The sequence below is a fragment of the Bacteroides graminisolvens DSM 19988 = JCM 15093 genome, from assembly GCF_000428125.1.
GTDB classification, from domain to species: domain Bacteria; phylum Bacteroidota; class Bacteroidia; order Bacteroidales; family Bacteroidaceae; genus Bacteroides; species Bacteroides graminisolvens.
The window spans coordinates 57,672-115,342 of sequence record NZ_ATZI01000008.1 but is presented as its reverse complement, the minus strand read 5'-3'; the positions used below and the strand labels follow the sequence as shown (position 1 = coordinate 115,342).

At 40.4% G+C, this 57,671-nt stretch carries 39 protein-coding genes and 2 pseudogenes (2 of these 41 cut by a window edge); 20 read left to right on the top strand and 21 right to left on the bottom strand.

Translation table 11 applies throughout. The annotated features are described in order from the left end of the window. The 7 genes from rplT to ruvX all read right to left on the bottom strand — a co-directional run. Window positions 1-36: the start of a 50S ribosomal protein L20 gene (gene rplT / locus C511_RS0108235; protein WP_024996686.1), read on the bottom strand. 315 nt of this gene lie to the left of the window's left edge; 36 of the gene's 351 nt are visible here — the first part of the coding sequence; its start codon is at window positions 34-36; its stop codon lies beyond the left edge, outside the window. 103 nt (window positions 37-139) lie between these two features. After that, a complete protein-coding gene (gene rpmI, locus C511_RS0108230) occupies window positions 140-337 on the bottom strand; it encodes a 50S ribosomal protein L35 (protein WP_024996687.1) in 198 nt (65 codons plus the stop codon). Window positions 338-376: 39 nt separating this feature from the next. Next, window positions 377-1,006: a translation initiation factor IF-3 gene (gene infC / locus C511_RS0108225; protein ID WP_034781966.1), complete on the bottom strand. Its 630-nt coding sequence runs from the start codon at window positions 1,004-1,006 to the stop codon at window positions 377-379. A gap of 117 nt (window positions 1,007-1,123) precedes the next feature. Continuing rightward, window positions 1,124-3,064, bottom strand: a complete 1,941-nt coding sequence (thrS, locus tag C511_RS0108220) for a threonine--tRNA ligase (protein WP_024996689.1) — start codon at window positions 3,062-3,064, stop codon at window positions 1,124-1,126. Window positions 3,065-3,139: 75 nt separating this feature from the next. Beyond that, complete coding sequence (locus tag C511_RS0108215; protein ID WP_027318028.1) at window positions 3,140-5,173, bottom strand: tetratricopeptide repeat protein; 2,034 nt, start codon at window positions 5,171-5,173, stop codon at window positions 3,140-3,142. A 132-nt stretch (window positions 5,174-5,305) separates the two neighbouring features. Beyond that, window positions 5,306-5,860 carry a peptide deformylase gene (def, locus tag C511_RS0108210; protein WP_024996690.1) on the bottom strand — a complete coding sequence of 185 codons (555 nt, stop codon included), beginning with the start codon at window positions 5,858-5,860 and terminating at the stop codon, window positions 5,306-5,308. Window positions 5,861-5,869: 9 nt separating this feature from the next. Beyond that, window positions 5,870-6,298: a Holliday junction resolvase RuvX gene (gene ruvX, locus C511_RS0108205; RefSeq protein ID WP_024996691.1), complete on the bottom strand. Its 429-nt coding sequence runs from the start codon at window positions 6,296-6,298 to the stop codon at window positions 5,870-5,872. A gap of 135 nt (window positions 6,299-6,433) precedes the next feature. Between ruvX and C511_RS0108200 the strand changes: the two genes are divergently transcribed. Further along, the gene (locus C511_RS0108200) at window positions 6,434-7,696 is read left to right on the top strand and encodes a YjbH domain-containing protein (protein ID WP_024996692.1); all 1,263 of its coding nucleotides are present in this window, start codon (window positions 6,434-6,436) and stop codon (window positions 7,694-7,696) included. A gap of 72 nt (window positions 7,697-7,768) precedes the next feature. Here C511_RS0108200 and C511_RS0108195 read toward each other — a convergent pair whose 3' ends face one another. Further along, on the bottom strand, window positions 7,769-8,260 hold the full coding sequence (locus C511_RS0108195) for an SPOR domain-containing protein (protein ID WP_024996693.1): 492 nt from the start codon (window positions 8,258-8,260) through the stop codon (window positions 7,769-7,771). Between the two features lie 44 nt (window positions 8,261-8,304). Next, window positions 8,305-9,072 (bottom strand): SDR family NAD(P)-dependent oxidoreductase, encoded by a 768-nt coding sequence (locus C511_RS0108190; protein WP_024996694.1) that lies wholly within the window; start codon window positions 9,070-9,072, stop codon window positions 8,305-8,307. Window positions 9,073-9,249: 177 nt separating this feature from the next. On the opposite strand from C511_RS0108190, the gene C511_RS0108185 reads away from it, so the two are divergent. The 4 genes from C511_RS0108185 to C511_RS0108170 all read left to right on the top strand — a co-directional run bounded on the left by C511_RS0108185 (window position 9,250) and on the right by C511_RS0108170 (window position 11,451). Continuing rightward, window positions 9,250-10,497: a DEAD/DEAH box helicase gene (locus tag C511_RS0108185; RefSeq protein ID WP_027318027.1), complete on the top strand. Its 1,248-nt coding sequence runs from the start codon at window positions 9,250-9,252 to the stop codon at window positions 10,495-10,497. A 116-nt stretch (window positions 10,498-10,613) separates the two neighbouring features. Further along, window positions 10,614-10,823, top strand: a complete 210-nt coding sequence (locus C511_RS0108180; protein ID WP_024996695.1) for a YtxH domain-containing protein — start codon at window positions 10,614-10,616, stop codon at window positions 10,821-10,823. Window positions 10,824-10,837: 14 nt separating this feature from the next. Then, the gene (locus C511_RS0108175) at window positions 10,838-11,197 is read left to right on the top strand and encodes a membrane protein (protein ID WP_024996696.1); all 360 of its coding nucleotides are present in this window, start codon (window positions 10,838-10,840) and stop codon (window positions 11,195-11,197) included. A 2-nt stretch (window positions 11,198-11,199) separates the two neighbouring features. After that, window positions 11,200-11,451: a hypothetical protein gene (locus C511_RS0108170; RefSeq protein ID WP_024996697.1), complete on the top strand. Its 252-nt coding sequence runs from the start codon at window positions 11,200-11,202 to the stop codon at window positions 11,449-11,451. A 57-nt stretch (window positions 11,452-11,508) separates the two neighbouring features. Here the strand turns inward: C511_RS0108170 and C511_RS0108165 are convergent, their stop codons facing one another. Continuing rightward, window positions 11,509-12,477 (bottom strand): type I phosphomannose isomerase catalytic subunit, encoded by a 969-nt coding sequence (locus C511_RS0108165; RefSeq protein WP_024996698.1) that lies wholly within the window; start codon window positions 12,475-12,477, stop codon window positions 11,509-11,511. Between the two features lie 254 nt (window positions 12,478-12,731). On the opposite strand from C511_RS0108165, the gene C511_RS0108160 reads away from it, so the two are divergent. The 3 genes from C511_RS0108160 to galK are packed head-to-tail and all read left to right on the top strand — an operon-like array spanning window position 12,732 to window position 16,408. Then, on the top strand, window positions 12,732-13,829 hold the full coding sequence (locus C511_RS0108160; RefSeq protein WP_024996699.1) for an aldose epimerase family protein: 1,098 nt from the start codon (window positions 12,732-12,734) through the stop codon (window positions 13,827-13,829). A gap of 41 nt (window positions 13,830-13,870) precedes the next feature. Further along, window positions 13,871-15,211, top strand: coding sequence for an MFS transporter (locus tag C511_RS0108155; protein ID WP_024996700.1), 1,341 nt, complete (start codon window positions 13,871-13,873; stop codon window positions 15,209-15,211). Window positions 15,212-15,256: 45 nt separating this feature from the next. Further along, a complete protein-coding gene (gene galK, locus C511_RS0108150; protein ID WP_024996701.1) occupies window positions 15,257-16,408 on the top strand; it encodes a galactokinase in 1,152 nt (383 codons plus the stop codon). Between the two features lie 119 nt (window positions 16,409-16,527). Here galK and C511_RS16480 read toward each other — a convergent pair. The 5 genes and pseudogenes from C511_RS16480 to C511_RS0108125 form a co-directional block, all read right to left on the bottom strand. Next, window positions 16,528-17,490, bottom strand: a pseudogene (locus C511_RS16480) (glycoside hydrolase family 43 protein); the annotation flags it as partial. 993 nt (window positions 17,491-18,483) lie between these two features. Continuing rightward, window positions 18,484-18,600 (bottom strand): annotated as a pseudogene (locus C511_RS17875) (IS982 family transposase); the annotation flags it as partial. A 320-nt stretch (window positions 18,601-18,920) separates the two neighbouring features. Next, window positions 18,921-19,898 carry a glycoside hydrolase family 43 protein gene (locus C511_RS0108135; protein ID WP_024996703.1) on the bottom strand — a complete coding sequence of 326 codons (978 nt, stop codon included), beginning with the start codon at window positions 19,896-19,898 and terminating at the stop codon, window positions 18,921-18,923. Beyond that, window positions 19,898-21,886 (bottom strand): alpha-L-arabinofuranosidase C-terminal domain-containing protein, encoded by a 1,989-nt coding sequence (locus C511_RS0108130; protein ID WP_024996704.1) that lies wholly within the window; start codon window positions 21,884-21,886, stop codon window positions 19,898-19,900. Before C511_RS0108130 ends, C511_RS0108135 begins: the two co-directional genes overlap by 1 nt. Before the next feature lie 35 nt (window positions 21,887-21,921). Beyond that, window positions 21,922-23,409 (bottom strand): arabinan endo-1,5-alpha-L-arabinosidase, encoded by a 1,488-nt coding sequence (locus C511_RS0108125; protein ID WP_034781961.1) that lies wholly within the window; start codon window positions 23,407-23,409, stop codon window positions 21,922-21,924. Between the two features lie 177 nt (window positions 23,410-23,586). Here C511_RS0108125 and C511_RS0108120 point away from each other — a divergent pair, with 177 nt between their 5' ends. The 11 genes from C511_RS0108120 to rpiB all read left to right on the top strand — a co-directional run bounded on the left by C511_RS0108120 (window position 23,587) and on the right by rpiB (window position 41,847). Continuing rightward, window positions 23,587-27,834, top strand: a complete 4,248-nt coding sequence (locus tag C511_RS0108120; RefSeq protein ID WP_024996705.1) for a two-component regulator propeller domain-containing protein — start codon at window positions 23,587-23,589, stop codon at window positions 27,832-27,834. A gap of 128 nt (window positions 27,835-27,962) precedes the next feature. Further along, entirely contained in the window at window positions 27,963-29,102 is a 1,140-nt protein-coding gene (locus C511_RS0108115; RefSeq protein ID WP_024996706.1) for an aldose epimerase family protein, read from the top strand. A 33-nt stretch (window positions 29,103-29,135) separates the two neighbouring features. Beyond that, window positions 29,136-31,040 carry a sodium/sugar symporter gene (locus C511_RS0108110; RefSeq protein ID WP_024996707.1) on the top strand — a complete coding sequence of 635 codons (1,905 nt, stop codon included), beginning with the start codon at window positions 29,136-29,138 and terminating at the stop codon, window positions 31,038-31,040. 5 nt (window positions 31,041-31,045) lie between these two features. Next, window positions 31,046-31,723, top strand: a complete 678-nt coding sequence (locus C511_RS0108105; RefSeq protein ID WP_027318024.1) for an NUDIX hydrolase — start codon at window positions 31,046-31,048, stop codon at window positions 31,721-31,723. 7 nt (window positions 31,724-31,730) lie between these two features. Then, a complete protein-coding gene (locus C511_RS0108100; RefSeq protein WP_024996708.1) occupies window positions 31,731-32,417 on the top strand; it encodes an L-ribulose-5-phosphate 4-epimerase in 687 nt (228 codons plus the stop codon). Between the two features lie 30 nt (window positions 32,418-32,447). Further along, a complete protein-coding gene (gene araA / locus C511_RS0108095) occupies window positions 32,448-33,953 on the top strand; it encodes an L-arabinose isomerase (protein ID WP_024996709.1) in 1,506 nt (501 codons plus the stop codon). A gap of 1 nt (window position 33,954) precedes the next feature. After that, window positions 33,955-35,631 carry a ribulokinase gene (locus C511_RS0108090; protein WP_024996710.1) on the top strand — a complete coding sequence of 559 codons (1,677 nt, stop codon included), beginning with the start codon at window positions 33,955-33,957 and terminating at the stop codon, window positions 35,629-35,631. A gap of 88 nt (window positions 35,632-35,719) precedes the next feature. Next, a complete protein-coding gene (locus C511_RS0108085) occupies window positions 35,720-37,657 on the top strand; it encodes a glycoside hydrolase family 97 protein (protein WP_024996711.1) in 1,938 nt (645 codons plus the stop codon). A gap of 33 nt (window positions 37,658-37,690) precedes the next feature. Next, on the top strand, window positions 37,691-39,232 hold the full coding sequence (locus C511_RS0108080; RefSeq protein WP_027318022.1) for an alpha-N-arabinofuranosidase: 1,542 nt from the start codon (window positions 37,691-37,693) through the stop codon (window positions 39,230-39,232). 69 nt (window positions 39,233-39,301) lie between these two features. Next, entirely contained in the window at window positions 39,302-41,314 is a 2,013-nt protein-coding gene (locus C511_RS0108075; protein ID WP_027318021.1) for a transketolase family protein, read from the top strand. A 101-nt stretch (window positions 41,315-41,415) separates the two neighbouring features. Next, window positions 41,416-41,847 (top strand): ribose 5-phosphate isomerase B, encoded by a 432-nt coding sequence (gene rpiB / locus C511_RS0108070; RefSeq protein ID WP_024996712.1) that lies wholly within the window; start codon window positions 41,416-41,418, stop codon window positions 41,845-41,847. Between the two features lie 116 nt (window positions 41,848-41,963). Here the strand turns inward: rpiB and C511_RS0108065 are convergent, their stop codons facing one another. The 6 genes from C511_RS0108065 to C511_RS17255 form a co-directional block, all read right to left on the bottom strand. Then, entirely contained in the window at window positions 41,964-43,883 is a 1,920-nt protein-coding gene (locus tag C511_RS0108065; protein ID WP_034781956.1) for an arabinan endo-1,5-alpha-L-arabinosidase, read from the bottom strand. 39 nt (window positions 43,884-43,922) lie between these two features. Further along, window positions 43,923-45,722 carry a RagB/SusD family nutrient uptake outer membrane protein gene (locus tag C511_RS0108060; RefSeq protein ID WP_024996713.1) on the bottom strand — a complete coding sequence of 600 codons (1,800 nt, stop codon included), beginning with the start codon at window positions 45,720-45,722 and terminating at the stop codon, window positions 43,923-43,925. 24 nt (window positions 45,723-45,746) lie between these two features. Then, entirely contained in the window at window positions 45,747-48,956 is a 3,210-nt protein-coding gene (locus C511_RS0108055) for a SusC/RagA family TonB-linked outer membrane protein (protein ID WP_024996714.1), read from the bottom strand. 18 nt (window positions 48,957-48,974) lie between these two features. Continuing rightward, on the bottom strand, window positions 48,975-50,741 hold the full coding sequence (locus C511_RS0108050; protein ID WP_024996715.1) for a RagB/SusD family nutrient uptake outer membrane protein: 1,767 nt from the start codon (window positions 50,739-50,741) through the stop codon (window positions 48,975-48,977). A 5-nt stretch (window positions 50,742-50,746) separates the two neighbouring features. Then, the gene (locus C511_RS0108045) at window positions 50,747-53,830 is read right to left on the bottom strand and encodes a SusC/RagA family TonB-linked outer membrane protein (protein WP_034781953.1); all 3,084 of its coding nucleotides are present in this window, start codon (window positions 53,828-53,830) and stop codon (window positions 50,747-50,749) included. Between the two features lie 74 nt (window positions 53,831-53,904). Continuing rightward, window positions 53,905-56,088, bottom strand: coding sequence for a LamG-like jellyroll fold domain-containing protein (locus C511_RS17255; RefSeq protein WP_051260493.1), 2,184 nt, complete (start codon window positions 56,086-56,088; stop codon window positions 53,905-53,907). Window positions 56,089-56,863: 775 nt separating this feature from the next. Between C511_RS17255 and C511_RS0108035 the strand changes: the two genes are divergently transcribed. Next, window positions 56,864-57,671 carry the 5' portion of a glycoside hydrolase family 28 protein gene (locus tag C511_RS0108035; protein WP_394356841.1) on the top strand. 602 nt of this gene lie beyond the right edge of the window, so 808 of the gene's 1,410 nt are visible here — the first part of the coding sequence; its start codon is at window positions 56,864-56,866; its stop codon lies beyond the right edge, outside the window.

The following is a 57,671-nucleotide window of genomic DNA, read 5'->3' as shown; positions in this document are numbered from 1 at the left end:
TGCTCTTGAAGCAACATGATTTACTGATCTTGGCATAGTTTTACTCTTTTTTGAATGTTAGCGCCATTGATTAACAATGATCTTAAAGGCTAATGCATTCGGTTAATACTTTTAATAATACTTTTGTACGCTCTCGAGGTTACTTCATTGCTAAGAGTTCCTTAACCTGGCTTACGTTAGTAACGTCAACTGTTGTTGTGCTGCACAAGTTTCTTTTTCTCTTTTTAGACTTCTTAGTCAAAATGTGACTGTGGAAAGCGTGCTTTCTTTTGATTTTACCTGTTCCGGTAAGAGCGAATCTTTTTTTAGAACCGGAGTTAGTCTTCATCTTTGGCATCTTAATTGATATTTAATTATTAAAATTGATGGTGACGCACTATACCTGCGCGTCATCCATTGGTTTTGATTCTTCTGAATCGTCCTTCACCTGAGGCTTTGCCGGAGCAACAGCCGGTTTAGTGACAACTTTCTTGGGCATTTCTTTTCTCTTGGGAGATAAAAAGATTGTCATCCTTTTACCTTCAAGAACCGGCATTTGGTCAACCTTTGCATAATCTTCAAGATCATTGGCAAAACGTAACAATAATACCTCACCCTGCTCTTTAAACAAAATGGAGCGACCTTTGAAGAACACATAAGCCTTCACTTTATCTCCATCTTCCAAAAAACCTTTTGCATGTTTCAATTTGAAATCATAGTCATGGTCATCTGTTTGAGGACCAAAACGTATTTCTTTCACATTGACCTTAACCTGCTTAGCTTTTTGTTCTTTCTGACGCTTCTTTAACTGATAAAGAAATTTAGAATAATCAATAATACGACAAACAGGTGGCTCTGCATTTGGAGAGATCTCCACTAAATCCATTTCACGCTCCTCGGCCATTTTTAAGGCCTGAAAGATTGGATAAACTTTTGCTTCAATCTCTTCGTCGCCCACAATGCGGACTTCTTTGGCACGGATCTGCTCGTTGATCCGATGTTGCCCTTTTAAGCTGTCATTCTTCATTAAAAAACGATTACTTCCGGTTTGTTTCTTCTTTATTACCAATTATTATTATCATTAAAGTAAAAGCGAACTTTAGAACATTAAAAAAATGCTATGCTTCTACATTTCGCGGCAAAGTTACCACATATTTATCATATTTTGTACTTCTTCATTAAGAATTTTACCAAAATCCTCAAATTTCATACTTCCTTTGTCACCTTCACCTTGTTTTCTGACAGCAACCTGTCCTTCGGCTGCTTCTTTCTCACCTACAATCAGCATGTAAGGGATACGTTTCATTTCATTATCACGTATCTTACGGCCTATTTTTTCATTACGTTCGTCAACAATAGCACGAATGTCAATGTTCTCAAAATATTTTTTCAGCTCTTGTGCATAGCCGTTGAACTTCTCACTAATTGGCAGAATAGCAACTTGGTCAGGTGTGAGCCACAACGGGAATTTACCACCTGTGTGTTCAATCAACACGGCCACGAAACGTTCCATAGAACCAAAAGGTGCACGGTGAATCATAACAGGACGATGTTTTTGGTTGTCGGCACCGGTATATTCCAACTGGAATCTTTCGGGCAAACTGTAGTCAACCTGAATGGTTCCCAACTGCCATTTACGACCAATTGCATCACGAACCATAAAGTCAAGCTTAGGGCCGTAGAATGCGGCTTCTCCAAGTTCCACACGGGCTTTGAGACCTTTTTCTTCACAAGCTTCAACAATAGCTCGTTCAGCCTTTTCCCAGTTCTCATCAGAACCGATATATTTTTCACGGTTATTAGGGTCTCTGAGTGATATCTGTGCTTCAAAATTTTCAAAGTTAAGTGCTTTGAAAATAATAAAGATAATATCCATTACACTCAAGAACTCTTCTTTCACCTGGTCCGGACGGCAGAAAATATGCGCATCATCTTGCGTAAAGCTGCGAACACGTGTCAAGCCATGAAGCTCACCGCTTTGTTCGTATCTGTAAACGGTACCAAATTCGGCCAAACGCAAAGGAAGATCTTTATATGAATGAGGTTGCCATTTGTATATTTCACAATGATGCGGACAATTCATCGGCTTCAATAAGTACTCTTCTCCTTCTTCCGGTGTGTTAATAGGTTGAAAAGAGTCTTTTCCATATTTAGCATAATGACCTGAGGTTACATAAAGCATTTTATTGCCGATATGAGGGGTCATTACCTGTTGGTAACCGAAACGTTTCTGTATTTTCTTCAGAAAATCTTCCAATCGTAAACGAAGAGCCGTACCTTTAGGTAACCACATAGGAAGACCTTTTCCTACTGTCTCCGAGAACATGAAAAGTTCCATTTCTCTACCAATTTTACGGTGATCGCGCTTTTTAGCTTCCTCCATCATAGCCAGATGCTCATCGAGCATCTTCTTCTTAGGGAATGTGATACCATAAATACGAGTCAGCATTTTGCGATTTTCTTGTCCGCGCCAATAAGCACCGGCAACAGAAGTAAGCTTGATAGCCTTAATAGCTCCTGTGTTTACAAGGTGCGGTCCACGACACAAATCAGTAAATTCTCCTTGAGTATAAGTGGTGATCTTACCGTCTTCTAACTCCGAAATGAGTTCACATTTGTATGTTTCGTGACGATCTCCAAACATCTTCAAAGCATCACTCTTACTGATCTCTTTTCTAACCACTGCTTCTTTCTTTGCAGAAAGTTCAGCCATTTTGGCTTCGATAACAGCAAGGTCAGCTTCTTTTATGACTGCCTCACCCGGATCTACATCATAATAAAATCCGTTTTCAATAGCCGGACCTATACCAAATTGGATTCCGGGGTAAAGTTCCTGTAGAGCTTCCGCCAACAAGTGTGCACTAGTATGCCAGAAAGCATGCTTACCTTGTTCGTCCTCCCATTTGTACAACACCACAGAAGCGTCTTCCATAATAGGACGTCCCAAATCATAAATATCTCCATTAACGCCACACGCTAACACATCTTGCGCAAGACGAGAACTAATGCTCTCTGCTATTTGCAGACCAGTAACTCCTTCGTTGTATTCACGAACTGAGCCATCAGGAAATGTTATTTTTATCATATTTTAATGTTATTGTCTATTGAAACGCAAAATTAATTAATTCTTTTAAGATACATCCGAAATAAATCAAAAATATTATTCGGGGACTTCTGTAAAACGTTTTATGATATTATATGCAGAAACGATTCCCAGCTCTCCTGCTTTACTCAAATCAGCAATACCTTTCTTGTTATTTCCTAGGAATATGTAGGTTAGCCCTCGATTAAAATAGGCTTCTGCAAAATCTTTATTTAAATCAATAGCTTTTGAATAATCTATAATAGCAGAACGGTAATCTTTGAGTACAGAAAGTAAATTACCTCTGTTATAATATGCATAAACAAAATCGGGCGCCAAGGCTATGACATTATCTAAATCATTCTTCACCACGTCATAGTCAATAGCTGCAACCATTGCAGCTTTTCCTTGTGATACATTTGCCGTATTTTGTCCTTCAGCCTTAAGGTATTCTAGTTGTTTGTAACGCACCAAAGCTCTCATAAAATAAGCAGGGAAGAATGTTTTATCATTCAAAATAGCCTGAGTAAGATCTTCAATTGAGTTCTCAAAATCTTGCACAAGATAAAAATCGACTGCACGAGAGAATCTTTTTCTTGAGTCCTGAGGGTTTTCCACAATCTCAGTGGTATGTGTATCAATCATCGCGAAATGTTCCTTGACCTGTGCTTCCGACAAGGGTGCTTCGTCATTCGTTATATACAGACGCTTAGGCAACGCACCCGAGCGGTTGAGGTTGTCAATAAATTTATGATAATTTATATTGCGCTTTACTTCGCTCATTTTCTCATAATACGTTAACACATACATCGGTTCCATTCTCACTTCAACGTTACGGTCTTGCACTTTACCTCTGTAATAACTATTGTATTTCTGATCGCTTTCTGAATCATCAGCAATAACTATTTTGCCATAATTACTAACGTTCTTATCTGATTTCTTACGTGTTTTCGATTTATCATCTGTGTTTTCGTCTTTATTTCCGGCCGACTTGTCATTATTTGTATTTGAAGAAAGCAATCCGTTCTTTCTATCAAGCTGCATCTTTAGTATTTTAAATTCATCGCGTTCGGCGCCATTTTTATCGCCTATTTTTCTACGAGCCTCCGCTCTATTATAATAACCAGCCATAAAATTAGGGTGTTCATTGATTACCGTACTGTAATCTTTGATAGCTCCCTTGTAGTCTCCTGTTTGATATTTTAGCAATCCGCGATTAAAAATGGCCATCATATTATCGGGTTCCATTTTAATAACAAAGTCAAAGTCTTCCAAAGCCCGGTTATCGTCACCCACCTGAGCACGCAACAAACCGCGGTTGTAGTGACCGATAAAATTGTTCGGGTCAACATCTAAAGCGAGATCGTAATCGCTCATAGCACCTCTCAGGTTGTTTTGGTGAAAACGGGCTAATGCTCTATTTACGTAGTTAGCTGCATTTTTTACATTCAAATGAATAGCCTGATTCAAGTCAGATTCAGCCTCTGTATATTTCGCCTGTTGTAGTTTTAGAATAGCCCTGGAAGTCCAGGCGTCCGGATCATATTTATCCATTTCAATCGCAAGATCAAAATCGCGATAAGCCTGAATGGTATCTTTCTGTTTTAGTAAAACCTCTCCTCTCATCAAGTAGGCTTTAGTATATTTGGGTGATAAAGCCAACAAATTTCCGAGGTCTTTTTTGGCAGCATCGTAATCACCCTTTTGAATGTGACACAAGGAGAGGTTATGCCACAGGGTTATGTTTTCGGGTTCGTACTGAAGTGCTGTTTTATAATCGCTAATAGCTCCTTCAAATTTACTTTGCTTGATACGGGCCAGTCCGCGTATCTGATAAGCGCCTACAACAAAAGGATTACGCTCTATTGCAGCACTACAATCAGCTTCGGCGCCTTGATAGTCTTCCAGATTTATTTTGGCCAATCCTCTAAAAAAATAAGGCTCGTACAAATAAGGTTTCGCATTGATTACTTGGTTAAAGTACTGGATAGAAAGAACGTAGTCTTCAAAATACAATGCATTCCGAGCAATAGTCATTACTCGTTCTGTATTGATTTGGGCACAAAGATAAGCAGGAAAAAACAGCAAAAGCAGTATTATATTCTTGACCATCAGCTTTCAATTATTAATAAGCAAAACAAAAATATAGCTTTTAACTGACAAACAAAGAACATAGTACTGCTTTTTGTATTTTTTGACCAAATTAAGCCTCATTAAACACAAGCTCAATATGATCTACGAATTTTATTTAACTGTTTTTACCTTATAAGAACAGCGTGCCTTCCCTTTTAGCATTGCATTTAATTTTCCTTTAATCATCTGTTTGCGTAACGGTGAAATATGATCAATAAACATGATGCCGTTAAGATGATCAAATTCATGCTGCATCACTCTTGCCAAATAACCCTCAACCCATTCGTCATGCTCCACAAAATTCTCATCCATGTATTTCACATGGATGCGGTTCATTCTTTTTACGCTCTCATGAATACCAGGTAAACTCAAGCAGCCTTCCTCCATCGAAACCTCTTCTCCTTCAGTTTCAAGGATATGAGCATTGATGTATGCTTTTTTAAAGTCGGCAAACTCAGGATGTTCATCGGCCAGTGGGGTAAGATCAATAACGACTACGCGAATAGGTAAACCGATTTGTGGAGCAGCAAGACCTACGCCATCTGCGCGATCCATCGTTTCAAACATATTCTTAATAAGTTCCGATAAATCCGGATAATCACGTGTAATATCATCGGCTACAATCCTCAACACAGGTTGGCCGTATACATAAATAGGTAATATCATATTTAAAATTTATTTTTTTATACTATAACGTTTTGCCTCAAGATATGTTTGCAATATAATGGTCGCACTTATTTCATCAACCAATGCCTTATTCTGCCTATCCTTCTTTTTTAAACCGGCTTCCATCATCGTGCGATGTGCCAAAACCGATGTAAAACGTTCATCGACATATTCCACATTCATATCCGGTAACGTTTTCTTTAAAGAAGCAACAAAAGGTTTGATATATTTCATGCTTTCCGAGGCTTCATTGTTCATCTGTTTGGGAAGTCCGATAATAATCTGATCAACATCTTCCTTATTTGAGTAGTCAGTTATGAATTTCAAAAGTTCGTGAGTAGCGACTGTAGCCAACCCGCCGGCTATTATCTGTAACGTATCGGTTACAGCAACTCCGCAGCGCTTTCTACCATAATCTATTGCCAATATTCGTCCCATAAGTGGTGCAAAATTACAATTTATTTTCATTAATGTATTTCATTTGAAAAGAAAAAGACAGATAAATCTTCTTTTTTCACATAAATAATTGGGGCATAAGAAAACTATCTCTATTTTTGCATAATATAAAAAATAATGAACTACAGTTTAAACATTTATAAATTAGAGAATATGATCATTCTTCAGAAATCAAAGCATGTTATAAGTCTATCCTTTTTTATAATAGGGCTTTTATCAAGTTCTTTATCACAGGCTCAAGATGCGAACAAAACAATCAGGGAGTTGAGCGACCTGGGGTTTGAAAACATATCATTCACAGAAAATAATCAAGAATTAACTTATACGTTGGAAAGTGTATCTTACCGCCTTACAGGTGTAGGCGTCAATAAGGCTATAAGTATTATTCAAAAAGAAGGTTTACCTCAAAATAAATCATGCAGGGTGATCATCTTAGATAACAACGTTCCCCAAATTTCACTACTTTACTCAAAAGAGTCAAAAGACAGCCTAAATGTTCCTCAAAAAAGCAATTGGGTTGTTAGCTACGAGTTGGGTGAAAACTGGAAAGAAATTAAAAAGGAAAAAAAGACAAACAGTTCATTATATAAGGTCGATTTATTGGTATATCCGGAGTTTAGTTTTCAAAATTATAAATTATCACGGGTATACGACATACTTTTGAACTTCTCTCCCGCAATAGAAGTCTCTTTTTGGAAAGGCATGAAATTCACCGGACAAATCATCTTCCCCATTGTGAACGACTACGGAACTAAGTACGAACAAATAAGGCCCGGATTCATTACGTTATCGCAATCATTCCGACTTCCTCAGCGCACATTCCTTACTGCATCTGCCGGTTTCTTCAATAATTTCCGTTGGGGTATGGATGCAAGGGCGAAGCATTTTTTACGAGATGAGCGTTTCTCTCTGGAAGCGCGATTGGCCTATACTGGAAAAGGGGAATTTGACAATTGGTCTTTTTACCACGGTAAAGAGTGGAAATTTACCGGTAATATAGGCGCCAACTTTTATTGGCCACTTTACAATACACAGTTCAGCTTGAAAGCAGAACGTTATTTGGAAGAAGAACTAGGTGTTCGATTTGATATGATACGGCATTTTCGTCATGCCTCTGTTGGGTTTTACGCCATGAAGGTAGAACATGCCGGCAATAATGGATTTAACGGTGGTTTCCGCTTTCAGATAGCATTGCCTCCTTACAAATATAAAAGGAACAAATATGTTCCTCGTGTAATGCCTTCAAGTAACTTCGGTATAGGCTACAATGCCGGTAATGAAAGGGTTTATGGCAAAACATTTAAATCACAAGCAAGTGACAACATTATGCAAGACAACGGTTATAATCCTTACTTCATAAAATCAGAACTTAACGATTAAATAAGACCAAATAAAAAAGCTCCGGGAGAATATTCTTCCGGAGCTTTTTTTATTTGATAAGTAGGGTTTTTATTAGAACACTCGGTACAATAACCATGCGCCTTGGAAGTCTTTTCTATTAGGATATTTAGCTTTGAAAGCATCACGAGCATCAGCAGCAGCGCCTCTATCAGAGAAAGTACTAACAATAACTCTGTACATCGCAGCTTCAGCGTTAAATGCAATGGTTGCATTGTAACCTTCGGCATCTAAAAAGTCTTTCAAACCTTCAGCGTTAGCTTTCAAACCAAAGCTACCACAAACTACACTATATTCTTTTAAACCATCAACACCTGAAACCACAGTTACTTTTTCCTGACGTACAGGAGCTGTGCTATTTGACTTAACAACTGTTGAAGTTGTAGTAACCGGAGTTACATCAACCGGTGCATTCACTTGAGGTTCGGCAAGTTCTTTTTGTTTGGCTTTCTCGTATGCTTTTTTATAAGCACTTTCACTTGATTTACAAGAACTAAGTGCAAAGACTACACATACACCCGTAGCTAACATTACTAATTTTTTCATAATCGTCATATTTTAGTTAATAATTTGTTTTACAAAATCATATTCTATACATTTTTTCTATACGAAAGAGTTGAGGTAGCCTGATTGGTAGGCATTAGCAAGACTTCTGCAATTTGCACATGTTCAGGAGCAGAAGCTGCATAATAAACCGTTTCGGCCACATCATCACCCGACAAAGCATGAATACCCTGGTAAAAACGATCCGCAGCTCCTTTATCGCCTCGGAATCGTACTACAGAGAAGTTTGTTTCAACCATACCGGGCTTGATATTAGTTACACGCAACGGCGTATCAACCAAATCTATTCTTAAACCGTCGGAGAGAGCCTTAACGGCAGCTTTAGTTGCACAATACACACTTCCTCCGGGATAGGCACCGTCACCCGCAATAGAACCGATGTTGATAATATGCCCCCTGCCTCGTTCAACCATACCGGGCACTAAAAGACGCGTTACAGTTAGCAATCCTTTAATGTTGGTATCAATAACCACATCCCATTCATCAAGATTACCTTGATGTTCTTTATCGAGTCCAATAACCAATCCGGCATTATTAATCAACACATCAACTGCCTGCCACTCTTGCGACAATGATGTTAATGCCTTAGCAACTTCATCTCGGTTACGAACATCAAAAGGTAATAGCAAAACACGAGTTGCATATTTTGTTTCCAGCTCTTTTTTTATATCCTCCAGAACAGTTACATTTCTTGCATTAAGTATCAGGCTTGCTCCCTGAGAAGCAAATTTCCGAGCACAACCCAATCCAATGCCACTACTGGCTCCGGTTATAAAAACAATTCTGTCTTTCATCATTTTATTTAATCATTATTCTTAAAGCCTAGACAAAAATACCGTTTCCTGCTTGTCAATAGTCAATCTGTTTAGTTAAATATAATTAAACTCAACAGAAGAACCCTTCATTCAGCAAAGGTTAGCGTATCTTTGTGCCTACTATAACGGAGCCGAGAGGCTCATTAACTCGAATCAATGACATTTGAAAATTTAAAATTAATTGACCCTATACTTAGGGCGCTTAAAGAAGAGGGATATGCCTCACCTACTCCCATACAAGAACAATCCATACCGGTTTTACTTCAAGGAAAAGATCTGATAGGTTGTGCACAAACAGGAACAGGAAAAACTGCTGCATTCACCATACCCATTTTACAAACATTGTATAACAGTAATCACAAGAAAGACATCAAAGCATTGGTACTAACTCCAACCAGAGAATTGGCCATACAAATTGGTGAAAGTTTTGAAGCTTACGGCAAATACACCGGTTTACGTCACACAGTAATATTTGGCGGCGTAAAACAAAAGCAACAGACCGATGAACTCAGAAGAGGCAGTTCTATTCTTATTGCAACTCCTGGGCGATTGCTTGATTTAATAGAACAAGGATTTGTATCTTTGAAAGCACTAGATTTCTTCGTTTTAGATGAAGCCGATCGTATGCTCGATATGGGTTTTATTCATGACATTAAGCGTATACTCAAACTGTTGCCATCTAAACGCCAAACTCTTCTATTTTCAGCAACCATGCCCCCGGAAATAGAGAAATTAGCTAACAGCATGCTGAACAAACCGTCTAAAGTAGAAGTTACTCCGATCTCTTCTACGGTAGATATCATATCTCAGTATATTTATCATGTTGAGAAAAAAGAGAAAACGAACTTACTGATTCATTTACTTGAAAATACGAACATTGAATCGGCATTAGTATTCACGCGTACCAAATACGGAGCCGACAAGCTATCTCGCGCTTTGCGCAAACAAGGTATTACAGCCGACGCTATTCACGGAAATAAGAGCCAAAATGCCAGACAAAGATCGTTAAGCGAATTCAAAGAACATACATTGCGTGTACTGATAGCAACTGATATTGCAGCTAGAGGCATTGATGTTGACCAACTATCACACGTATTCAATTACGAATTGCCTAATGTTCCGGAAACATACGTTCACAGAATAGGAAGAACTGGTCGTGCAGGTCACGAAGGTGTCGCCATATCTTTATGTGATTCGGAAGAAATTCCTTACCTGAAAACCATACAAAAGCTGATCAACAAAAATATTGAAGTAGTAAAAGATCACCCTTTTGTAACCAAAGACAATATTATAGCCCAAGAAAAAGTAACCGAAGAGCTTAAAGTAAAGGCGAAAGAAAACAAAAAGTATCGGGGAAATAAATCGAACGGTGATTTTTGGAGAAGAAAGAAAAGGGAAAAATAAGAAAAAGTGGAAAAAAGAAAAGAAAGCAAGAACAATCATACTCAAAAAAAGAATGAACAATATTTGCTTTCTCAGCGTTTATCAATAGTAATAACATTTAAAAGAAAGGATTGATTATGAAAGGTTTAAATGTTCTGGCCGCATTTTTAGGAGGAGCAGCTGTGGGAGCTGCACTCGGGATATTGTTTGCACCCGAAAAAGGAGAAGATACCCGTAAAAAAATTGCAGAAGCACTTCGCAAAAAAGGTATTAAACTAAATCGAACCGACATGGAAGATTTAGTAGATGAGATTGCTGCTGAAATTAAAAATGAAGTCAAAGGTTAAAATTCAAAGCCACTATGTTTATTAACGACGAAAGTATAGACAATTTGCAACAATTGTTTGTTGAATTCAAGAAGTATCTGGAGTTACAAAGGGAATATACCCAATTGGAAATTACCGAGAAACTAACCATTTTATTTTCAACATTCATAACTGTAATCATACTTATCATATTAGGCATGGTGGCTTTGTTCTATGCATTATTTGCACTAGCCTACATACTTGAGCCTCTAATTGGTAGTTTAACGGGCAGTTTCGCCGTTATTGCGGGAATCAACGTATTACTGATTCTGTTAGTTATCTATTTTAAAAAGCAGCTTATTATTCAACCAACAGTGAATTTCGTAGCCCGATTATTTTTAAATAAATCAAAGTAGTCATGAATAAGCAAGATACTACCGCAAAAATAACTCTGGAAGAAATAGCCAGACAAAAGGAAGAGGTATTACTAGCCATTCGTGAGCAAAAGAGCCTCATCGTGAAAACGGCCAGGAAAAGCTTTGCACCCTATTCTGAAGCAGCATCGACAGGAAGTTCACTGCTAAAATCGTTCAATACCGGAATGGCAATTATCGAAGGAGCTATGCTAGGCATCAAAATAATGAAGAGAATCAGACAATTCTTCAGATAAAAAAATCCACATCTCAGTTTAAGACGTGGATTTTTCATATCAAACAATAAGTATTTCCTAAACGTATGTTTCCAACAATTTCACTTTACCGTTTGGCACAATAGTTACTTCTTGTATAGATGCGGGCATTAAAACCGTCTCTCCGGCTTTAAATGACACCTCATTTTTTTCATTATCATAAAGCGTACAACTTCCTTCTACACAAACGAAAATCACAAAAGAATCTAACTCCGAATAATCACACGTGATTTCTTCAGTCATATCATATAACGAAGTAGTAAAGTAAGGACAGGCAACCAGTTCTATGGGTTCGTTTTCAACCACATCATATTGAGTTCTGTAATCATCGAGTACCTCGAAATTGATAGCTTCCCGTGCTAAATCGGTATGTAACTCACGTGCATTTCCCTTCGCGTCTTTGCGATCAAAGTCATAAATACGATAAGTAACATCGGATGTTTGTTGAATTTCAGCTATAAAAGCCCCCGCACCAATACTGTGAACCCTACCTGCCGGTAAGAAGAACACATCACCCGGTTGTATGTCATATTCTTGTAAAACCTCTGTAATGGTGTTATTGTAGACTCTATCCTTATACTCCTTGGGGGTAATCTGTTCAGAAAAGCCAGAGCGAAGTTTGGCTCCTTTATCTGCACCAATAACGTACCACATTTCAGTTTTACCCATTGAGTTATGACGTTTCTTGGCTAATTCATCTGAAGGATGAACCTGAATGGAAAGATCTTGGCGCGCATCAATAAACTTGACTAACAAGGGAAATTTGACACCAAATCGAGCATAGTTTGCTTCTCCTAAAAGTTCTTCGCGGTATTTGCTTAGTACTTCTGTTAAAGTCATTCCTTTGTCGGGTCCTTCTGCTACGATAGACTCACTACCTTCTACGGCAGATATTTCCCAACTTTCTCCTACTTCAGTTCGTGTGTCATTCAGCTGTTTGAATGAAATAATTTTATCGCCCCCCCAAAGCGTTTGCTTTAATATGGGTTCAAATTTTAATGGATACATTTTTTTGTTATAAACTTAGATTATAAATTGGATATTAACAATTCAAGGCAAACATACAAAAAATATCAAAATATTCATTCTTAAAATGTTTTTTTCCTCAAAAAAGAACTGCAATTAAGCATTCAAAATACAATTTGAAGATACCGTTCAGGCAAACGCTAAACTTTCCTAATAATACAATAACATTTGCCACTAATAATTTGGGAGAACCGAAGAATTTGTCTTTATTTGCAGAAATTTAAATAATACCGAACATGATAAACACGTTTTCAACAGACGGAAATTTATCGAAACTTGATCGAAAGAATTTCCAAAAGCAGGTAGAAGGAAAGAACACGGATTTATATATCCTGAGAAACCAAAACGGCATGGAAGTAGCTGTGACAAACTTTGGCTGTGCTCTGCTTTCAATTATGGTGCCCGATAAAAATGGAAAATATGCGAATGTACTCTTAGGACACGATAGCATTGACCATGTAATCAATAGTCCGGAACCCTTTTTAAGTACCGTGATTGGTCGATATGGAAACCGTATTGCCAAAGGGAAATTTACTCTGGATGAGGAGGTATACTCACTAGCCATTAATAACGGTCCGAATGCGTTGCACGGCGGCCCCACAGGATTCCACAGAAGAGTATGGGATGCTAATCAATTAAATGAAAGTACTATCGAGTTTAAATACCTTTCAGTAGACGGTGAAGAAGGCTTCCCCGGAAATTTGGAAGTTACAATGACTTACGAGATTGATGAAGAAAGCAATGCTCTGGTTATAGAATACAGTGCCACAACAGACAAGACTACGCTTGTAAACCTCACCAATCATGGTTTTTTCAACTTGGCAGGAATAGCTACCCCCACCCCATCTATCAACAATCACCTGGTTACAATTAATGCGGATCATTTTTTACCTATTGATGAAGTGTCTATCCCTACCGGAGAGATACTGAAGGTAGAAGGAACCCCTATGGATTTTCGCACTCCTCACACAGTGGGTGAACGCATAGAAGAAAAACACCAACAATTGATAAACGGTGCCGGTTATGACCATTGCTATGTGCTGAACAAAGAAGAGGGTTACGATTTAAGTTTGGCAGCAATCTATACCGACCCCGAAAGCAAACGTTCTATGGAAGTGTATACCACTGAACCTGGTGTTCAGCTTTACACGGGTAATTGGCTGAATGGTTTCGAAGGTGCGCACGGAGCAACTTTCCCTGCAAGAAGTGGAATCTGCTTTGAAGCACAATGTTTCCCTGATACTCCCAACAGACCTTATTTTCCTTCAGCAACCTTATTACCGGGTGAAGAGTATTATCAAATGACTATTTACAAATTTACAATAGAAAAGTAATTAACTAACTCATTTATAAACCCTACTTTAAAAACTTACCAATGATACAAGAAAAAAAGAACGGAAACATCGTTGCCATAATCACGATGTTCTTCATTTTTGCCATGATTTCATTCGTGACAAATTTGGCAGCGCCTTTCGGTACAATCTGGAAAAACCAATACGAAGGAGCCAACACCTTAGGTATGATGGGAAACATGATGAACTTCCTAGCATATCTATTTATGGGAATTCCAGCAGGAAATATGCTCGTTAAAATCGGGTATAAGAAAACAGCCCTCATTGCTATGGCAGTGGGTGTCTTAGGCTTGTTTACTCAATATCTATCAAGTTTATTCGGAGCCAATCTGGATGTGTTCACGTTGGGTGGATTCGCAATAAAATTGAACTTCATCATTTATTTATTGGGTGCATTTATCTGCGGTTTCTGCGTATGTATGCTTAACACTGTAGTAAACCCCATGTTAAACCTCTTAGGAGGTGGTGGCAACAAAGGTAATCAGCTCATACAAACCGGTGGTGCGTTAAACTCACTTTCGGGTACATTGACTCCACTCTTTGTAGGCGCATTGATCGGCACGGTTACGGCTCAGACTGCTATGACTGATGTGGCACCGTTGCTATTTATTGCCATGGGAGTATTTGCTTCTGCATTTATCATCATCTCATTCATTGCTATCCCCGAACCACATCTTCGCAAAGGCAATGTTGAAAAGGAAAAATTTGCTCACAGCCCTTGGCATTTCCGCCATACATTATTAGGTGTTGTTGGTATCTTTATCTATGTTGGTATCGAAATCGGTATACCGGGTACACTAAACTTTTACTTGGCTGACTCTAGCGAAAAAGGTGCCGGCTTATTAGTAGACGGTGCAGCTATCGGTGGTGCTATTTCAGCTATTTATTGGTTACTGATGCTGGTAGGTCGCTCGGCTAGTAGCGCTATCAGTGGTAAAATATCAAGTAGAACTCAACTTATTGTTGTATCGGCTACAGCCATCTGCTTTGTATTGATCGCTATCATTACCCCCAAAGAAGTGACTCTTTCTATGCCAGGTTATAGCGTAGACAAAGGATTCCAAATGGCGCAAGTTCCTGTAAGTGCCTTGTTCCTTGTACTTTGCGGTTTATGTACATCGGTCATGTGGGGTGGAATTTTCAACTTAGCAGTTGAAGGTTTAGGTAAATACACCGCACAAGCTTCGGGTATTTTCATGATGATGGTTGTTGGTGGTGGTGTGCTGCCACTTGTTCAACAATTCATTTCAGATGCTGTAGGCTACATGGCAAGTTACTGGCTGATTATCGTTTTACTGGCTTACTTACTATTCTATGGTTTGGTTGGCTGTAAAAACGTTAACAAAGATATTCCGGTAGAATAACCGAACATTCATTTAATTTATTCACACTATAACATTTAAAACACCATGGATATAGAATTCGTAAGAAGCCGTTTTATCAAACACTTTGACGGCGAAACCGGAAATGTATATGCATCACCCGGACGCATTAACCTCATCGGAGAACACACTGACTATAACGGAGGATTTGTTTTTCCGGGAGCTATTGACAAAGGAATGATTGCAGAGATAAAGCCAAACGGCACCGATAAGGTACGCGCTTACTCTATTGACCTGAAAGACTATGTAGAATTTGGGTTGAATGAAGAAGATGCACCTAAAGCTAGTTGGGCAAGATATATTTTCGGAGTATGCCGTGAAATGATTAAACGTGGAGTAGCTGTAAAAGGATTCAATACCGCATTTGCAGGTGATGTTCCTTTGGGTGCAGGTATGTCTTCTTCTGCCGCTTTGGAAAGTACATACGCGTTTGCATTGAACGAACTCTTCAACGGTAACATTGACAAATTTGAGCTGGCTAAAGTAGGACAAGCTACCGAGCACAATTATTGCGGTGTAAAATGTGGTATCATGGACCAATTTGCTTCGGTATTCGGAAAAGCAGGAAGCCTTATCCGTTTGGACTGCCGTTCTTTGGAATACGAATACTTCCCTTTCAAACCGGAAGGTTACCGCTTGGTATTGGTTGACTCAGTTGTTAAACATGAGTTGGCTTCATCGGCTTACAACAAACGTCGCCAGTCATGTGAAACAGCAGTTGCTGCCATCAAAAAGAATCACCCGAATGTAGAATTCTTGAGAGATGCCACTATGGACATGCTCAAGGAAGTGAAGAGCGAAATCACTGCGGAAGATTTTATGCGTGCTGAATACGTGATTGAAGAAATTCAACGTGTGCTTGATGTTTGTGATGCTCTGCAGGTAGGCGATTACGAGACTGTGGGACAAAAAATGTATGAGACTCACCACGGTATGAGCAAATTGTATGAAGTTAGCTGTGAAGAGCTTGATTTCCTTAACGATTGTGCAAAAGAATGCGGCGTAACCGGATCGCGCGTGATGGGTGGCGGCTTCGGCGGTTGTACCATCAACTTGGTGAAAGATGAACTTTATGATAGCTTCATTGCCAAAGCAAAAGAAACTTTCAAGGCTAAATTTGGAAGAAGTCCTAAAGTATACGATGTAGTAATTAGTGATGGTTCAAGAAGATTAGTTTAATCATCAAATAAAAGTATAATAGAAAAGCGGTAAAACGTAGTGTAATAACTCGTTTTACCGCTTTCTTTTATGTATGAAAAATGAGCGAATAAGCTTGTTGCCTACAACACTTACTTAGTCCATTTTGAAGTTATTCTCTTTAATTCTTTTGCCGTAATGGGAATAATTGTTCCATGACGAGGATGAAAATCCATTGTCACATCTTGATCAATTACCCGGAAATTCGTCAGATCAGTAGTTTCAGTAAACTGGTATTTTCCTTTCATGTACACATCATACATCAGGATGTATTTATCTTGGTTGATTAATTTAAAAGTGCCGGCGCCTTCTACAGCCTCAGTTGTTTGTTGTTTATAACCATCTTCTTCCTCCCATTGGCCGGATGTCAACGAACGTGTTGTTGCTTTCTTTATTCCGTTTCCGTGCCCTTCAGTTTTATAAAACAAGTGATACACTCCCTCTTTGAACACAATATCACCATCTATGCAAGATTTTCCGTTCTTCGGTAAAAACAATGGTTTAGGCTCACCCTCCAGATCGGTAAAATCTTTATTAGCATACGCATAATAAATAACATCCGGACCATCACCATACTTCATTGACCAATAAACCATATATTTTCCGGTCTCTGCATCAAATACCGTTTGAGGTGCCCATACCCTCTTCAGCTTTTCTTGTCCCTTATATCGTTTCTGCATATTAATGACCGAATGACTCCAATGCACCAAATCATTTGATTTCAGCAGCACCATTGCCCTATTAGAATCCCATCCATTGTCGGAAACCATATCGGTAACTACCATATAAAATGTTTTACCGTCCTGGCACCGTAAGATATGCGGATCGCGTACGCCACCGGTAGAGCTGATGACTTTGGAATCGATAACTGGTTTGTTGTTGTTTAGTGCCTTGTATCTATAACCGTCTTCACTAACGGCATAACACACAGCTTCTTCATCAATGTGATTACCGGTGAAGTAAACAAATAAATAAGCCTTGAAATTCTTCTCAGAGGCCACTTGTGCCCAAACGGTAGACACCGACGAACATAAAACGAATAAAAAAACAAGAAACATTCTCATGATAATAAACTATATTACTAAATTATTTAAAATGGATTCGGCCAATATGTAGGGTTGCATTCAAACCAGGATTTCACTGTAAAGAATTCTTTTTAGCATCCAGCATAACACTGTCAAACAGTAAATCAACCATACGTTCCTCATCGTACCCTTCAAATAATGACAAATTTACATATTTAGCAGCAGAAATAATGTTTCTAAGAACTATATTTTGGATTTCTTTGCAGGTTCGGTATTATATTTATTGTTATACATCACACATCAATGAAGAGATATTCCCTCATAAAATGATAGAAAGAAAGTATCACCAAGTATCACCAACCTTTCAACAAATTGATTATCAGTTTTTTATGTGTGACACTTAGCTAAAAAAAAGCCTCACCAAGTATCACCAAGTATCACCAACTTTTTTGACGATGTTTCCTTATAAGCATCTATCTGTTTATTGTTTGTATATAAGCGTTTTCGTTGGTCCCTTTATGTATTTATTTTGCGGATTGGCCGTTTTCGTTACATTCGAAACACCACGGTTTGTGCCCTAATAATAACCTGATAAAAGAACCACAATGATTTGGAATTGACAGAACAATGTATTATCTTTGTACTTATAAGCTTATAGTATATTCAAATTATTATAGGCGCAAAGGCAGGAGTTCATACTCTTGCCTTTTTTTATGTCTTGACGGTTTATGATTGCATTAACACGGTGTCTCGCGCCGGTTTGCACGGTAGCAAAAGGTCAATAAGAAACCGTCTGATGGCGAAGAGACGGTTGCTCATGACCCAAAAGACGGTTTACGATTTAAAATTGCTCGTTATCTTTTTGAAAAAGTCGGTTATGTTTTTCAAAAAGTTGGTTATGTTTTACCAAAGTCTTGCCGATCTTTGTTGCTTTCCGGTTTACTCGTTAATAATATATAAAACTGCTCTTGACAAGATTCGTCTGATTCGGGATATAAAGGGGTGTATTTGTAAAATTAGTTCTATCTATTCTTTGTATTCCTGTTGCTGGGAAAAGAAGAATGATTCGCTGTCAATACCCCTTGCTTCTGATATCATATTCAGTGCTATAACCTCCAAATCAGAAAATCTCGGGACTACTCCGGGGCGAAAAATGACGGCAGCAATACACTCAGACAAGAAGATCAACCATCCATTGAGATCAAAGCAGTAGGTGATTTATGTAGAGAGTTCAGAAGCATCATAAAAGGAAAAGGCCAAGTGAATGATTTGGAGAACAGGCAGCCATAGACATTCCATTAAGCAATGGACGGGCAGAGGGGACCGTCAATCAAATAAAAGGAATAAAAGGCAAATGTATAATAGAGCAGGCATAAGCCTGCTCAGAATCAAAGTATTATATGAATCGAAACCTGCACCTAAAGTGACGAAGAACCATTTTATGTGCGAAAAGTATAATAGCAGAAGGTTTATTGAACCCCTTCCGTGGTCATTTGAATCCGTTTTATGGTGCCATCGGCATTGTAATATAGGCGATCTATGCATACCGAACGGCGAAAACTACCTCCTTGCGTATTAATTCCCCCGTTGTGATACACAAAATACCAATTGCCTTTGAACTCAATAATAGCCTGATGATTGGTGTTTGAATTACCCGCTATTTCATTCAGAATACCTTTATACTCCCACGGACCGTTGATGTTTTTGCTCATCGCATAGCATATTTTCTCAGGAAACTCTGAAGCATAAGAAAGGTAATACCACTCTCCTCTTTTGTGAATCCACGGCGCTTCTGTAAAGCGCGGAAGAGTAACCGGCATAATAGGGCCATCGAGTTCAATCATATTCTTTTTCAGTTTGGCATAATAGCATTGGGTGTTGCCCCAAAAAAGATAGGCCTGACCGTCAACATCAACAATCACTGTAGGATCAATATCATCCCAGCTAATTGGGGTGTATTGCGTGGTCATATCATTCGTTATCAAAGCGGAACCTCTGGCATCTTTAAAGGGTCCTGTTGGCGAGTCGGATACGGCCACACCTATTGACTTTCCATGAATGTCTTTGTGTTCCACGGTGACATACCAGTAAAACTTACCGTTGCGTTCAATAACCTGACTAGCCCAAGCATCTCCTTTAGCCCAAGCGAAATCTTTGGCTTTAAGAGGCACGGGATGTTCGGTCCAGGTTTTGAGGTCGGAAGATGAGAAAACGCACCATTCATTCATCACATAGCGTTCTTGCGGAGCCGGGCATTCATCGTGTCCGGCATAAATATAAACTTTATCACCGTGTACTAACGCACCCGGATCGGCTGTATATTTGTATTTGAACAGTGGGTTTCCTTGGGCCACAAATGTAGTATCACCTTGTGCTGACAGCCCCAAAGGAGCTGCCAGTGCAAGGATTAACAAACCCAATTTACCCATGAATCTAAATCTATTCATTACTTCGTGGTTTTAACAAATTTGTAGACAGCAAATGTTTTGGGCTCAATTTGCGTATCAAAAGCATTACCCATTGCCGATACCTCAGTTTGCACAGGCACAATAGCTTGAGGATTATCTAATGTATTGTCTTTGTCGGGATCTGTAGATTGCAACTTGATGCATACTCCTTTTGAAAGTACTTCTTTCTTTTTCATTCCGGCAAAAGTCAGCGAAAGCGGCTGTGCCTCATCCGACGTATTTACGACCTTTACAATGTACGACTGACTGTCTTTGTCCCACACGGCACTGGCAAACAATCCTTTTTGGCCTTCGGCACCGGTCACCGGTTTATTGTTCATTGTTAGCGGCACTACATTGGTTCCTTTGTTGTGCGCATAAAGCTGTTGTACGTAATAGCTAACGCTGCGAACTGATTTGAGGTTATCAAACCAAATCATGTCGGGACGCCATTGCCATCCTTCTACATGCGCAAACAAAGGCGCATAGGTCGCCATGTGAACGATGTCGGCATTGCGTTCCAAACCTGTCATGAAGGCAGCTTCGAGCAAGGATGCATTGAAATGATTCCATTTCTTTCCTTTACCGTGACAAGCATATTCTCCGGCAAAAACTTTCGGACCTTTACGGTCGTAGTTATCGTAACGGGCTCCCTGACTCAGGAACCAACTTTCCGGACGATAGAAATGCTCATCCACCAGGTCGGCTTTCAGGCGTTTCATTTCCGGCCATAAATATTCAAACTGTTTTCCTTCGGAATCGGGGCCCGAGCTTCCAATAATCTTAATTTCAGGATGGGCCTTCCTGATTGCTTTCATAAATGGTTCCAAACGTTCGGGATATTCAGATCCCCACTGTTCGTTACCAATACCGATAAATTTGAGGTTAAACGGTGCCGGATGTCCCATATCTGCACGAACTTTACCCCATTTAGTGGTAACTGCTCCGTTGGCAAATTCAATAAGGTCGAGTGCGTCCTGAATGTAACTATCTAAATCGCACACAGCTACATGAGCATGCGGATCACTATTCTGGAACTGACACGCTAATCCGCAACTCAATACGGGCAACGGTTCCGAACCAATTTCTTCAGATAGCAGGAAGAATTCGTAAAAGCCCATTCCGTAGCTCTGATAATAATCGGGAAAGAAACGATGTTGAAATGTGTAATGCCAGCGATTCTCGTTTAACGGACGGTTTTCAACCGGACCAACAGTTTTCTTCCAATCGTAACGCGTGTTCAAATCGGTACCTTCAACAATACATCCGCCGGGAAAACGAAATACACCGGGCTTGATGTCATACAATGCTTGCGCCAAGTCTTTTCTCAAGCCATTTTCGTGTCCTTTCCATGTATCAACCGGAAAAAGAGACACATGTTCCAGATCAATCGTTCCCTTGGATGCTAAAAATATACGCAAAGTAGATTTATCTTCCGTTTGCGTAGGTTTTAAAATGACCTGGTATTTCTTCCATTCTTTTGAATCAATCGTTAGTTCCTCAGAGGCAAACGCATGTCTTTCGGCATTTGTATTGGGTTTCACCATTTCTATTCTGATTTTTTCGGAAGAAGCGCCTTCGGGCAAACGGGCCCACACGCTGAAACGATATTCTTCACCAGCCTTCACGCCGATTCCAAAGAAACCTTCGTTTTCCAATCCGGTACGTTTATGGTCGTGCCCCGGATAAGCCAAACGCACATAGTGCGGATTACGCTCAAACGGTCCGTCGTCTTTTAATGTTACATGACCAAAGGTCTTCCAACCCATCAGATTTTGAGGAAATTCAAAAGAGCGGTTTTTAACAAGCTCTGCATAAAGACCTCCATCGGCCCCGTAATTAATATCTTCAAAGAAGAGTCCGTACATGGTTGGCTGAATCTCAGCGCCCAACTTCTTAGTCTGAATGACTAGTTCATTGGTTTGAGCATTCATACCCAAACCGGCCGATAATGCCAAAGCGGCTAAAAAAGTCCTGTGTTTACTCATGGTTTATAATTTATGTATATATTAAATAAATGCAATTATCTTATTCGTTTTCCCCATACCGAACGGCCGCGTTGATCCAGTCCGGTAAAGAGAATTGTTTCCGTTTGTCTTTCCCAGTCGTGTCCGGCAAAGATAATGAGATTTCTGATACTTTCTCCTTTTATAGTCAAGTCCAACAGCTGTTTATCAGCATAAAACGACCAACGACCTCCTTCTCTAAGCGTTTTGTCTTTTTCAAAATGATAAACGGAAGATCTGTTTATTTCATCATCAACCAACTGTCCTTCACCCCACAAAACTTGTCCGGCTTCCAGTTGACGTTCGTGCAACGGCTCAATCACACGCATAATTTCCCACTCTCCCAACATATCTTTTACAGTAAAACGCCGAGACTTTGTTCCTGCGTAACGCTCGGGCGACACCACCGGCCAGCCTTCGGCATTGAAAAAGATTTCCCGTGTATGTAGCACCATTAACTGGTTTTCGGGCGATAACCGACCTTGGTGGAACATATAATAGCGACCGTTTTCCTCGCGCCACACACCACAGTGTGCCGTACCTGCCCAACCGGGATGACCTTCAAAAGCATAAGGTGCCGTCAGGATGGGAAAGTTATTGGTGGTATCCTTTAGGTCGTGTCCGGCATAGTCCAGAAACGGACCTTCGGGCTTGTCGGCACGCCCCACGCGAACATTATAGGTTGTCATCAGCGGATCATAAGAAACGAAAAGGAAGTATTTCTTCAATTCCGGATTATAAATAATCTCGGGCGCTTCCAGGTTGTCTTTTTTGTAGTTGGCTCTTCGAGCAATGAGATGACCGTAGTCGTTTTTTTGCTGGGTAAGTCCTGTAGCGGGATTCAACTCAACACAAAACAAACCACCAAAATAGGAGCCGTAATGCATCCACCACCTACCCGTTTGAGGATCTTCAATCACGCTGGGATCAATGGCGTTCATCGGTGTCTGCTCATCCGTTTTCACGACACATCCTTTCTGTATCCAAGGGCCTTCGGGTGAAGCAGACTCTGCCAAACCTATATATGATGTCTTTTTACCAAAAGCCGACACACAATAATATAGCCTGTACACATCATTATGTTTGATGATATAAGGCGCCCAGATATTAGTGGCTCCCTGACCTTCTGCATGAGTGCGTACCCAGTTAACGGCTTCAGCAGGTATTTCAGGGAAAGCCCAACCTACCAAATCCCAGTTTACCAAGTCTTTAGATTTACGGACTTGGATATATCCCAAAGGAATATTTTTCTGTTTAGCTACTTCCTTGTTCTCAGCAAAAATAGCATCGGTAGAATACATGTAGTAAGTATCGCCAAACTTTTTGCAGGCAGGATCGTGTACATTGTACGTTCCCCATGAACGATAATTTTCCATACCCGACACTGATAAGTAATTGTCTTGCCACGGATTAGGGAGCGACACCGGTGCGTATATCCCAGGTTTTGTGCAGGAACAAACCCAAACAAGCAGAAGAATAACGCCAAACGAATTACGTGTTTGCATAATATCTTTTTATTTGATCACTAAAGTTTTATGCAAAAATAGGCTTACTGAGGTGGGGTAAGGTGGACTAAAGAATATTAATGGTGGACAATATTCCATTGTGAAGCAAAAAGACACTTGCTCTTTTGATAATGAAAGAGTTTCTAATAACTTTGCTCTGTAATATATAAGGAAACTATGAAGAAGCACTACATTCTTTGGGGTATGTTTTTGTTTGCTTGCGTCTGCCATGTAACGGCGCAGAGCAACTCTTTGTTGCGATATAACATCAGCTACCTCACCATGCAAAACGGATTACCGCACAACTTTGTAGACGATATATATAAGGATAGTCAGGGATTCCTATGGATATCTACTGCAGGAGGCGGACTGGCCCGGTACGATGGATACGAGTTTGTCAATTTCAACACATCAAACACCAAGGGAAAATTAAGGAGTAACTTCATTCAAAATGTATGTGAAGATGCTCACAAACGTTTGTGGATTGTATCTGAAGGGGGAACAAGTGTTCTTGATTTGGCTTCACGCAACCTGATTATTCCTGCTGATGAAAAAGGGTTGATAAACGAGATACTTAAAAAGCCCAGCATAAAGGTTTATAAAGACAGTCAAAACGCTATTTGGCTGTGTTGCTCCGATTATATTTATAAAATATCTTTCCAGACAGACAGCTCTGTAAAAGAGATTGCAAAGCTCAAACTAAATATTTTACCCATTCCTTCAATAGCTCTTTGTGACGTTGACGAAGACGGCAGTATCTGGGTAGGACTAGAGAATAAAGTTTGTAAACTCACTGCACATAACAGCGTAATTGTTCCGCAACTGGTTTCGCCTAAACTGATCTTCGACAAAGGTACATTTATATCTGTCTTCAAGTTAAAGGAAAATGAGGTGTGGATAGGAAGTGATAAGGGGCTCTACAGATATAACAAAACGGGCAACATGGTGAAGCATTATACTTATAGTAGCACAAACACCTACTCTATTTCTCAGAATTATATTTCGGACATGGCTGTAACAACCGACAAACAACTCATTGTTACCACTCTAAGAGGGGCCAATATATACAATCCGATCACTGATACGTTCGAACATCTCAATCAGGAGAACAATGATAACACAACTCGGATGAACAGTAATTTTGTAAACTGTGTGTTTGTTGACAAAAACATTGTATGGTTTGGCACGGAAACAGGTGGATTGAATAAGTTAACACCCAGAAGACTTAGTCTTCGCAATTATGTGTACGATAAAGATGACCTGAACAGTATATCAAGAAACCCGGTCAATGCCATTTACGAGGACAAGAAGGGTACTCTTTGGGTTGGAACAGTTGAAGGAGGACTCAATAGAAAAAGTAAAGGGGAGAATCGTTTTCATCATTATACAGCCGAGTCTTCCAACCGGTTAAGTCACAACTCTGTAAGTGCTATTGCTGCTGATAATCAAAATAGACTGTGGGTAGGTACCTGGGGATTTGGCATCAATTTATTGGATATCAACAATACCAACAGACCCGTTATTCAATACCTAAACAGTGATACACATCCTAATTTCCCTATCAATTTTATAGGCTCGCTTTGTTATGATACTCGTAATAACTTAATGTGGATAGGTTCCAATCACGGACTGTATTACTATGATTTAAATTCAGAAACCTTCAAATCCCCTTTCAAAGACCAGGCCGGAGAAAAAATTCACGGATGCATCGGGGCTATTATCGATAAAGAAAATCAATTATGGATTGGTTGTTTGGAAGGGCTGTATATTGTTGACCTCAACAAACGCGAAAATGGTTTCTTTAAGTACAAACATATCACTTATAAGTTAGACGATCCGGTATCAGGTCTAAACGAAAAAATTACCTGTTTCTATCTGGCCAAAGATGGCACAATGTGGATAGGAAGCAATGGATATGGCTTTTATAAAGCACAAAAAACAAGTATCAGAGGGCAGTATAAGTTTAAAGCATTCACCACTTCTGAGGGATTGGTCAACAACAGCATCAGAGGGATTCTGGAAGATAATTACGGATGGCTCTGGATAAGCAGTAACAACGGTTTATCTTGTTTCAATCCGGCTAACGAACATTTCATAAACTACAATTCGCAAGATGGACTGATATGTGATCAGTTTTATTGGAATGCATACTGTAAATCAAAAACAGGAGATCTGTACTTTGGTAGTCTCAACGGACTAAGCGTAATCAGTCCGAATCATTCCGAAAGTAAATCATCACTTGCAAATGTTATTTTTACCAAGCTGAAAGTAGGAAACGAAGAGGTTATACCCGGCAGTGATTATCTCGATCAGGACATCTCACTCTGCAAAGAAATACGCATTCATGAAAAAGAAAAATCGTTTTCCATCGAATTTTCCTCGCTTAACTTTGACCAGCAAGCTACGGCCGTATACAGTTATCGTTTGCTGGGTTTTGATGAAGACTGGGTGGAAGTATCGGCCGACAGACGATTTGCCAGTTATACAAACCTGCAACCGGGAACCTATACGTTACAGGTCATGTATTCGTCTGACAAAAACATGACGAACGCTCCCGTAAGCGAACTCACAATAATTATTAAGCCTTATTTCTACAAAACAACTTGGTTTATATTTTTGGTCGTACTCTTCATTGGTACAGCTGTCTATCAATTTTATTTGTGGAGAATCAGAACATTGAAACGTCAAAAAGAGATTCTGCATAGAAAAGTAGAACAACGCACCCGGGAACTTGAGAGTCAAAAAGAAGTTCTGGAAATACAGACGGCCGAGTTATCCCGACAAAACAATTTGCTGATACAGCAAAATGAAAAAATCACCAAGCAAAAAACACAATTACTCCGGATGTCTAAGAAGGTTCAGGAGCTTACACTCGACAAATTATCGTTTTTCACCAACATCACTCATGAATTCCGAACTCCCATCACATTGATTATTGGGCCTATTGAACGCGCATTAAAATTAAGTTCCAATCCTCAAGTGATTGAGCAGCTTAATTTTGTAGAACGCAATTCAAAATACCTGCTTTCGCTTGTTAATCAGTTAATGGATTTCCGAAAAGTAGAATCAGGTAAATTGGAAATCGTTCGAAGCAAAGGTAATTTTCTTGAGTTTATTCATTCAATCATTGCTCCTTTTGAAATTTTTGCAAAAGAAAGAAACATCACAATCAGCCGGCTGTATCACTTAAATAATCCTCTTTTTCTTTTTGATGAGGACGCTATGCATAAAGTAATTGCCAATTTATTATCCAATGCTATTAAATTTACTCCTAATAACGGAAACATCATAATATATGTAGCTTCTATACAAAAGAGCGGAGAGGAAGTTTTATATATTGCCATAAAAGATAACGGAACAGGAATTGCTAATGAAGACGTTGATAAGATATTCAACCGGTTCTATCAGTCAAGGTCGCACGTTAAATACCCTGTATATGGACAAAGTGGAACTGGCATTGGCTTGTATCTATGTAAACGCATTATTCAACTCAACAATGGTTCTATATCTGCGAAAAACAACCGCGCAGGTGGAAGTACTTTCAGAATGACCATTCCATTAATTAGAGAAAACCAACAGGAAAACGCCGTATCAACTCTCAATAACCAACTACAGCTTGTCACTGAAAGTTCCGAAAGTTTAAGGGATAAACGTAAAACGCTTAAAACGACCATTTTAGTTGTTGAAGATAACAATGATATGAGGGCATATATACGTTCTATCCTTGAAGAAACCTATCATGTTATAGAAGCTGAAAATGGAGCGGATGCATTAACTAAATTAAGCGAATATAACGTTGATTTTATTATCAGTGATTTAATGATGCCGGTCATGGACGGCCTTGAGTTCTCAAAAAAGGTAAAAGAAAACTTCAATATTTCGCATATACCATTCTTAATGCTGACTGCAAAAACATCTAGTGAAGCTAAACTTCAAAGTTACAAAATTGGAGTCGACGAATATTTACTTAAGCCGTTTGACGAAGAAATGCTTTTGACCCGTATTCAGAATATATTGGAAAACAGGAAAAGATACCAGCAACAGTTCTCTGCAAAAATGGAGATAGAAGAACTTCAGATTGAAGAAGAATCAAGCGATAAGAAGTTTATCGACAAAGTGATGGAGATTGTCAAAGCCAATTACAAGAATTCGTATTATGAAATAAGCGACTTAGTTGAAGCTATGGGAATAAGTAAAAGTCTTTTCAACAAAAAAATGCAAAGTCTAGTTGGACAACCAGCGGGACAATTTCTCAGGAATTATCGATTAAATATTGCTTATGAACTTATTCTTAAAAACAAGAAAACCAAAAATATGAATATCTCCGAAATAGCCTATGAAGTAGGATTCAATGACCCTAAATATTTTACCCGTTGCTTTACTAAGCATTTCAACGTCCTGCCAAGTAGTTTAATGGATGAATAATAATAACTTTTGAGACTTTCATGTTGCATAACATATAAATAGAACGTTTCATCTTAATTATAAGTGTTACTTTTACACCCAAATAAAATCATTAACTTATTTACGAACTAAGTACCAATACGAAAAACATGAAAAAGAATTTAATTTTAATGGGAATTGCCGCATTGATGATTTCATCTTGCAGTAATCAGCCGAAGAGTGAAACGACTCTTTCAGGACTTGACCCCAAAGCTTTTGAAACAAAAGTGAATGATCATTCCGTTAACCTTTACACGCTAAAGAATAAAAACGGCATGGAAGTTTGCATCACTAACTTCGGCGGACGTATCGTATCTGTTATGGTACCTGATAAAAATGGTAATATGAAGGATGTAGTACTCGGATTTGACAGCATTGCCGATTACGTAAATATACCCAGTGATTTTGGTGCGTCCATCGGTCGATATGCAAATCGCATAAAAGATGGTAAAATTGTTATTGACGGAGATACCATTCAATTGCCTCAAAACAACTTCGGACATTGTTTGCACGGTGGTCCCAAAGGATGGCAATATCAAGTATACGAGGCTAAACAGATTGACGACACAAAATTAGAATTGGTTCGCCAATCACCAGATGGCGACGAAAATTTCCCCGGAAATGTAACTGCCAAAGTTACGTATACATTAACAGATGACAATTCTATAGATATCAGCTACGAAGCTACAACCGATAAGAAAACGGTTATTAACATGACAAACCACTCTTATTTCAACCTATCGGGCGATGCTCAGAAACCAATTACCGATCATTTATTGTATGTCAACGCCGACAAATTCACTCCTGTTGACAGCACATTCATGACAACAGGTGAAATTCTGGATGTAAAAGGAACTCCAATGGATTTTACTGTAGCTAAAACTGTTGGACAAGATATCGACAAATACGAGTACGACCAGCTTAAAAACGGAAATGGATATGATCATAACTGGGTGTTAAACACAAACGGTGATATCAAACAAGTGGCAGCACGATTAACATCTCCTGTTTCAGGAATAACACTTGAGGTGTATACAGATGAACCGGGAATTCAAGTTTATTCAGGAAACTTTTTAGATGGAACAGTGAAAGGCAAAAAAAGTATTGTATACAATCAGCGAGCAGCTATCTGCTTGGAGACTCAGCACTACCCCGACAGTCCCAATAAACCAGAATGGCCCTCCGTTCTTTTAGAGCCAGGCAAAACTTATCGCAGTCACTGTATTTTCAAATTTACAGTAAACAAATAATTTTTAATACCAACATAATCACATCATTAGCTAATGAATAGTTCAGGTTTTCAAACAATTGACTTTGTTATATTCGGGGCGTATATAATACTCCTCGTTTGTTTAGGGCTTTTCCTTTCCCGCAACAAAAAAGGTCAGGAAAAAAATGCAAATGATTACTTCTTGGCAGGTAATACGCTTACTTGGTGGGCTGTAGGAGCTTCGCTTATTGCAGCCAATATCTCTGCCGAACAATTTATCGGCATGTCAGGTTCCGGTTATAAAATCGGATTGTGCGTCGCAGCATACGAACTTATGGCAGCGCTTGCGTTAATCGTGGTGGGCAAATTCTTATTACCCATTATGATTACCCAGAAAATATACACTATTCCCCAGTTCCTCAGAGAACGATATAACGGTGGTGTAGGATTGGCATTCTCTATTTTTTGGTTACTACTTTATGTTTTTGTGAACCTCACTTCAGTAGCTTGGTTAGGAACAATTGCCATTGAACAGATATTGGGTATTGACCCAATGTACCGTATGTACATCATCATATTCCTTTTTGTAATAGCCGGTGTATATTCAATTTATGGTGGTTTGGCCGCAGTAGCTTGGACCGATGTGCTTCAGGTAGTTTTCCTTGTTGGTGGTGGATTAATTACAGCATACTTTGCACTTGAAGCTGTATCTGGAGCTAACGGTGGTGCATGGGATGGATTTGTGATTATCTTCGATAAATTGAAATCGCTTCCGGAAGATACTCACTTTAATTTGGTAGTAGACAGAGCACTTTCTCCCGATGCCTTTAAAGATCTACCAGGAATAGCAGCAGTAGTAGGTGGTGTCTGGTTAACTAACTTAGGTTATTGGGGCTTCAACCAATATATCATTCAAAAAGGTTTAGCAGCAAAGAGTCTTGATGAGGCAAAAAAAGGACTTATTTTTGCAGGTTTCCTGAAAATACTTATTCCTTTTATCGTTGTAATTCCAGGTATCACAGCATACGTGATGTATACCTATCCTCAGGACATCCCAGGTATTCAGGAAGGTTATTTCAATGTTCACGGTAACATCAATGTATCAGATGATGCATATCCTTGGTTAATTAGAAACTTTGCTCCTGTTGGAATTAAAGGGTTATCATTTGCAGCATTGGCAGCCGCAATTATTTCATCGCTTGCTTCCATGTTCAACTCAACCTCTACAATTTTTACAATGGACATCTACAAGCAACACATCAATAAAAAAGCTTCTGAACACCAATTAGTGAAAATCGGACGTATAACAGCTTTAGCTTCTTTAGTAATTGCTGCAATAGCCGTACAACCATTATTAGGTGGTTTGGATCAGGCATTTCAGTATATACAGGAGTATTCAGGATTTATCTATCCGGGTATAATTGTAGTATTCGGTCTTGGATTACTTTGGAAAAGAGCTTCCTCAAATGCTGCGGTTTGGACTTCTATCCTTACCATCCCAATGGGGATTCTCTTCAAGGTAGCATTTCCAGATATGCCATTTCAATTCCGTATGGGATACATATTTATCGTACTATTCTTGATTTTCGTTGCTTTGACGTACATGGACAACAAAAAGGTGAATGTAGAATTACCCGTTGAAGAAGACAGAAAGAAAATGTTGAAATGGGCTAGATTTACGTTTGTCATTGCATTGACTTGCCTTGTTTCAGCAGCGATACAAAAAATCATGTATGTAAGCGGAAGTAGCAATGCAACGGTTCTCTATCTGGAGAATATTGGTTTTGAAGCATTATTCTTCTTCGGAGCATTAATATCATCTATCTCATTGTTCTTATACTCGAATTCTAAAGACGTAGTTAAGGATCCGAAATCATTAGTTATAAACTTAGAATTATTCAAAACCAACAAAGGGTTTGCAATTGGCGCAATCGGAATTTGTGCAATTTACACAATCTTGTATGTGATGTTCTGGTAATTAAGATGAGTTCATTTTATTCTAGTAAAGATAAGTTTTACGTAGCAGTAGACTGCATCATTTTCGGTTTCTACCAAAGTGAACTGCATCTGCTGCTGCTAAAAAGAAATTTCGAGCCGGCAAAAGGAGAATGGTCACTAATGGGGGGCTTTTTACAAAAAGATGAAAGTTTGGACCAAGCGGCTAAACGTGTTCTTTATGAGTTAACCGGCCTCGAAAAAGTATATATGGATCAAGTCGGTTTCTTCGGTGAAATTGAGCGCGATCCTGGTGAACGGGTTCTATCAGCTGCTTATTATGCACTAATGAACATTGATCATTACGATCCGGAGCTAGCCAAAAAGCACAATGCGCATTGGATAAAATTTAAAGATCTGCCACCATTAATTTTCGATCACACTAAGATGGTAGAAATTGCTTTGGATATTTTGCAACGTAAAGCTTCAACTGAACCAATTGGATTTAATTTATTATCCAAACTATTCACTTTAAGTCAACTACAGTCTCTTTACGAAGCAATATATGGAGAATCACTTGATAAACGAAATTTCAGAAAACGTATTGCTGAAATGGACTTTATAGAGAAAACAGACGAAATAGATAAATCAGGATCCAGACGGGGAGCGTACCTATATAAATTTAATAGCAAAGCTTATCGAAAAGATCCTAAATTTAAAATATAAAAAGGTTATGTTAGAAACTCTGAAAGAAAAAGTGTTCCGTGCCAATCTCGATTTAGTTAAGCACGGTTTGGTTATATTCACGTGGGGAAATGTGTCAGCTATAGACCGAGAAACCAATCTGGTGGTTATTAAACCAAGTGGCGTTTCTTATGAAGAGATGAAGGCAGAAGATATGGTCGTTGTAGATTTGGAAGGAAATATTGTTGAAGGTAAATTGAAACCTTCTTCAGATACTGCTACACACTTAGTATTATACAAAGCTTTTCCTGAAATAGGAGGTGTGGTTCACACTCACTCAACATACGCAACAGCATGGGCGCAGGCAGGAATTGACTTACCTAATATAGGTACTACTCATGCAGATTATTTTCATGACGCAATACCATGTACGGCTGATATGACTGAAGCAGAAGTTGAAGGTGCCTATGAATTGGAAACAGGTAATGTAATCGTCAAACGATTCGAAGGTATGAATCCGGTACATACTCCGGGAGTATTAGTCAAAAATCATGGCCCTTTCTCTTGGGGAAAGAATGCAGATGACGCTGTTCACAATGCAGTAGTAATGGAACAGGTAGCCAAAATGGCAAGTATATCATTTGCAGTTAATCCTCAGTTGACTATGAATCCATTACTTATTGAGAAACATTTCAATAGGAAACATGGTCCTAATGCTTATTATGGACAGAAATAATTAAATAAATAATCACTTAATAACAATACAATTATGGCATTCGAAAATTATGAAGTATGGTTCGTAACAGGAGCACAGCTTTTGTACGGAGGTGACGCAGTTATCGCAGTTGATGCACATTCAAATGAAATAGTAAAAGGGCTCAATGAATCGGGCAATCTTCCTGTTAAAATCGTATACAAAGGAACTGTAAACTCAGCTAAAGAGGTTACTGCCGCATTCAAAGCTGCAAATAATGATGAAAAATGTATCGGTGTAATGACTTGGATGCATACTTTCTCACCTGCAAAGATGTGGATACACGGCTTACAAGAGCTCAAAAAACCTTTGCTACACTTCCACACTCAATTCAACAAGGAAATTCCATGGGAAACAATGGATATGGACTTTATGAACTTAAACCAGTCGGCACACGGTGACCGCGAGTTCGGGCACATTGTTACTCGTATGCGTAAAAATCGTAAAGTAGTTGTTGGGCATTGGCAAGATGAAAAAGCACAAGCAAAAATTGCAGTATGGATGCGTGTTTCTGCCGGATGGGCTGATGCACAAGACATGCGTATTATACGCTTTGGAGACCAAATGAATAATGTAGCTGTAACTGATGGAGACAAAGTTGAAGCCGAAATGCGTTTAGGCTACCACGTTGACTACTATCCTATTGCCAATTTGGTTGCTCTATTAAATGAAGTAACTGATGCAGAGGTTGCGGAACTCGTTGCAACTTACGAAAAAGAATACGTGATAGCTGACGAACAAAAGAAAAATGAACACTTTAATCACCAAGTAAAGGAAGCAGCTAAAGCAGAAATAGCCCTTCGTCGTTTTCTTGCAGCAAAGGGTGCTAAAGCGTTCACTACTAACTTTGACGACTTAGCAGGTATTGACCAGCTTCCAGGATTGGCATGTCAACGTCTGATGGCCGAAGGTTATGGCTTTGGCGCAGAAGGAGACTGGAAAACAGCTGCTTTATACCGCACCATGTGGTTCATGGGACAAGGATTGCCTAAAGGATGTTCTTTCCTAGAAGATTACACTTTAAATTTCGATGGCGAAAACAGTACTATTCTTCAAGCACACATGCTTGAGGTTTGTCCTCTTATCGCAGAACATAAGCCCAAACTCGAGGTTCACCCTCTTGGAATCGGTGGTAAAAACGATCCGGCTCGTTTAGTATTTACATCAAAAGAAGGAGCAGGCGTTGCTGTAACAATTATTGATATGGGTAATCGTTTTCGCCTTATTGTAAATAAGGTTAATTGCATCAAAAGCAAAGAATTGCCTAAACTTCCGGTAGCCTCTTCATTATGGATTCCGGAGCCTAACTTAGAAGTAGGTGCTGCTGCTTGGATTTTAGCAGGTGGTACTCACCACACCAGTTTCTCATACGATTTAACAGTTGAATACTTAGAAGATTATGCAGAAATTGCGGGAATCGAAATGGTAGTAATCGATAATGCCACTACACTCAGTGAATTCAAGAAAGAACTCAGAATGAATGAAGTGTATTATATGTTAAACAAAGCACTTTGTTAATATGAGCACGGATAAATTTGTTATCGGACTTGATTATGGAAGTGATTCGGCCAGAGCAATTGTAGTTAATGCAATGACTGGCGAAACGCTTGCAACATCGGTGAAATATTATCCTAGATGGCAAAAAGGGTTGTACTGCAACCCTGCCATCAACCAATATCGTCAACATCCACAAGATTACATCGATGTATTGGAAGGAACTGTGAAAGAAGCTCTTGCAGCTTGTCCTACCGGTACTGCTGAAAAGGTAGTCGGTATCGCTTTTGATACAACAGGAAGCACACCTGCTTTCACCGACGCAACGGGTACGCCATTGGCTCTTCTTCCTGAATTTGCAGAAAACCCAAACGCCATGTTTGTTTTGTGGAAAGACCACACGGCTATTAAAGAGGCTGCCGAAATTAATGAACTTTCTAAAAAATGGGACATTGACTATACTGCATACGAAGGAGGAATTTATTCCTCTGAATGGTTCTGGGCAAAAGCTCTTCATGTATTGCGCCAAGACGAACAGGTTCGTGCCAAAGCATATTCTATTGTAGAATATTGCGAATGGTTACCAGCCTTAATTACTGGTGTTAACAAAAGCAGCGATATTGTTCGTAGCCGTTGTGCTTGTGGACATAAGGCGATGTGGCACGAAAAATGGGGAGGCTTACCTGCCGAAAATTTCTTGACCACACTAGATCCACTCTTAGGAGGATTCAGAGAACGCTTGTTTGACAAAACAGAAACAGCCGATAAACCTGTAGGTAACTTAAGCCAGGAATGGGCTGAACGTTTGGGCTTAACAACCCAAGTTGTAGTTGCCGGTGGAGCCTTCGACTGCCACATGGGTGCTGTAGGCGCAGGTATCACTCCACACACGTTTGTGCGTGTAATTGGAACGTCAACATGCGACATCATGGTAGCTTCTTACGAAGAAATGGGTGATAAGCTGATCAAAGGTATTTGTGGACAGGTTGACGGCTCAGTTATTCCGGGTATGGTTGGTCTGGAAGCTGGTCAGTCGGGCTTCGGAGATATCTACGCTTGGTTTAAAAAAGTATTGGAATTCCCTCTTAAAAATATTTTAGTTGAAAGCTCGCTGATCGATGAAACAACAAAGGCTAAGTTGATCGACGAAATTTCATCTCAAATAATACCTGCTCTCACGAAAGAGGCAGAAAAAGTACCAGTAAGTGAAAGTACAATCATTGCTACTGATTGGATGAATGGACGACGTACTCCAGATGCTAACCAAATGCTCAAAGGAACTATCACAGGACTCACTTTAGGAAGTTCTGCACCTCGTATTTTCCGTGCCTTGGTTGAAGCAACAGCTTTTGGTTCTAAAGCAATTGTTGATCGTTTTAGGAATGAGGGCGTACAAATAGACAATGTAATTGGTATTGGAGGAATTGCATTAAAATCATCTTTTGTGATGCAAACATTAAGTGATGTGCTTAACATGCCAATCAAAGTATGTAAAACAGATCAGGCTTGTGCATTGGGAGCTGCCATGTTTGCCGCTACCGCAGCCGGTCTTTATACCAAAATTGAAGATGCACAACATGCTATGTCATCTGGGTTTGCATTTGAATACAAACCCAACGAAGCAAATGCTGCTGCATATCAAGATGTTTATGACAAATACATTAAACTTGGCTCATTCACTGAAAAAGAGCTGTTTTCATAAATAATAATTATAGGTAAACAAGGATGGAGTATGGCACATCATCTTTGTTTACCTAATTATTTGATTGTTAACCGTTACACACATATCCATGAAAATCAAAAGAGTATTACTATCACTTTGCCTCTCCCCTATCTTTCTTTACGGACAGGACATCCAGAGTCCCGATGGTCTTCTGAAAGTTATTTTAAAATCTGAGAGCGAAAAAACAACTTACGTTGTAACATACAAGAACAAAACGATGCTTGAAGAGTCTCCATTAGGTCTGGAAAGTACTATTGGTGATTTCTCAACTGGATTAACATTTCTATCAGAGAGTAAAAAGCAAATAGAAGAAAATTATTATTTACCTAATGGGAAAACTAGTCGTATACATTATTTAGCGAATGAATTGACTGTTTCATATCTAAACAAAAACAAAGACACACTGCAAGTTTTATTTAGGGTAAGTAATAATGATATAGCATTGGCATATCGTCTTGCATCTCCTAAACAGACACATTGCACCATAAAAAGAGAATTGACCGGATTTAACTTCCCGGCACACACTACCACTTTCATCACTCCGCAAGCTCCTTCCGGAGAAGGCTGGATGAAAACAAAGCCTAGTTATGAAGAAGAGTACACTAATGAAGAGCCCATTGGTACTCCATCAAAATATAGATTAGGATACACATTTCCTGCTTTATTCCATTTAGGCAATACTGGCTGGGTGTTACTTTCTGAAACAGGAGTAACTAGCAGATATGCCGGTACCCGCCTTAGTGAAGGCAATCAAGAAGGTTTATACACTATTGCTTTCCCTGAAAAAGAAGAAAATGGAGGCATGGGTGATAATACCGTGACATCAAATTTACCGCTAACAACCTCATGGAAAACAATTACTGTTGGTGAGACTTTGAAACCAATTGTTGAAACAACATCTGCATATAACGGGATGAAACCTGTATATACTGCTTCTCAACCCTACAAACCAGGACGCAGTACATGGAGCTGGATCTTGTGGCAAGATGAGAGTTGCAATTACAAAGATCAGCAGATCTTTATTGATTTGGCTGCTGAGATGGGATATGAATATATATTAATTGATGCGCTGTGGGATAAACAAATTGGATATGAAAATATGCCTTCATTAATTGCCTATGCACAATCAAAAGGGGTAGATGTGATACTATGGTATAATTCGAATGGCGCATGGAATGATGCTCCTCAAGGTCCCAAACAAAGAATGGATACGGCTCCAGCCCGACAGAAAGAAATGGCATGGATGAAATCATTGGGGGTTAAGGGCATCAAAGTTGACTTCTTTGGTGGAGATAAACAAACCACAATGAAGTTATACGAAGATATACTGACTGATGCCAATCAATATGGAATATTTGTTGTGTTCCATGGAACCACACTTCCTCGCGGGTGGGAACGCATGTACCCTAATCACATGGGAAGTGAAGCAGCTTTGGTTTCGGAAAATTTAGTATTTAGCCAGGATTTTGCCAACAAAGAAGCCTATACAAGCACTATGTTACCTTTTACACGGAATGCAGTTTCAGCAATGGACTTCGGACCCGTATTCTTTAATAAGCGTTTCTCAAAACAAGCAGATAAAGGTACTATAAGAAAAACAACCGATGCTTTTCAGTTAGCAACATCCATTCTATATCAATCTCCTGTACAACATTTTGGCATTACACCTAATAATATACAAGAACAGCCTGAATACGTGATTAACTTCATGAAAAAGATACCTACCACTTGGGATGAAACTAGGTTCATTGATGGCTATCCTGGGAAATATTGCGTTATGGCTCGCCGATTTGGAAGTAAATGGTATATAGGAGCAACTAATGCAAGCAACAGTTTACAGAGCTACACACTTTCTTTGCCTTGGCTTATAGGAAAAGAAGTCACAGTTCTGTTTGACCATAAAGATAGAAGTGTTGGATTCAAAACTGCCAAAATAGACAAAAAAGGTTTATTGAAAATAGAACTAGAGAATCTGGGTGGTTGCGTAATCTACAGCAATGAATAAACAATATTACTTAACTTTATAATAAAAGAAACCATGAAGAAACAAATCCTAACAAGTGCTTTACTTGTGGCTTCTATGTCACTCTCTGCACAAAAAAGTGCTAGTATTAAGATTTATGCAGATCAAGGAAAAGAAATTATTCCAAAAGAAATCTATGGGCAATTTGCAGAACATCTGGGATCATGCATCTATGGAGGACTATGGGTCGGTGAAAACTCTGATATTCCTAACACGAAAGGTTATCGCACTGATGTGTTGAATGCCTTAAAAGATCTTCAAGTTCCGGTTTTAAGATGGCCGGGGGGATGTTTTGCCGATGAATATCACTGGATGGATGGCATTGGGCCCAAAGAGAATCGTCCTAAAATGGTCAACAATAATTGGGGAGGCACTATTGAAGATAATAGTTTTGGCACGCATGAATTCCTGAACCTATGTGAAATGCTAAATTGTGAACCATACATAAGTGGAAATGTAGGTAGTGGTAGCGTTGAGGAATTAGCGAAATGGGTTGAATACATGACTTCAGATGGCGACTCTCCCATGGCTAATTTAAGAAGAAAAAACGGTCGTGACAAAGCGTGGAAAGTGAAATTCCTTGGTGTAGGTAATGAAAGTTGGGGATGCGGAGGAAGCATGCGTCCTGAATACTATGCTGATTTGTACCGTCGTTATTCTACCTACTGTCGCAATTATGATGGCAATAGCCTTTATAAAATAGCTAGCGGGGCCAGCGATTACGATTACAATTGGACAGAAGTGTTAATGAAAAACGTAGGTCACCGTATGAACGGTCTCTCTTTACACTATTACACTGTTACCGGGTGGAGCGGAAGTAAAGGAGCAGCAACCAAGTTTAACAAGGATGATTACTATTGGACAATGGGTAAGTGCTTGGAAATTGAGGATGTAGTAAAGAAGCACATTGCTATCATGGATCAATATGACCCTAAAAAACATATCGGCTTACTAGTTGATGAATGGGGAACTTGGTGGGATGAAGAACCTGGAACAACGCGTGGGCATTTATATCAGCAAAACACATTGCGAGATGCATTTGTCGCTTCGTTAACCCTTGATATTTTTCATAAATATACGGATCGTATAAAAATGGCTAATATAGCGCAAATAGTAAACGTCCTACAATCTATGATTTTGACCAAAGGCAAAGAAATGATACTCACTCCGACTTACCATGTATTCAACATGTATAAAGTACATCAAGGTGCAACTTATCTTCCGCTGAATCTCATTTCCGACAAAATCAATGTTCGAGACAACAGAACCGTTCCTTTCATCAGCGCTACTGCCTCAAAAGACAAAAACGGTATCATACACATCTCACTATCTAATGTTGATGCAGATGAATATCAAGAGGTGAGCATTGAATTACCAGGGGTTAAGGTAAACAATATCTCAGGGCAGATACTAACATCAAATAATCTTACAGACTATAACTCATTTGAAAATCCAAATGTTATAAAACCACAAGATTTTAAAGATGCAAAAATGACAAAAAGCCTATTAAAGGTTAAGTTGCCTGCTAAATCAATTGTTACACTGACACTAAAATAAATAGTTTTTTCAGAAAGATAACTTACAATAAAGTATTATCTTTGCAGACAAACTTAATGATTATATATTATGAATGATAATAAGCTAATGAATCGCGCGGCTGATAATATTCGTATCTTGGCTGCATCAATGGTTGAGAAAGCAAACTCAGGTCACCCGGGTGGTGCTATGGGAGGAGCTGATTTTGTAAACGTACTCTTCTCAGAGTTTCTTGTATTCGATCCCAAAAACCCTAAATGGGAAGGTCGTGACCGCTTCTTTCTTGACCCAGGTCACATGTCTCCAATGTTATATTCTGTGTTAGCATTGACCGGTAAATACAACATGAATGAACTTTCTCAATTTCGTCAATGGGGAAGTCCTACTCCCGGCCATCCGGAAGTAGATGTAATGCGTGGTGTTGAGAACACATCAGGACCATTAGGTCAAGGACATACTTTTGCAGTAGGAGCTGCCATTGCTGCTAAATTCTTAAAAGCTCGTTTTGGTGAAGTTATGAACCAAACCATTTACGCTTATATATCAGACGGTGGTGTTCAAGAAGAAATATCGCAAGGTTCAGGACGTATTGCAGGACACTTAGGACTTGACAATTTAGTTATGTTCTACGATTCAAACGATATTCAGCTGTCTACCGAAACGGATGCTGTTACCAGCGAGGATGTTGCCAAGAAGTATGAAGCGTGGAATTGGAAAGTCATCACAATCAACGGTAATGACCCCGATGCAATACGCGCCGCTTTGAAAGAGGCCAAAGCAACTGAAAAACAACCTACACTTATCATCGGTAAAACCATCATGGGTAAGGGTGCTCGCAAGGCAGACAATTCAAGCTTTGAAAGTAACTGTGCTACTCATGGAGCTCCTCTGGGCGGTGACGCATATAAAAATACAATTATCAACTTGGGCGGAAATCCTGAGAATCCATTTGTGATATTCCCTGAAGTTGCCGAGTTATATGCAAAACGCGCAAAAGAATTAGAATCTATTGTAGCTGATAAATACGCAGCAAAAGCTAATTGGGCAAAAGCCAATCCGGAACTAGCATTGAAAATGGAAACATTCTTCCAAGGCAATGCTCCTGCTGTTGATTGGAATGGCATTGCACAGAAAGCTGGTTCGGCAACCCGTGCTGCTTCTGCAACTGTTTTAGCTGCTCTTGCTACACAAGTTGAGAACATGATTGTTGCCTCTGCTGACCTTTCTAATTCAGACAAAACTGATGGCTTCCTCAAAAAAACTCATGCATTTACTAAGGATGATTTCAGTGGTGCGTTTTTACAAGCGGGTGTATCTGAATTAACCATGGCATGTATTTCAATCGGTATGTCGCTTCATGGCGGTGTGATTCCTGCATGTGCCACTTTCTTTGTATTCTCAGACTACATGAAACCGGCAGTACGTATGGCCGCACTAATGGAGCAACCGGTTAAATTCATTTGGACACATGATGCGTTCCGTGTAGGTGAAGATGGTCCTACTCACGAACCTGTTGAACAAGAGGCACAAATTCGCTTAATGGAGAAACTTAAGAATCACAAAGGGCACAACTCCATGTTAGTTTTACGTCCGGCTGATGCAGAAGAAACCACTCAGGCATGGAAATTAGCGATGGAAAATACGAGTACTCCAACAGCTCTTATTCTCTCAAGACAAAACATAGCCAATCTTCCGGCTGGAACAGATTATGCACAAACTTCAAAAGGCGCATATGTAATTGCCGGTTCTGATTCTAACCCCGATGTTATATTAGTAGCTTCCGGTTCAGAGGTTTCAACTTTAGTTGCAGGTGCTGAATTACTTCGTAAAGACGGAATCAAATTAAGCATTGTATCGGCTCCTTCAGAAGGCTTATTCCGTGCTCAGGATAAAGAGTATCAAGAGACTGTTATACCAGCCAACGCAAAGGTCTTCGGATTAACCGCTGGTTTACCTGTTAATCTGCAAGGATTAGTAGGAGCAAATGGGAAAGTTTTTGGTCTGGAATCATTTGGTTTCTCAGCTCCTTACGAAGTGTTGGATGAGAAACTTGGCTTCACTGCTGAAAACGTTTACAACCAAGTAAAAGCATTATTAGCTTAAAAGTATGATTCATGCTTTAGGTGATTTGCTATCAGTAAAATCACCTAAAGTAATGAGTCAGCAAAACATAAATAGTACAAACCGCTTCTTTATATTTTAGAATGAAAACAATAGGAATCTGTTCCGATCACGCAGGCTACGAACTGAAACAATTCGTAAAGAAATGGCTGGAAGAACAAGGATGGCCATACAAAGACTTTGGCACATACACTGCAGAGAGTTGTGATTATCCTGATTACGCACATGCTCTTGCTTCATCTGTAGAGGCAGGAGAATGTTATCCGGGTATTGCTATTTGCGGAAGTGGCAACGGCATCAACATGACTTTAAACAAGCATCAGGGAATTCGGGCAGCACTTTGCTGGATTCCTGAGATTTCGTCTCTCGCCCGCAAACACAACAACGCAAATGTATTGGTCATGCCCGGACGATTTGTGTCGGAAGAAGAGGCTGCTAAAATAATGACTGAGTTCTTTCACACCGAATTTGAAGGAGGACGTCATCAAAAGCGAATAGATAAAATTCCTTTGTAGAAAGCGATTGGAAAAAATTGAGTATATAAAAAGGGCTGTAACTTCATGTTGCAGCCCTTTTTATATACTCTCACTAAATATAATTGTTCCTTCTATCTAGCAATAACTTGATTCCTTTAGTTCACAATCTTCTTTCCCCAATAAGTAGTTTTCCCATCGGAACTATATCCAGCATAAACGATGGTCAACTTACGTGGGGAAATTTCCCAGTCAACCTCTCGTTGCAAATACAATTTCACACCCCCAACCGTCACAGTTTGCTTGGTAGCATCAAAGTTCCAGGAACCAGTTAAGGCCCCTTCGGAAATATTACTGGAATTAAGTTTCAATGAAACAGACGTAAATTGCTTCTGATAATTATATCCCATATTTATATGTTCCCACTCACCGACTAATTCTTCCTCCTTAATAGCAACAGATGGAACCGCTCCATAGCGTTCAGGCATCACCAAAGGCCAACCTTCATCCGTCCATCTTATGCTACGCACATGACCCATCATAACAGCATTACTAGCATTAATTCCGGTAATGTTAGCAGGCAAGCGCCCTTGTGAAGCATAAAACCAATTATCTTGTCCGTCATTAAAAATAGCACAATGAGAAATTCCCACCCAACCATAGCTATTATTAAATTTATACGGATGCGTCAGAACAGGATAAGCATCTCCTCCCCCATTTTCGGTTATATTCTTGCCAACCATATCAAGATAAGGACCTTTTATATTCTTTGAGCGAGCCACACGCGTATTATATGCTACGGACAATTCATCATATGCCATAAACAAATAATAGTAACCTGTTTTAGAATTATAAATAATTTCGGGAGCTTCAGAAGCCTGCCACCTTCCATATCCCCTACGAGCTATCAAGTCGCCGTAAGAACTATGATCACCATTAATACTCCAAGGTTTACCCAATTCATTCAATGGTTTACCAGTTTCTGCATTAAGCTGAACAGCAGTAAACCCACTGTGCCAGGAACCATAAACAAGCCAATGCTCTCCTTCTGGAGTAATAACATACGAAGGATCTATCGCATTCCACATAAAATAGGCTTCCCAATCATTTGTACTCGAGCGAGTCCATTCATTTATACCTTTATTGGAAGCAGAACAAATTACATAACCTTTATCAACCCATTGATTACTAGCCGGATCCGAACACTCCATCACACCGATGAGTGCACGTTCGGTCCATGAATTATCAAAGTTAGTTGCATCGTCATACTTACCCGTTTTTATATAATGTCCCGGCACTAAACAATAATACATTCTATACAATCCGGTTCTTACCTTTCTGGCCACGGGAGCCCAATATCCATAACGCGGATTATCAATAAGAGGTAACCCCATCTCCGAACGATATTCATTTAATTTATCCTTGGCCCAACTAGGAGGATTCTCTGGCATTGTTGCTCCCAAATATTCCCAATTAACCAAATCTTTAGATCTACGTCCATGAAAATGGCCATAGCCGGAATGCGCATTACCATATGAAGCATCAGTTTGATACATGTAATAATATCCATCATCAGCTTTAAAAACAGTTGGATCATGTACATTGGCCAAGTTCCATTGATCCCGCTGACTCCAGGCAGCTATAGAGGTATAATTATCTGAGTAAACAGGTGGTTGATACTGAGCCAGTAAAGGATCTTCATATTCTGCTAATGTTTTAAAACTAGTTACAGCAGAGTAAATAGTTCCTTCAGAAGTCAGAAGATAAGCACGTACATAATAGGTTGTAGCAGATTGCAAGGCCGATAAGGTCAGCTCAAGTTTATCACCCACAGCTTCCTTTACATTATCAGCAGTTGTAGGTGTTAATTTGGTTATGCTATAACAAAAACCACGTTTAATGACATCTGTTTGTGAGCCAGAAACGACTGCGCTTAAATCGGCAGAAGAAACAGTTAAGTTCGTAACTACAGGATTCTCCAAGGACGGTTTTTCTGATAAAGGAGGGTCATCATTGTTACTGCACGCTAAAATTAGCGTGCAGAACATGGAGAAGAAATATAGGTTAAAATACCTCATATCTATTTATTCAGTTAATAACATATTAGATTTAAATTATCATTCAGCTGCAGAAGTAGTTAACTCCCACCCTGGATTTTGCTTCAACAAAGGTGCTTTCTTAACTTCTGAATCCGGTATAGGAAAACGATAATTCTTCGGACTATTAAACGCTCTGGAAGGATGTGTTCCGTCCGCTTCATAAGAATAGACAGAAGATGCCCCGGGAGTAACTACTACACTATAAATGTTGTAGACCTGCTGATAACGAGGTAGAGATTTCTCACTGGCAGCAGTTTTCCCTTCAAACAATTTCCAGCGACGCTCGTCAAAGAAGCGATGATCTTCGAAACAAAGTTCAATGCGACGTTCGTTACGAATGCGTTCGCGAAGCTGTTCTTTCGTCATCCCACTATAAGCAGGCATTCCCACGCGTCCACGAACCTGATTGACATATTGATATGCATTAGTCGGTCCCTCAGATTCATTGATGGCTTCAGCTGCGTTCAACAATATCTCGGCATAACGGAAAATGGGACAAGCATGAACATACGTGGTCGGATTCTTGAAAGACATGTTATTCAAGAATTTTTTGGTATAATAACCTGTTGTTGTTCCACCATGCAAGTCTTGATAATCCTTTCCATCGGGATATGATACATCAACAGCTCGTTCCTCCTCTTGTACTTTATCACCCCAAATAGAGCCATGATGCAGAATTGTTTGTTCCAAACGCGGATCACGGTTTGCATAAGGATTTTGCTCATCGTAACCAGAAGCAGCATCATCAATAGGCTTACCATTCTTCATCTCATACGCATCAACCAGGTTTTGTGTTGGGTTGGTACGTCCTGTAGAATTCACATTTCCGGAGAAGCCACAAGGTGCTAAGAAAAGCTCAATTTCGCGAGTATTCCACTCGGAACGGCTCAGAATGTATTCATTGTTTAAGTGAGGCGTAGACACAAAGCACTGATAATAGTTTTTATTGGGATCGTTATCCTCAGTAGTAAACAGTTTATAAGGATGCGCCTGTTGATTATTCTTCGCAATAAAATCTTTGGCAGCTTGTGCGGCCTCCTGCCACCAGTCAGTCTTACCCTCCGGATTGTTCAATGCAGAAGCTCTGTAAAGAAGAGCCCTTGATTTCAGAGCATAAGCAGTAGCGCCATTTACACGTCCCCAGTTCTCATTCTCATTACTATAACGAAATGGAAGTATATCTTTAACAGCATCACATTCATCAGCAATCCATTTCAGAGCTTCACTACAAGCAGTGCGCGACATATTCATGGCCGAAGCATTCCCCGCTTCAAAGACGATAGGAACACCGTTCTCATCATTACCGATAACCGGTATATCGCCAAACCAGCCGGCAAGATCGAAGTGAAAGATAGCCCTGAGTAATCTAGCTTCAGCCATATTACGGTCATACAAATGATTATCATCACCTGTTTTTTCAGCATTACCAATAACACTTTCTCTGGCGTTTTTCATAAATTGGTTAGCGGCTCTAATCCCCTTCAAATCGTTGGGCCAAAATCGTTCCGCAAACGGGTGACTCGTAGCAGAATAAGCATCTGTCAGCACACTGTGATAATAATGCACGTTCCAGAATGAGAGTGAATTATCAGTCATGCAGTCACGTGAAGCAGCAAGAAACTGTCCGTCGCTATATCCGGCAAAAGCATCAGGAAGGTATGTGTATACATTCGCTAAAAAGCCACGTGTATTTTCGTACTTGCTAAATATCTGTTCCTCAGACAAGGTCAAATCTACTTCTTTATCTAAATAATCGCTACAAGAACTGGAAACAGTTGCCAGCAATCCTACAGTGATATATATCAATATCTTTTTCATCATTTCATAATTTAAAGTACAACATTAAAATCCGATGTTTACACCAAATGTAAACGAACGGGTCTTGGGATACCACCAACAATAACTCATCGGCTTTTCAGGATCTACGTCATCCGGAAGATCACTCCAGTTATATAAATTATATCCGCTAAAGTAAAATCGGCACTTCGTCATGCTAATTTTAGCAATGAGTTCTTTGGGTAACGAATAACCAATCTCCACATTACGTAAAGACAGATAATTGCCGTTTCTCACCCAAATATCATTCTTGTATGTACCTGTAGCACGATCTGAGTCTATGGCATTAAAGCCACCGTAAAGCGGACGTGGATAAGTTGCGTTTATGTTACGCGGATCAGCGGGATTATCAGTATAATATCCCCATGCCTTCGTTACTTCGTGTGTTCCCATGTTACTCCAGCCACTAAAGCTGATAGCAGGTGAAAGAAAAACACTACGATTCAGATAAGCATTAAATACAGCACGTACATCAAAACCATTCCATTCCAAACCGATATTCAATGCCGGTATAATTTCGGGAATAATGGTATAGCTATCAGGTAACATGTCGTTAGAATCAATTTGTCGGTCACCGTTCAAATCCTTGAAAACAGCCGTACCTAATGTCTGCTTACCGTTAGATGCCGTATGATACGGATATTTCTCGGGATGATCAATTGCATCTTGCTGACTGGTAGCTACTTTATCGGGATCGTTCGCCCATTGCACGAACTTATAAATATTCCATCCGCCCACTGTGTTATTAAATGAGCTCTCATATAAAGCTGCTACTTCCGTACCATCATAAATTCGACGGCCCGTTTTACGTTGCCATTCCACATTGGGCTCCGTTTCATCCATTTCAGTTATCTTATTCGTATTGTAAGTTAGTAAACCTTCTAAGTAATAGTTTACCTTACCTATCTTACCACGATGGCCTAAAGTCACCTCAAGTCCCTTGCTCTCTGCTTTTCCGTAAGAATCAGAACTTACTGAAACTCCAATAATCGAAGGAATAGTGGAGCGTGTTACTAAGATGCCCGAACGCCACTCTTTAAACACATCTACCGCACCGTAAAGTTTCTTACCCCAGAAGTCAAAGTCTACCCCAATATTCAACATATCGGATATTTCCCATTTATTGTTACTATTGCCTGCTTTGCTCTCGTAGTAACCTCCGATATTGCTTTGCGAATAACCAAAGCTATAACCAGTTCCACTAGAGTAAGTACCCTGATAAGGATACCTTCCGGCACCTGTGCTCGACTGTCCGGCACGGCCATAAGAAGCACGTAGCTTCAACAAATCTATATTTTTGTTTTTCAACCATGACTCCTCAGAAGCAACCCAACCGAGTGATGTACCGTAAAAAGTGCCCCAACGTTCTTCCGGAGCAAAGTTATCACTAGCCATTCTACTTATGTTCCCGGAGAAGATATACTTATTATCGTAAGCATACATTGCTTGTCCGTTCCATGAAAGTGTACGTTCCGACGATGTACTTCCGCTTACCACATTCTGGTAAGTGCGAATAAAAGCACGTGCATCGACCGCATGTTTACCAAATTTATTGCTATAATTCAATCCGCCATTAAAGTTCAAATGATAGTAATACTCACGCTGATTGGCCGATGGATTAGTCAATGCCGAATATGAAGTATACTTCGTATACGTAAATTCGGACGGATCAGTAACATTCACATTGGTATAGTCGTAATTATACGTATTGATGGCATTGCGCTGAGTAGATTCAAATGTTTCGTAAGAGTCGAAACTAACAGTAGCATTCACCTTCAATCCTTTCAATAAACTACTGAGGTCTCCGTTCACACTCAATGTACTATACAAATTACGTCGACGGTTTTTCTCTTGTCCACTAGCCGCCAAATAGCGTAAGGGATTGTTGGCTGTACTACTGGCATACAGTTCACCGTTGGGACAATAAACCGGTTCCATCGGGTTAGCCTCCACTGCTCCGAACGTTGTTAAATCGAACACACTCTGTGTAGGCTGATTGATGTTATCAATACGTCCACCTAAATCTAATGATACATTTAAAAACTTCGTCACATCAATATCAATGTTAGAACGCAAATTCCATCGATTCAGCATGTGCTGCGTATCAAAGTTCTCGTTCCAACCGGTTCCTGTCTCGTTCCACATACCTTCTTGTCGCAGATAAGAGAAAGACACATAATAACGAGCCCGGTTATTACCCCCGCTTATCTGCATGTTCGTTTTGTACATGGGAGCTGCATCCCTATACAACTGTTCAAACCAATTCGTATCGAAGTATCTATAGCGATCAACGCCCTCTAATGTTTCACCATTACTTACGCGACGATACTTTTCAATCTGTTCATCCGTATACATGGGATCACTTCCACTCAGGTAACGCACCTGGTTACGAGTCAACGCCATATTATAGGAATTCTGCAATTCCATTTTGTTGCTCAGCATTTGATAGCCAATTTCCTGAGTAAAGTCAATATTGGTTTTACCAGCCTGCCCACGCTTAGTGGTTACAAGTATAGCACCATTGGCTCCTCTCATACCGTAAATAGCGGTAGACGCTGCATCTTTCAATACAGTAATGTTCTCAATCGGAAAAGCATCGAGAAAAGAGAGATCTCTCTCTACATTGTCCACAATGATAAGCGGAGCACGCGCATTCTGATTCATGGTACGTATACCACGAATGTACATGGCAGTTTCACTCCACCCCGGCTCACTACTCCATTCGTAAGTTTCCATACCGTTAACGGTAGCTGTAAAAGCATTTTGTAAAATGGTAACAGGATGTTTTTGTAATTCTTGCCCAGTCACTACAGAAGTAGCTTCAGTCATCAGCTTTTTCGCCTTGCGCCCAAAAGGAACCGGCATGGTATGCAGGTATTCATCCAAGTCTTCCGCCAATACAATCTGAAAGCCTTCATTGAAATCGGCATTTGCCGTAGCATTTAAATAGCCAACACTACTCACGCATATCTCATCCTGAGACTTCACATTCTTGAGAATAAAATAACCATCTTTGTCTGACAGGGCAATACGACTTTGTTCGGCTACATTGACTACAGCACCGGCAATAGGAGCACCTTTGCTGTCTACAATCCGCCCTTTCAATACTTGCTCGTTCTGTGCAAGGGCAATTGTTTGCAACCAGAGAAAGCCTAGCAGCAACAGAAATCTGCCTGATGCTGTGCATTTTCTTATACTATATTTTATGTTACTCATAATTATTCAATTTAAGAATTATTTCCAATCCGGGTTATTCTCAATGTTGGTCTTCCATACCTCACCTTCGGGTATTGGATAGAGGTACATCTTATTTTCAAAGACACGTCCTTGTGCCGTTTTACGGCTAATAGCCCCATTGGCCGCTACATCAATACCATAAATGGGACGAGAAAGAGCCTCAACAGCTACGTTCCAGCGACGCACATCCCAAGCACGATGTTCCTCGAAAGCAAGCTCAACCGTACGTTCTTTGTGAATGAAGTTTCGCATGGCTTCTTTTGAACTGGTCAAGTCGCTACGATTGGCCACCGAACCGGTAATTCCCGAACGCCGACGAATCTGGTCGAGCATATTATAAACCTCTGTAGAGGGTCCTTGCACTTCATTCAGCGCCTCAGCATAGTTCAGCATAATTTCAGCGTAACGAATGAAAGTCCACAAACGACGTGAAGTACCGGTATGTACCGAACCTAAAATAGCTTCCGGAATGTATTTGCGAACATAATAACCCGTAGGCGTAGCATTTGCATTACCCACCGGATTGTCGCGTTGTCCTTTGATCACATTGATTGTTCCGTTGCCCCATTCCGTACCATGATAAAGAACAGTAGCCTCCAATCGTTTATCGCGACCTGTCCACATAGTAGCATCACTATATCCACTGCCTGTGTTAATGGTAGGTTGACCGTTGTTGTAAACCGGTGCACCCGTGGCGTCATAAGTAGTGAAGGGCGAAGAACCGTCAATCATGTCGTACATGTCGACTAAGTTCTGCGAGGGACAAAGACCTCCTTTACCACCTTCGCCCACCGGCGTGTCATTTTGTATGGCACTCCATCCTACTGCTACATCATTTCTGAAGAATATAATTTCTTTGTTGCTGTCCAAATAGGTTGTACGAAGCAACGCATTATTATATGGCAAAATACCATCTGTTGTTTCCTCTGTAAAAAGAGCAAACTTAGAACCATAAGTATCCATAAAACTCTTCGCAGCATCTGCCGCTTCCTGCCAGGTTATTCCACTCTCAGCACTATACCGGGGACTGGCCATGTACAACTTAATGCGTGAAGCAAGTGCCCGTGCCATTGGCTGACCAATGCGACCTGCATAAGTTGCATTCCACGCATCTTGATAAGTAAGCAAGCCACTTTCACATTCACTCAGTTCCTTCAATAAGAAATCGACTACATATTCCTTCACCGTTGGCCGGTCGGTATATCCGCTCAGCAAATCACCATCCGGATCAAGTACTTCGGTAACAATGGGTACCGGACCGTAACGCAAAAACAACTCCCAGTAAAACCATGCGCGCAAGAAGCGAGCTTCAGAAGTATAGTTTGTTTTGTCCTGCAAGTACTTATCATTACTTAAGTCGGCACTTTTGGGCACACTTTCTATGCGATTAATGATCATGTTGCATTTGCGGATGCCGCGATAGTAATGTTCCCAAGTATCAGTCAGTTCGGCAGCACCGGCCGATCCGTAATAATTACCGATATTAAAAGTACTACGCACACCACCAGTTGCATAACTGGTTTCGGCTAAATCAGTAGCCGCATCCAGCCAAGAATTGTTTATGCGACATGCTCCGTGACGCAGGAAGTTATACGTATCAAAGTGGAATTGTTCCATCAAGCTCCAATCACCGAAGACCTGTTCTTCGGTTAATTCGTTACTGGGCTGCTTGTCCAAGAAACTACCAAATGCATCTTCGCATGAAGTAAGAACACTTGTAGAAATGGTTAGTGCAAGCAAGCTGTATAATATTGTTTTCTTCATGTGTGTCAGAATTTAATGTTTACACCAAAGTTCACTGTTTTCATAATAGGGTAACGATTTGAACCATTACTTTCAGGATCGGTTAAGTTGTTTAAATGATCCCAAGTAATTAAGTTGTTCGCATTCACGTAAAGACGACAATTGCTCATGCCGGCCACCTTAGACCAATTCTCGGGCAAAGTATAACTTAACTCTATGTTTTTCAGACGAACAAATGATCCGTTCTTCAAGAAGAACGAGTTTGTACGCTGATTGTGATCACCGTAATTGTCGTAGTGCAACAACGGATAGTTGGCATGTTGCAGATTGTAAGCTTCGCTCTGCGCAGGATTCCAGCGTTCCAAATGATGTTCTTTCACCTTACCGCCACTAACGAAAGCATACATCGCTTCGGCATCGTAATAACGACTTACGTGATCCACACCTTGGAACATCACGCTGAATCCCCATCCTTTATAGTTAACGCCCAAAGACAATGCGTACGTATTTTCGGGAATATCACTATATCCTATACGACTTTCATCGCGATCGTCAATGAAACCATCACCGTTTGCATCCTTATATTTAAGATCGCCCACCTTTACGGCACCAAACGTAGATACGGGGAAATCAGGATTATCTAAATCAGCCTGCGTAACAAAGCCCTCGGCAATCAGTCCGAAATACTGACTGATAGGATTACCCTCGCGCTTGCGATAAGCAGTCTTCAGTTCGGGTTCATCCATGCTGATAATTTCATTGCGTGCGTGCGAATACGTTAATCCAACGTTGTAGCTCAGATCTTCATTGATGCGATTATTATGCTTCAATTCTATTTCGTAACCACTGTTTTTTGTCTCACCTAAGTTACCGGCCGCCAATGCCACACCCACCCATTGTGGGCGAGTAAGATAGGAAGTCAGGATGTCATTACGCTTTTCATAAAACACATCAATGTTACCATTCAGCAACCCATTCCATAAGCCAAACTCAAGTCCGACGTTATACTTGTGAGCCCGTTCCCAAGTTACCCCGAGGTTGGGATACTGAGATTCGTAGATTCCGGTTTTACCTGAACTGCCAAAATAATAAGCATTACTAACCTGAGACCATTTTTCTTCATACAAAAATCGTTGAGCCGTACCGTTCACCGTATAGATGTCATTACCTACCTCACCGTAGCTGGCGCGTATCTTCAGGTTATTGAGCCATTGAGCCGTACCGGCCATAAATTCTTCATTGCTTATGCGCCATCCTAGCGATACAGCAGGGAAAAAGCCAAAGCGTTTGCCTTGAAGGAAGTTTTCAGAACCGTTGTAACCGGCATTAAACTCGGCCAAATATCTGTCATCGTAGCCGTAAGTAACACGTCCTACCAGTCCTTGGTAACGCTTAGCCAACTCTGAATTGTAACGGTAATCATTCTGATTATACAATACCATAGCCGTTACATCATGTTTTCCAAACTGGCGTGCGTAGTTAACCTGCGCTTCCATATAAAGTTTGTAAGTAGTACTGTTCTCCTTACTATACGCCAGTTCGCCATCTGAATTAAACTGATTATAAGCATCCATTGACTCGTAGTTATCACGATTATTTAATTCATACGTAGCAAAGTCGGCCTTGAACATCTTCTTATAATAAGAGTCATAGTCGAACGAAACCATACCTTTCGCACTTAAGCCCTTGGTCAACCAATCCATTTTATAATCTAAAACAAAGTTGGTTTCGTTGATGGTATTGGTAGCACGATAATATCCTCCTTTGGCTAACGCTGCAACGATATTGCTTTGATATTGTGAACTACCTCCGTATAAAGTCTTGGTGCTTTCTCCATTCTGTACCTCGTAAGATACGGGGAAAAGCCAGCCGGGAGTGTGATTCAGCTCATAGAAAGTCTGACTAAACGTACTGCTTTCACTTGTATTAGAGCCGCGACGCTCTTCAAAGCGAGTTCCAAAATTGACAGAGAACGTGAGATCCTTTGTCAGAAACAAGTCCATGTTAGCGCGGAAAGCGTATCTCCGATAACTGGGACTAGAGGAGTTTCCATACATATCCTGGCTCAGTTCTTTGATCAAACCTTTCTGATCATAAAGTTCGGCAGAAGCATAGTACCGCATGCGCTTAGTTCCTCCGCGAACACTAACGTTGTAACGTTGTGCAGGGGCCGATTTTTTCAAAACTTCGTCGTACCAATCTACGTTCGGATAAAGCATGGCGTCCAAACCACTTAACTCTCCGGCAGCCGACTTACGATACATTTCAATGTCGTTAGCCGAGAATTGAGAAGGTAATCCGTCATTCTTCAAAGCTTCTTCCAGCAATACGACAGATTGATAAGAGTCAAGGTACGTGTCGCTGCGTGTGGGACTTTGAATTTGCCAGTTAGCCGTGAGGTTTACTTCGGGTTTCTGATCACGACCACGTTTGGTGGTAATAAGCATAACGCCATTGGCACCGCGCACACCGTAAACGGCTGTTGCCGAAGCATCTTTCAAGACTGAAATAGTTTCAATGTCATCGGGAGCAATCTGCGAAAAGGTACGCTCCACACCGTCCACCAAAATAAGTGGAGAACCGTCGCCGGCAAAGGTAGCCCTTCCGCGAATATTAATCTTCGTATCATCTTGTCCCGGTGCACCCGATGTCTGTGTTGTAATAACACCCGGAATCTTTCCGGCAATCGCTTGAGAGACATTGGCTGCGGGAGAAGCCAGAAGTTCCTTACTCGAAACCTGCGAGATAGCTCCTACCACACTTTCTTTCTTTTGGGCACCGTAACCCACAACAACTACTTCATCCAGCAACTCCGTATCTTCTTTCAAGACGACCTCTAGTAAGGTCTTCCCGTTCACTGATATTTCTTGTGTTTTATAGCCAACATAAGAGATTTGCAGAACAGCCTTCACGGCATTGCTTACTGTGAGCTTGAAGTTACCGTCCAAGTCGGTAATCACACCATTGGTACTACCTTTCTCTAATACACTGGCACCTATTATGGGTTCACCTGTCTGATCTTTCACGATACCCGTCACTTGCCGCTGTTGTGCCCACAGAGTTTGTCCGGCCAGCAACATCAGGAACACCGACAGCCATCTCAGGAGCATTAATACGCTCCCGGATGATTTGGAATTCATTTGTCTATCTTTCATATTATCTTTATTTTATGGAAATAACAAGGTTATTTTTTTGTCGCATTATAAAGGGCAGCTGCCTGTGAAGCCGTCAGCGGACTGGCGCATAGATATACATCGTCAATCAATGCCGGTGCGGCTTTCCACCAAGTTTCGTAACCGAAATAAAAATTGCTAGCCGTGTTAAACAGGTTCAATATGTTGTTGTATCCTGTAAAGTCGCCCGAGGCAAACGCTGCATTGTTTTCATTGTCAAACTTCAGCACACCATTATAATACACTTCAAACTTGTCGGGCATAAAGTTTAGGGTCACCAATGTCCAGACGCCTGCTGTCAGCGCATTATCGGCATTATTATTCTGACAATCAAACCATCCGCCGGCTCCATTATAGCCCAGGTAACCGATAGCGTTAAACCAAAGTTTGGTTGTTCCGTCGTTCAGCACAAAGATCTGATCCCACCAATTCAAGGTAGGCGGGTTTAGCCACATGCTGACACTGAGACCTTCGGTCATATTCTTCCCTTTCAGCGGATTGTCGAAACGGGTATATGCCCATCCGTTTGCATTGCCGGTCCATCCTTCTTGCTGATGCCAAACGGTACCCCTGACTGCATCTTGTTCAAAAGCCGACGGAGTAGCCTGTGCCTCTACGGTAATAAGTTCACCTCCCTGCGCTGCATTCACCGCATTTGCATAAGAGTTGTTCAACGGATAGTAGCCGGCCAAAGACGGTGCATAGGCAGGACTAACGGGGATTCCGCCCGATGCTTTTTTGGTATCGGCATACAGATTCAGGATTTCTTTCTCTGTCAAAGGTCTTGTTACAAAGAACATATCGTCAACCAATGCAGGGGCTGCTTTCCACCAGGTTTCGTATCCCAGGTAGAAGTTGCTGGCAGAAGTAAACAAGTTCAAAACATTATTGTATCCTGTAAAGTCGCCCGAGGCAAACGCTCCGTTGTTATCTTTATCAAACTTCAGTTTTCCGTCGTAGTAAACTTCAAACCCGTCGGTCGAAATATTGATGGTTACAAAAGTCCATTTGCCTGCCGTCAGTGCATTGTCGGCATTGTTATTCTGGCAGTCAAACCAGCCGCCGGCTCCGTTGTAACCAAGGTAACCGATGGCATTGAACCAGAATTTGGTGGTTCCGTCGTTCAGCACAAAGATCTGATCCCACCAATTCAACGTGGGCGGGTTAATCCATAAAGAAACACTTAGTCCGTCTTCTAAGGTCTTCCCTTTGAGTGGATTGTCGAAACGGGTGTATGCCCAACCGTTTGTATTGCCGGTCCATCCTTCTTGCTGATGCCAAACGGTTCCTCTGTCGGCGTCTTGTTCAAATGCCGATGGGGTGGCTTGCGTTTCAACGGTTATTAATTCGCCACTTTGTGCCGCATTGAGATTGTTGGCAAATGTATTGTCGAGTGTGTAATAGCCAACAGTTCCTCTTGGCGGGAAGCGATATTCTTCTCCTCCGCTTACGGCAGGCACGGCAATTTCTTTATCAGTGATGACGTTTCGGTACACTCTCACATCGTCAACACGCATGGCTTTGGGTTGCACAGGCGATCCGTAACCCAAATACAGGTATGGCAAGCGTGGAAATGCTTGCACCAGACTCGGATAGTCAAAGGAAGCAGCTTCGGTTGAAGCAACTTCCTCACTGCTTTTTTCACCATCAATATATAAGGTATAACCTTGGGTGGTGATAATGAGTGCCATGTAGTGCCATTCATCGGCAGTGAAGGGTGGCGTTGAGGCTTGGGTGGGTTTATTCACTTCACCGGAAACGCTCAGACTGTCGCGGTGCAACCAAGCGTTCGGAGTGAAAAAGATGCGCTCCGAATTATCTTCATTGGCAAATGAAAAGATGGCGCCTTCCAGATTGTCGGCTGCTGTTTTCACCCACATGGTAACAGATACTCCCGTTTGCACCTTTACATTGTACAAAGGATTATGGAAACGAGCATAACCTCCATTGAGATTAAGCACTTTTCCTTTGAACTCGTCGGTCACAATTCGGGGAACTTCACCTCCATCGTAGGCCGACAAAGTTACTTCTTCAGGAGAAAGTTCTTCTTCAAACTTGTATTCTCCTTTTAGCTCAAGTTTCGGATAAATTTGATTTCCTGCCGCGGGGTCCATTTGTCCCCAGTCGTCACAGGCACCGAATGAAAGAACTGTAAATACCGCCAAAAGAAGTGACGGCCATTTTCTTGTCTTCATAATACTAATTTTAAAGGTTAATTAGATTTTTCTTTTGTATGGCAAAGATAGATAACCGCTCAGAGTAGCAGGTGGACAAAAGTCTTTTCTTAGTGGATAAAAGTGTATATAATACAATTAATAAGGGAATAATGCCCAAAACATCAGCTTCACGGGGCAGAACACCCGTCGGGCTGTTTTGACGAAATAGCTTTACTACCCCACACTTTTCAACAGATTCTTGTCAAGAGCAAGTTTATGTATTATTAACTGATTGAGGAACTTCGAACAGGCATCGGGAGGAGTTGGACAAAACATAACCAACTTTTTGAAAAACATAACGGCCGATTTGAAAAAGATAACGAGCAATTTGAAAAGAGAAACCGTCTCTTGGGTCATGAGAAACCGTCTCTTGGCTGTGAGACGGTTTCTCGCGGACCTTTTGCTACCGTGCAAATGAGAATAAGCAACCGTCCGAATGAAAAAATGAACCGTGCAAAACGAAAAAAGGCAGGAGTTTAAGCTCCTGCCTTTACGCCTATAATAAATTGAATGTACTATAGGATTATGCTGACAAAGATAATACATTATATAACCAAAGTCAAGCATTTGATTCATTATTTTGCTTGCCTCGTCTACTTTATTAATAGCTTCTAAAACTTGAAATAGAGTACCGGGAAAGAGAATAACGTCAATAATTGCACCTTTTCCACCAAAAACTAAACTTTGTGCTCCTTTTTAAGTCTTATTTTTGTAGCATGAAAAACTAGTAACCATCTTTTAAAAAACAAGAACCATGATGAAACAAGCCATTGGAGTCTTTACCTTACTTTTGGTCGCTTTGTACGCCCGGGCAAGTAATATCGATTTCGATAAAGCCTTTAAAGAGAGTGCCAAGATTGAAAAACAAATTAAACGCACATCATTCGCTAAGCGTACTTTTTATATTACCGATTTCGGAGCAAAGCCCCACAATGAAGCCGAACCATGTCACGAAGCCATCAATCAAGCCATTACTGCTTGCAGCTTGGCGGGTGGCGGTACTGTAGTAGTGCCCAAAGGGACTTTTTTCACAGGCCCCATCACATTAAAGAGTAACGTGAATCTTCACGTGTCCGAAGGTGCAACGCTTAAGTTTTCAACCGATCAGAGTTTATATTTCCCCGGAGTTATTACCCGTTGGGAAGGAATAGATTGTTATAATGCACGTCCTCTTATCTATGCTTATGGCGAAACCAATATTGCCATCACCGGAAAAGGTACCATCGACGGGCAAGGCTCTAAGGAGGCTTGGTGGCCCATGTGCGGTGCTCCCCGATATGGCTGGAAAGAAGGCATGGTGGCTCAGCGCAACGGTGGTCGCGAGCGTTTGCTGATGTACGGCGAAACCAACACACCGATCTACAAACGAATCATGACTCCCGAAGACGGGATGCGTCCGCAGCTGATCAATTTGTATTCGTGCAACACGGTTCTCATTGAAGATGTAACTTTGTTGAACTCTCCTTTCTGGGTCATTCACCCTCTGTTCTGCGAAAGTTTAATTGTACGGGGTGTGAATATCTTCAACCGCGGCCCCAATGGCGATGGTTGCGACCCCGAGT

What these genes read in the sequence shown, in the direction of transcription:
- rpmI (WP_024996687.1), bottom strand. Translation starts at nt 337, where the DNA reads ATGCCAAAGATGAAGACTAACTCCGGTTCTAAAAAAAGATTCGCTCTT.
- infC (WP_034781966.1), bottom strand. Translation starts at nt 1,006, where the DNA reads ATGAAGAATGACAGCTTAAAAGGGCAACATCGGATCAACGAGCAGATC.
- thrS (WP_024996689.1), bottom strand. Translation starts at nt 3,064, where the DNA reads ATGATAAAAATAACATTTCCTGATGGCTCAGTTCGTGAATACAACGAA.
- C511_RS0108215 (WP_027318028.1), bottom strand. Translation starts at nt 5,173, where the DNA reads ATGGTCAAGAATATAATACTGCTTTTGCTGTTTTTTCCTGCTTATCTT.
- def (WP_024996690.1), bottom strand. Translation starts at nt 5,860, where the DNA reads ATGATATTACCTATTTATGTATACGGCCAACCTGTGTTGAGGATTGTA.
- ruvX (WP_024996691.1), bottom strand. Translation starts at nt 6,298, where the DNA reads ATGGGACGAATATTGGCAATAGATTATGGTAGAAAGCGCTGCGGAGTT.
- C511_RS0108200 (WP_024996692.1), top strand. Translation starts at nt 6,434, where the DNA reads ATGAACTACAGTTTAAACATTTATAAATTAGAGAATATGATCATTCTT.
- C511_RS0108195 (WP_024996693.1), bottom strand. Translation starts at nt 8,260, where the DNA reads ATGAAAAAATTAGTAATGTTAGCTACGGGTGTATGTGTAGTCTTTGCA.
- C511_RS0108190 (WP_024996694.1), bottom strand. Translation starts at nt 9,072, where the DNA reads ATGAAAGACAGAATTGTTTTTATAACCGGAGCCAGTAGTGGCATTGGA.
- C511_RS0108185 (WP_027318027.1), top strand. Translation starts at nt 9,250, where the DNA reads ATGACATTTGAAAATTTAAAATTAATTGACCCTATACTTAGGGCGCTT.
- C511_RS0108180 (WP_024996695.1), top strand. Translation starts at nt 10,614, where the DNA reads ATGAAAGGTTTAAATGTTCTGGCCGCATTTTTAGGAGGAGCAGCTGTG.
- C511_RS0108175 (WP_024996696.1), top strand. Translation starts at nt 10,838, where the DNA reads ATGTTTATTAACGACGAAAGTATAGACAATTTGCAACAATTGTTTGTT.
- C511_RS0108170 (WP_024996697.1), top strand. Translation starts at nt 11,200, where the DNA reads ATGAATAAGCAAGATACTACCGCAAAAATAACTCTGGAAGAAATAGCC.
- C511_RS0108165 (WP_024996698.1), bottom strand. Translation starts at nt 12,477, where the DNA reads ATGTATCCATTAAAATTTGAACCCATATTAAAGCAAACGCTTTGGGGG.
- C511_RS0108160 (WP_024996699.1), top strand. Translation starts at nt 12,732, where the DNA reads ATGATAAACACGTTTTCAACAGACGGAAATTTATCGAAACTTGATCGA.
- C511_RS0108155 (WP_024996700.1), top strand. Translation starts at nt 13,871, where the DNA reads ATGATACAAGAAAAAAAGAACGGAAACATCGTTGCCATAATCACGATG.
- galK (WP_024996701.1), top strand. Translation starts at nt 15,257, where the DNA reads ATGGATATAGAATTCGTAAGAAGCCGTTTTATCAAACACTTTGACGGC.
- C511_RS0108135 (WP_024996703.1), bottom strand. Translation starts at nt 19,898, where the DNA reads ATGAATAGATTTAGATTCATGGGTAAATTGGGTTTGTTAATCCTTGCA.
- C511_RS0108130 (WP_024996704.1), bottom strand. Translation starts at nt 21,886, where the DNA reads ATGAGTAAACACAGGACTTTTTTAGCCGCTTTGGCATTATCGGCCGGT.
- C511_RS0108125 (WP_034781961.1), bottom strand. Translation starts at nt 23,409, where the DNA reads ATGCAAACACGTAATTCGTTTGGCGTTATTCTTCTGCTTGTTTGGGTT.
- C511_RS0108120 (WP_024996705.1), top strand. Translation starts at nt 23,587, where the DNA reads ATGAAGAAGCACTACATTCTTTGGGGTATGTTTTTGTTTGCTTGCGTC.
- C511_RS0108115 (WP_024996706.1), top strand. Translation starts at nt 27,963, where the DNA reads ATGAAAAAGAATTTAATTTTAATGGGAATTGCCGCATTGATGATTTCA.
- C511_RS0108110 (WP_024996707.1), top strand. Translation starts at nt 29,136, where the DNA reads ATGAATAGTTCAGGTTTTCAAACAATTGACTTTGTTATATTCGGGGCG.
- C511_RS0108105 (WP_027318024.1), top strand. Translation starts at nt 31,046, where the DNA reads ATGAGTTCATTTTATTCTAGTAAAGATAAGTTTTACGTAGCAGTAGAC.
- C511_RS0108100 (WP_024996708.1), top strand. Translation starts at nt 31,731, where the DNA reads ATGTTAGAAACTCTGAAAGAAAAAGTGTTCCGTGCCAATCTCGATTTA.
- C511_RS0108090 (WP_024996710.1), top strand. Translation starts at nt 33,955, where the DNA reads ATGAGCACGGATAAATTTGTTATCGGACTTGATTATGGAAGTGATTCG.
- C511_RS0108085 (WP_024996711.1), top strand. Translation starts at nt 35,720, where the DNA reads ATGAAAATCAAAAGAGTATTACTATCACTTTGCCTCTCCCCTATCTTT.
- C511_RS0108080 (WP_027318022.1), top strand. Translation starts at nt 37,691, where the DNA reads ATGAAGAAACAAATCCTAACAAGTGCTTTACTTGTGGCTTCTATGTCA.
- C511_RS0108075 (WP_027318021.1), top strand. Translation starts at nt 39,302, where the DNA reads ATGAATGATAATAAGCTAATGAATCGCGCGGCTGATAATATTCGTATC.
- rpiB (WP_024996712.1), top strand. Translation starts at nt 41,416, where the DNA reads ATGAAAACAATAGGAATCTGTTCCGATCACGCAGGCTACGAACTGAAA.
- C511_RS0108065 (WP_034781956.1), bottom strand. Translation starts at nt 43,883, where the DNA reads ATGAGGTATTTTAACCTATATTTCTTCTCCATGTTCTGCACGCTAATT.
- C511_RS0108060 (WP_024996713.1), bottom strand. Translation starts at nt 45,722, where the DNA reads ATGAAAAAGATATTGATATATATCACTGTAGGATTGCTGGCAACTGTT.
- C511_RS0108055 (WP_024996714.1), bottom strand. Translation starts at nt 48,956, where the DNA reads ATGAGTAACATAAAATATAGTATAAGAAAATGCACAGCATCAGGCAGA.
- C511_RS0108050 (WP_024996715.1), bottom strand. Translation starts at nt 50,741, where the DNA reads ATGAAGAAAACAATATTATACAGCTTGCTTGCACTAACCATTTCTACA.
- C511_RS0108045 (WP_034781953.1), bottom strand. Translation starts at nt 53,830, where the DNA reads ATGCTCCTGAGATGGCTGTCGGTGTTCCTGATGTTGCTGGCCGGACAA.
- C511_RS17255 (WP_051260493.1), bottom strand. Translation starts at nt 56,088, where the DNA reads ATGAAGACAAGAAAATGGCCGTCACTTCTTTTGGCGGTATTTACAGTT.